Source organism: Microbacterium sp. A93 (assembly GCF_051842835.1).
The window spans coordinates 230,687-287,719 of the sequence record NZ_JBPXMT010000007.1 but is presented as its reverse complement, the minus strand read 5'-3'; the positions used below and the strand labels follow the sequence as shown (position 1 = coordinate 287,719).

Sequence of the window (57,033 nt, the reverse complement as noted above, 5' to 3'; positions counted from 1 at the left end):
GCTACGCCCTCGCGTTCGCTCTGATGGCCATTGTGCAGGCGGTGATCACCGTTGCCTTCGCCGTCTACGTCTGCGGCTTGGAGATCGACGGGCCACTCTGGCAGCTCGGCGCGGTGGCGGTAGTGGATGCCGTGCTCGGCACGGCCCTCGGACTACTGGCCAGCGCTTTTGCGCAGACCGAGTTCCAGGCGGTGCAATTCATGCCGTTGCTGGTCTTCCCACAGATCATCCTCGGTGGGCTCTTCATGCCCCGCGATCAGATGCCCGACGTACTGTACGCGATCTCTGACTGGCTGCCGCTCAGCCATGGGATCGACGCGATCCAGGCGGTCGCTGCGGGGGATGAGGGATGGGATGTCGGGGGTCCGATGCTGATTGTGGCGGCGTTCGCGGTCGGTTTCCTCGTGTTGGCGCCGCTGACGCTACGCCGCCGCACGCAGTAACCCGCCGCGCACAGTGACCCGCCGCGAACAGTGACCCGCCGGCCCCTGAGGCCAAAAAATGCCCCGCCATGGATCCTGGAGGATCCGCGGCGGGGCATTCTGTGTTGGTTATCAGCTTGCAGCGGGCGGCACCGGGGGCGTCGCTGCGGACGCGGGAGCCTTCGCCTTGGCGCGCTTGGGTGCCTCGGCGGGAGCCTGCGCCTGGGCGATGCTGGTGCCGATGCCCCGTCCGACGGCCTGGCCCTGGATGATCCCGGCGAGGTCGAGTCCGGTGGCCGCGCTCACGCTGTCGAACACCGACTTCAACGCTTTAGCGCTGTCGGCGCCGACAACGCTGGAGGCGCCGTCTTCACCGGAACCGCCGATGATCGAGACGCTGCCGATCGTGGCGTAGCCCTTGGCGAACTCGCTCATGATGCTCGGCAGGACGTCGAGCACGCGCTGCGAGAGGAATGCTTCCTGGTTCGACGCGATGGCCTTCGCTTCTGCTTCGAGGGCGGATGCTCGCGCGTCACCCTCAGCGCGGATGGCATCGGCTTCTGCGTTGGCGCGCAGGCGACGAGCCTCGGATTCGGCCTCAGCGAGAGCGCGGAGGGCGTTGGCCTCACCTGTTGCCTTCGCTTCGGCGGCGTGGGCTTCACCGGCCGCGCGGGCCTTGTCAGCCTCTGCCTGCTGTTCGGCGATGCGGGTGCGTGCCTCTGCCTGCTTGACCTGCTCGATCGCTCCGGCCTCGGCCGCCTTCTCGCGCGTGTACAGCTCGGCCTGCGCTCGTGTCTCGGCCTCGTATCGCTGTGCATCCGCGACACGCTTGACGTCGGCATCCAGCTGCGCCTGACGGTTCTCTGCCTGCTGCTGGAGAACGGCCTGCTCGGCCTGGGCGCGCGCGAGGTGCTCTGCCTGCTCTGCCTCAGCACGGGCACGGCCGATGCCGGCATTCGAGTTGGCGGTGTTCGTGTCGAGGGCGGTCTGCTCGACCAGGTTCGATTCCTGGTTGGCGATGACCTTCTGGTTAATCGCACGATCAGCGTTGGTCTGCGAGATCTCGGCCGACTGGCGCTTCGACTGGATCTCCGGCGCACCGAGCGACTGGATGTAGCCGACGGCGTCGGTGATGCCCTTGATCTGGAACGAGTCCAGGATCAGACCCTGCTCGGCAAGATCTTGTGAGACGTCTGCAGCGATCTGGTCGGAGAACAGCTTGCGATCGCGCATCAGCTCGACGACGGACAGCGTCGCGACGATCCCGCGGAGAGCACCTTCGAGCTGCTCGGTAGTGAACTGCTCGATGGCGGAGTCCTGCGAGGCGAAACGCTCTGCGGCGCGGCGCACATACAGCGGGTCGGAGCCGATCTTCACGATCGCGACGCCATCGACGTTCAGAGTCACGCTGTCCAGCGACTGCGCCTCGGCGTTCAATGAAACCTGGCGCGAGCGCAGCGAGATGATCTCGTGGCGCTGCGTGATCGGGTTGACGAGCGACTTGCCGTTAACGATGACCGTAACGGGCGAGTCGACGATTTCAGAACTGCTGGTGCCATCCGCGGAGACGATCGCGCGTTGCACTTTCTGCTTGCGGCCCGAGATGACGAGTGCCTCATCTGCGCGCGCCACCTTGATCCAGCTGCGTGCGAGCAGCAGTGTGATCAGGCCGACCACGATCAGGACGACGACAGCGATGCCGACGAGAATTAGGACGCCAAAGGCTCCTGCGATCTCCATATAAGTACCCTCCCTGTGGTCCGCTTTCGCGGAAACTACACAGAGTCGACTATGCCAGAGATGGCCGGCGAACAGTGGGGGTGTGGATGCTTTGGTCAGGCCCCGCGGAGCTTATTGGTCAGCTCTCGGAGTGTGCGCAGTTCACTGCCGTCGAGGCGTGACATCTGCTCCGCGATCGATCGGCCATGCACCAAAGCCACGTCGCGGAAGGCGCGAGCGCCAGCATCCGTCGCCCTGATCAGGGCTCCGCGCCCGTCCTCGGGATCAGGACATTTGGATATCAAATCCCGCGCAACCATGCGGTCGACGAGGCGCGAGACGCTGGGCTGGCTGATGAGCATGTTCGCTGTCACGTCGCGCAGGCGAGTGGTCATGTCCGGGGCACGCGTGACGGTGAGGAGTACGTCGTACTCGGCCTGCGTGATCGGTGTGTTCTCGAAGTCTGTCGCCATCGCGGCGAAGAGTTCATGCTGCGCGCGGAACAGGCCTTCCCACGCTTCGAGCGCGAGCTTTCGGTCGGTCATAACAACAGCGTAACGGAACGGTGAAGGGCCGGTCGGAGAGGCTCCCGACCGGCCCTTGTCCCTTGCACCAAGAGTGTCCTGCAATCACATGCGGTGTATGCCACAGCAAACATTCACCGTGTGATTACTGTATAACGGCGGGGTAACGAATGCAACGGTTTGGTTACTTTTCTTTGGGGTGTCTTTGAGTGGGTGTCCGTTGCCAGCGCATCTGTAGTTTTTGCCGTCGATCTTGTGGCGCTGATGGCGCACCTGTACTTTTTGTCAATCCTTCTGTGGTTCGGTGGGTTTGCACAGGGTCGTGCAGCGATGCCAGGCGCGCTGGTGTTGAGTGTTCCGGACCACGCGAACGAGCTTGGTCAGTCGGTATCAACGGTCCGGATCAGGACGAGAGCTGTGCATGCGCAGATCACGAAGACGGCACCGCCGACTGCCACGGGCAGAGCGATATGAACGACGGCGAGGGCGCCGCCGAGAAGCGATCCGAGAGCAAGCCCGACTAGGCCGAGGACACGAGATGCGGCGTTGATGCGGCCGCGGAGTGCGTCTGGTACGAGGCGCTGACGGATCGATGTCGCGCAAATCCCCCAAACCACCGCATGGAGGATGTAGATCGCCAGAAGGGCAGCGGCGATCGCTCCGTTTTCGGTGGCGGCGAGGGCCAACAGCGACACGGCTCCGGTGAGCAAGCTTGCAACGATCGCCCAGCGGTATCCGATCCACGAGCGAATGCGCGCTGTAACGAAGGAGCCGAGGAGCCCACCGAGTGCCGAGACTGCGAGGATCAGGCCGTACCCGGCTCCGTTGATCCCGAGCTGCTCTTGGACGAAGATGACAAGGATCGAGAACGGAAGCATGTACCCGATGCTCGCTAACGCTCCAATCAACGCCAGTCCTCCGACGATGCGATGGTGTGCAAGCCACGATGCGCCTGCCGCGGCCTCTCGCCATATTGAGACGCGTGCTATTGGCGCCGTGTCGGGTGCAGTTGCACGACGTAATGGGAGTGCCAGCGCGATAAGACCAGCGGTCGCCCAGAGCCCACCCATAGCGAAGATCGGCACGGCCGCGGCGATCGCGAAGAGGAATCCGCCAAGTGGGGGACCGGCGAATTCATCGGCGACGAGCTGTGCCGCTGAGATCCGGCCGTTTGCGGTGTCCAGCTTGTCCTTCTGCACGATGCTGGGAACGAGGGAGACTGCCGCGTTATCGGCGGCACTCTCGAGCGTACCGATGACCGCGAAGGCAGCATAGAGAAGAACGAGTCCACCGATGCTCAGTTGTACGCAGACCGCAAGGGCGAGGACGGCAACGCCACGCAGGACGTTCGCGACGATCAGGATTGCTCGTCGATCCACACGATCGACCCACACGCCGATTGGAAGAGCTACAAGTAGTCGGACGAGCGCATACAGCGTAGAGAGACCGGCAACCCAGCGCGGATCATCGGTAAGTGAAGTTGCCAGGAGCGGGATTGAGACGAACGCCAAGCCGTCAGCCAGGTTCGATGCAGCGTTCGCTCCCCAGAGCACACGAAAGGAACGACCGAGCGACACCCGATCCAGGTTATCGAACTGCCATCCTAAATGGCGGACAGATGCCCGTCTATGAACCGGTAGATGTCTTCGTGCTTGAAACCGAACTTTCCGCTGGCGAGCCGAATGTGTGGCTCGAAGGTGAAGAGATCGACGCTGTCCAAGCGACGCTGATTTCCCGGCTCAATGTAGATGCGGTCGTCGCTGTGCTTCTCGATGGAGTGGCCCAGGTTTCGCAGGAAGTCGAGATTTTCGTACCCACGATCAATGATTCGTGCATTCATCACTTCGGCCAGGTATTCGAATGACATGTCGGGTGTCGCCACGCGGATCAACTCTGCGTGTAGGTCGTACTCCGTCCGCACGCCTGCGCGCCATTCGCGATTCGCCGCGTGACGTGCGTCTAGGAGAGGGGCGCCGTCTTCGAGAACCAACGTGCGCGCGAAGTCACCCCAGATTCCGTTGCGCTGCGGACTTAAGTCCAGCGTTATTAGCTCGTTTTCCCCGAGCACATAGTCAGGGGTCGAGTAGTGACGTCCGGAGACCGACTCTGTGGTTCCTGCACCCGCAAATACGAACGCTCCGATATTCCAGTACCAGAACGAATCTGCGCCGAGTTCGAGCAGTGCGACCTCGCAGGTCTGGCGAACGGCTTTGAGGGATATGCCGGGGCGGAGCGAAGCGCGGGTGAAATCCATGGCGCGTCGAGCGACCTCCTGCAACTGTACGTACTCGTCCATCGTGAGCACTCTACGGGTGTTCGGGTCATTGTAGATAGTTCTCCACATGCGTGATATGGGCCAGAGAGTCTCATCCCACCGCGACGGGCGAAGCGATGCACGTTTTGACGTTCGGCACGGTCTCTCAGCGGCCATCAGTGGTGGCTGCGCGACTCAGCATCGCATCAGCCCGTGGCCGTGCATTCGGAAGGTTGACGGGATGTGAGGTTGTGTGCATACTGGTGCAAAGCGCTTTGCAGTTCGTTGGAAACCCCGCAATGGCAGTGATTGAAGCGCTTTGCAGACGAAGGAGTTCTGAGGTGGTTTCGATTGCCGATGTCGCGCGTGAGGCTGGTGTGAGCCCGACGACTGTGTCGCACGTGCTGTCTGGTCACCGCCGGGTCAGCGCGCCGCGTGCACGGGCCGTTCGTGAGGCGATGGAGAAGCTTCAGTACACGCCGTCACGTGCAGCACGCACCCTTGCCACCGGGTCTACGAAGATGCTGGCGCTCGTTGTCCCGGACATCTCTAACAGCTTCTTTGCGGAACTCGCGAAGGGTGCTGAGTCTGCTGCTCAGGCTTCTGGATATAACGTCCTCCTCGCGAACACTGACTTCGATCACGAAAAGGAGCGTGCGTATCTGGAGGTGATCGCGTCGAAGGCTGTTGACGGTGTCATTTACGCGGCGGGTCTGCCACCAACAGCACGCGAACTGAGATCGGTGCTGGGTGCTCTACCGACGATCCTGGTCGATGAAGAGGTCGCGGACACTGGGTTTGACGCAGTCGTGTCAGAGAACGACATCGGTGGAAAACTGATCGCTGAGCACTTGCTTGCGCTCGGACACCGTAGATGTCTAATCATTGACGCCCCTGACGCGCCCACTTCAAACGCCTTACGAGTCAAAGGGTTCCTGAGTGCTTGGGAGGCAGCAGGAGGGCTCGCATGGCTGGAGCATGGTGACTTCACTCTCGAGTCGGGCGTGGAAGCGTTGCTGCGTGCTAACGAATTGATGGAGCGTGAGCGGATTACTTCTGTGTTCGCGACGAATGACCTGATGGCGTTGGGTGCGTTGAGCGCGTTGTCGTCTCGGGGAGTGCATGTTCCATCTGATGTGTCACTGGTGGGGTTCGACGATGTCTTCGCCGCGAAGCTCGTCGCGCCGAATCTGACGACTGTCAAACAGGATGTCGCTGAGCTCGGACGGATGTCGGTTGAACTGTTGCTCAAGAGGCTCGCAGGTCTCGATGATGCACGACATCGACTGACAGTCCCCGTAGAACTTGTAACTCGGCAATCAACGGGTCAGGTGCGGTCGGCATAGCCATCCGCACCGGGCCGGAATCTACATAAGGCAAAGGAGTCTTTGATGAACGCACGTAATGGAAAGGTCCGCATCTTTGCGGGGCTGACGCTGTACTTGATCCCGATCGGCGTCGCGATCAACTTCGTCGGCGGGCAACTTGCACTGCTGCTGAAGCTGCCGGTATATCTGGACGCCATCGGTACCATTCTGGTGGGCGCGCTTTGCGGGCCGATTCCCGGAGCGATCGTTGGTCTCATCTCCAACGCCATCAACGCGATCACGTCGCCGCCGACATTCGTGTACGCAATCTGCAGCGTACTGTTCGGCGTCTTGGCCGGCTACCTTGGTCGTCTTGGGTGGTTTCGTTCGCTCTGGAAGACGCTGCTCAGCTCGCTCGGTTTCGCGATCATCGGGGGCATCCTTGGCTCGATTATCACGATCGTCTTCTTTGGCGGTCTGGCGGTCGGCGGTGCGGCGATCGTCGTTGGCGCGCTCGCGAGTCTTGGCATGGACGTCAATACGGCGAACTTCGTTGCCCAGTTCCCGCTCGACCTGATCGACAAGATCCCATCTGTGCTTGTGGTCTACCTGATCATTAAGGGCCTTCCCCGCCGAATCCTCGGCAAGGTGCCACTTGGATACGTCTACCTTCCGGCCAAAAAGTCCGCGACGTCTTCGAGTTCGGCTGCGTGACTATGAGGGATGCCGTACTGGTCCAAAGGCTGAGGAAACCAATCGACCTTGGAAACCCAATTGCGAATTTTCAGCCGATGAACCTGCTCGTGATGTTTATCGCGGTAGTTCTGGTCGGAACACTCGGCCCAGACTGGCGATGGCCGCTAGCCGCATGTGCGGCATTCCTCATCATTGGCTGGTGCGCTGGTAGGGGGCGCGCCCACACTGGCGCATTCATCAAACTGCTCCTAGCGGTTGGTTTGATCCTGTTCGTTCTGCGCGCTCTCCTGACTCCCGGCCGACCAGTGATGCAGTTGGGCCCTGTGGCTGTCACGGAGGAGGGACTCTGGGCTGGGTTGGACTTCTCGCTACGGGTGATGGTGATCTGCGCAGCAGTGTCGCTCTTCTTTATCGTCGTGCCTCGGCCGCGTCTGGCGCTCGCTATCGAGCGAATGGGAGCGAGCCCTCACGCGAGCTACGTGATCCTGGCGTCGTTCCAGGCGATCACCGATCTCGGCAAGAACACGCGAGTCGTGTTGGACGCCCAGAAAGCTCGCGGTGTCGAAACCGAGAAGAACTTAGGTAATCGTATTAAGGCGATCTTCCCAGTGCTGGCACCGGTGTTTCTCGTCGCTCTATCTCAAACGGAAGAGCGAGCGATTGCTCTTGAGGCGAGGGCGTTTAACGTTCCTACGCAGAAAACTGCGCTTCTGCAGGAGAGATCAGTCCCAGTCGCTGAATGGGTCGCTGTGGGAGCAGTCATCATCATCAGCATCGTCGCCATTATTGGAGGTGTTTCCGGATGGTTTTCGCACGCTTGAACGATGTGTCATTTACTTTTGCGTATAGCGAGAGGCCGGCTCTGCAGCACATCTCGCTTACCCTCGCCGAAGGACAGTTGTACGGATTGGTCGGCACGAACGGTAGCGGGAAGACCACTCTTTGTCAGCTATTGCGCGGCATCGTGCCCTTCTTCCACGACGGAGAACTCGAGGGGGACGTCGAGGTTCTTGGTAAACCGCTCCTCGAGTGGGAAGAATCGGCGTTGGCGACGAGTATTGGCTGTGTCTTTGAGAATCCGTTCACCCAGATCTCGGGGATCAAAGAAACGGTTTTTGAAGAGATCGCCTTCGGACTCGAGAACCTCGGGGTCGAACGGGATGATATTTTCCGTCGAGTCGAGGAGACCCTGGACGAGTTGGACCTCTGGAAGCTGGCGCACAAGAATCCCAACGATCTGTCTGGCGGGCAACGACAGAAAGTGGCCTTCGGAGCGATCATTGCGATGGACTCACCAGCAATCGTGATCGACGAACCAACTTCACAGCTCGACCCGGAAGCTACTGAGATGATCTTCGATGCGATTGAGCGGCTGAAATCGCGCGGCAAGACTGTGATTCTCGCTGAACACAAGATCGATCATCTGGCACGTGTTGCGGATCGACTGATCGTCTTGCACGACGGCCAACTCGTACAAGAAGGTGCGGTGCGCGATGTGCTTACGGGGCCAGAACTCGCCGGGGCGCAGGTTCCAACGTCCGAGATTGTCGCTGTGAGTCGTGGGCTTCTGCAGGCGCCGCCACTCACAAGAGAGGAATTTCACGCGAGGCTACGTGATGGGGAGGTAACTGCATGACGATTCGGTTTGAGGACGTGGGCTACAGATACCGCGACGGAACACAAGCGCTTGAGGGGGTTGACTTCGAGATCGCCCCCGGCGCCCGGGTGGCGATTATCGGCCAGAACGGAGCGGGTAAGACCACGGCTGCCAAACTCATGAACGGACTCCTCAAGCCAAACTCCGGGGTAGTTACAGTGAACGGGACGTCGACGACTACTGTGACAACGGCTCAGATCGCCCGCACCGTCGCCTACGTATTTCAGAATCCCGACGACCAGCTCTTCCGCGGGAGAGTAGATGACGAGCTCGCCTATGTGGGGAAGATCCGAGGGATGGACCCTAGCCAGATTGAGGCTACGGTAGCTCGAGTTGCGGAGCTTGTTGGTGTCGAGAGTTACATGGAGTCGAATCCCAAGGACGTGCCACTGGCGATTCGGAAGTTCGTCGCTCTCGGTGCTCTGCTCGTCGGACGACCGGCGTATCTCATCATGGATGAGCCGACGGCTGGACTGGATCAGCCGGGCGGGTCGCGCCTCATCCGCATCATGGATGAGCTGACCGCCTCCGGAACTGGCATTGTCACGATTTGTCATGACATGCGCTTTGTCATGGAGAACTTCACCAGCGTTATTGCGATGGCGCAGGGCTCGGTCGTTGCGACTGGTACCCCTGAACAGATCTTCTCGGATGATTCCGTCCTCGCGCGATGCGCCGTACAACGACCCGAAGCAGCTCAATTAGCGCATGAGCTCAAGATGCCGTCTCGTATCTTCACTCTCGACGACGTGAAGACTGCGATCGAAGAATCCGCCTCCGAATTTCGTATCCACCTAGAAGGGCCAGCTGAACGATGACAAAAATCCTCCTCGCAGGAGAATCCTGGAGCGTTACCAGCCACCACACGAAAGGCTTTGACACCTTCGTCACCTCAGCCTATGAAGAGGGCGCCGGGCCGTTTATCGACGCCATAAACGCCGCTGGGATCGACGTCGACTTCCTGCCCAATCACGTAGCGGCACAGACCTTTCCCTCAAACCTCGACGTTCTCAAGGAGTATGACGTCTGCGTGCTGAGCGATATCGGCGCAAACACACTGCAGCTGCCGTCCGCCGTGTTCGAACACAGCCAGCAACAGACCGATCGCCTCGAAGTAATACGACAGTATGTTGACGGTGGTGGCGCCTTGCTTATGGTCGGTGGATACCTCTCGTTTCAGGGAATCCAGGCGATGGCGAACTACCGCAACACAGTCCTTGCCGAAGTGCTCCCCGTCGAGATGGAGATCGGAGACGACCGGGAGGAGAAACCGGCCGGGACGACCCCTGTTGTCGCGGATCCGACGCACCCCATCGTCAGAAACCTGAGCGAGACCGAATGGCCCGCCATTCTCGGATATCACCGGCTTACGCCGAAGGACAACACCCAGACTCCGATAACCGTCGATGGGCGGCCGCTACTGACTCTCGGCGCATACGGGGCAGGGCGAACCGCTGCATTCGCCACAGATATGGCCCCTCATTGGTTGCCTCCAGCATTCATGCAATGGGAGGGATACAACGCGCTTTTTGGGCAGCTCGTCGCCTGGCTCGCAGCACCCAGCACATCCTCCGATGACCGCAGCAATCCCTCAGGAGTCTGACTGACATGACAACTACGACAGACGTTACGCCCGCAGGGCTCATCGAAGCGCAGCAGCTGGCGATTCGAGTAGCTGAAGAGGCGTGCCGGATTGCCAGGCCAATGCAGACGGAAGCAGAAGTTCGTGATCTCGTCGACGAGCTTGTCCTCCAACACGGCGGTGTGGGCGTGTGGACGCCGACAACCGTGGGATTCGGTATCGGCACGCTCAGCTGTTTCCCCACCGACAAGCCAAGTTCTGAGCGCTTCCTATGGAATCTCGATCTCGGCACGATCGACGTGCATCCGATCACGAAGGATGGCTGGTGGGGCGATTGCACACGGAGCTTCCAAGTCGGAGATAACCCTGCGCAACATGACGCACTCAACGCAGTGGATCACATCCATGAGATTTTGCTGCAGTCGGCTAGACCCGGGATGCGCGCCTCAGAGTGGTATGCGATCTTTCGAGAGCAACTAGAGCAGTCACCATACGTCGCGCTTGACCGCTTAGGGAACATCGGGCACTCACTCGCGAACGGCACGTCCTACGACGAGGGGTACATCGACGCGTGGAACGATACCGTCATGACGGGGGCGTGGGCGGTCGAGCCTTTCATCGGCAACCACCTGTACGGCACCAAGCGTGAAGACGTCGTCTGGTTCGGAGAGACACAATGCACGATCATCAGGTGACGCGATGAACGGAACGGTCATCGTCGCAGGCTCAACGAACTTCGACAGGACGCTGCGGGTATCCTCGTTACCCGCCGAGGGTGAGACCGTACTAGCCGATGCGTATGCGGAGTCGCTCGGTGGCAAGGGCGCGAATCAGGCGAGCGCCAGTTCGCTGACCGGTGCGCCGACGGTATTCGCAACCTGCTTGGGCGCCGATCCGGCGGCTGCGCAGTTGCGCCGCTGGCTAGCCGACTTCCCAATGCGCGTTGAGCTCCAGCCACTCACAGGCGCCACTGGAGCGCTGTCCGGGCAGGCTTGGATCCATGCAGACACGACTGGCACGAACTTCATCACTGTCCTCGCGGGTGTGAATTCTGCTTTGTCCGGGGGCTTCGTAGAGTCGGTTCTCGATGCTGAACTCGCACACGCGACGCACCTGGTTCTTCAAGGGGAGAACAGCGTCCAGATGCTGGAACGCTCGATTGCTGCAGCACGCGATCGCGGCGTCGCAACCATCTTGAACCTAGCGCCGCCATTGCCCCTTGGCGCGGACGTATTCCGGCAACTGGACACCCTCATCGTGAATGAACACGAAGCGATGCACATCGTCCGCGACCTCGGCTTGAGCACGCAGGATCATCGTGCCCTCTTCGACTCACTCGAGGTGAACCGACTCATCGTCACACTGGGGTCGCGCGGCGCGGTCCTCTACTCGCGCGAAGAAGATGTTGTCCGAGTCCACGCGCCGAGCGTCGATGTCATCGACAGTGCCGGAGCGGGAGATGCGCTGGTGGGTGTGTACGCCGGTGGGCTCGCCCTGGGCCAACCACCGGCGGACGCTCTGAGGCACGCTGTCGCCGCCGCCAGTGACAGCACTCGTCGCCCTGGCGCAAGTGAGTCCTACCAGGCGCACACCTTTCGCATCGAGGAGGGCCGCGGTGCTCGAACGAACGGAGGCGTGCGCTGATGGTTCGCATCGCTGTGGCCCAATTGGAGCCCGTGTTCGCCGATGTCCGTATGAACATCATCCGGACGACCGATGCCGTGCGATCCGCTCACGCAGAGGGAGCCAACGTAGTTGTGCTGCCAGAACTGGTCAGCTCGGGTTACAAGTTCGCTGACCGTCAAGAGCTTGAAGATGTCAGCGAGACGGTCGGTGACGGCCCAGCAACCCGAGCCTGGCAAGGGCTGGCTGACGAGCTGGGCCTGGTGGTTGTCGCCGGATTCCCGGAACGCGCCGGCTCGCGGTTCTATAACTCGGCGTTCATGGCGATACCCGGGGCCGCTCCGCTCGTGTATCGCAAGACGCATCTCTGGGATGAGGAGAAGCTGTTCTTCCAACCCGGTGATACCTGTTTCCCCGTCGTGGAAACCGAATGGGGTCGCCTCGGAATGCTCATCTGCTACGACGGCTGGTTCCCGGAGAGCTACCGATCGCTGGCGGCTCAAGGCGTTGACATCGTGTGCGTGCCAACCAACTGGGTCCCGATACCGGGACAGCGTGACGCAGCACCGGCGATGGCGACAACACTCACAATGGCTGCCGCGCACATCAACGGAGTCGTCATCGCTGCGGCCGACCGCGTCGGAGTTGAGCGCGGACAGCCATTCATCGGGCAGAGCCTCATCTGTGCAGCGACCGGATGGCCATTAGCAGGGCCAGCAGACGCAACGGGCGTCACGACGTTGTTCGCGGACGTCGACCTCGAAGAGATCAGGAAGGGTCGCTCTTGGGGTGCATTCAACAATCCTGGTCAGGATAGGCGCCCTGACCAGTACTTGGTGTCGTAATGCTCGACGTCGTGGAGCTCGCACGTAGCCTCATCCGTGTCGACACGGCTGGTCGGAACGAGGACGCGGCGATCTCACTGTTGATCGTGCCGCTGCGCGCTGTTGGCTTTGAGATCGTCGAAATCCCGTGGCGAGACGGCCGGTCGAACGTTGTCGCCCGTTGGCGCGGCGGCGGCCAAATCGCGTTGTGCGCGCATCTCGACACCGTCCCATATGAAGCATCCGAATGGACTAGGCACCCTCTCGACGCGTCCGTGGAGTCCGACAGGCTATTCGGGCGTGGGAGCAGCGATATGAAGGGCGGCGCAGCGGCTATGGTCTGCGCAGCTGTTTCCGCGGCGACTGGCTGGAACGCAGGTGAACTCGCTTTCTCCGTCGTTCTGACATCTGCTGAGGAGAGCGGATGCGAGGGAGCCAAGGCTGTTGCCTCCGCGGGATTGCTTCCGATGGATCCCGTTCTGATCATCGGGGAGGCCACGGGCAACAGAGTCCGTTTTGGGCACAAAGGGGCGACGTGGCTGCGTGTCACAGCACGGGGCCGCTCAGCTCACGGCTCACGACCCGATCTCGGAATCAACGCAATCGAGATCCTCTCGGACGCGATACATAGGCTTCGACACCTAACTTCCTCGCACTCACATCCGTCGTTGGGTGCGCGGACAACCAGCATCGGCACTATATCCGGTGGCCAGCAGGCCAACATCGTGCCGCATCGGGCCGAAATGACGATTGATACCCGCACCGTTCCTGGATCCGACGTGAACGAAGTTCACGCGGCGCTCATGGAGGTCGGAGCGCTGGATGTAGAGCGGTTGTTGGATCTTCCAGCGATTTGGACGGATCCGAAGTCGGCGATCTCCGAGAGAGTGGTCGATGCTGTTGCCGGAGTGGTCGGCTCCCGTAGCGCTCCGACCGGTGTGGCCTACTTCACCGACGGTGCTGTGCTTGGCGGAACGGATCCTCATGTCTTCATCCTCGGCCCCGGTGACCCCGATGCACCCCACACAGCAGACGAGTCATGCTCGATCGAACGAATACGTGAAGCGGAACGGATCTATTACGAACTCGTGACAACGGCGCTTACCCGCTGAAAGCGGTTGGTAGGACGCTCCGGGCTATCGAGTTCGACGCCTCGGCTTTACCGCCTGACATCCGCAGCCCGCCACGGGCGGCACGCGTTCTTCTGCCTTCAATCGAACCAATTGGAGTCCGCAGGACTGATCGTGCGATCGAGCGAAAACTGGGCCGTCGATGAAGCGCACTTGCGAGATCTGCTTCAGCAGGGAGCAAGTCGTCGTCCGATGAGCGGCCCGGAGCGATTCCTCACGACCGACGGACGCATCGACCGGTACCCATCACAGCACGGTGAACGCGGTGAACTCTTACAGGCGATTGTCCCACGTGTGATCAGTCCAGACGAGACAATCAGCGAAGCTGAGCTCGGAGCGCGACTCTGGGCGCTGACCGACGACACCGCCCCGTTGCGCCGACTGTTCGACGATCACGGCATCCTGAGCCGTGGGCCTGCAGGAACGGCCTATCGGCTGACTCCGCAAGGGAGCTGACACTCTCGAGGCCACATAGGCCTCTGCGAGCGCCCAGTGACCTCATCAGTTCGCATTCGCGGACCAGTCGAGCACCAGGTCGACGAGCCCAGGGAAGCGCGTATTCAGGTCTTCGAGGCGGACGCGGCTGCGGCGCTCGAGGCCGTACTGGCGCTGGGTGATCACGCCTGCTTCGCGCAGCGCCTTGAAGTGGTGGGTAAGCGTGGACTTCGGCCGGTCGAACCCGAACCACCCGCAGGTCTGGTCGAATTCCTCGGACGACAGGAGGAGTCGCTGCACGATCGTCAGCCGTAGAGGCTCGGCCAGCACGCCCATGATCCGCTCAAGGCGGATCTCATCCACCGCGGGTTCCGACAGCCGCTCGGGTAGCTCGCCTGTCGGCTCACCATGCACGTAGGTCGGCGCAAGTGTGTACATGCCTTCAGCCTACCTGAAGTACGAGTTTCTTCGTACTGGTGCTAGGTTCGTCTCGACTCGTACAACTACGAGAAATTTCGAACTGGGTGGTGCAGGTGAAGCGAGCAGTCGAACAACGGGATCTCAGATGGTCCGTGGCGGCAGCGCTGACGGTCGTGTCGGTGTTCGTGCTGTCCAACGCGCCGACGCCGCTGTATGTCGAGTGGCAGCGGGAGTGGGGCTTCTCTTCAGGGATGCTCACGATTATTTTCGCCTGTTACATGGTGGGCCTGGTGGGGACGCTGGTTGTCGCAGGGCGGCTCGCGGACCGGTACGGGCGTCGCCCGGTCTTGATCCCCGCGATGCTCGTCGCGATCCTGTCCGGTGCGCTGTTCCTGCTGGCCCAGGGAGTGCTGTGGCTCCTGGTCGCCCGCCTGCTCGCCGGCATAGCCGTCGGCGGAGCAGTGACGGCAGGGATGGCCGCGGTGGTCGACGTCGCCCCGACCTCCCGCAAGCGAGCCGGAGGACTCATCGCGTCCACCGCCATGGTGCTCGGTGCAGGTCTCGGCCCGATGCTGTCGGGCGTCACCGCGAAGACCACTGCCACACCGCAGCTGTGGACCTTCGCCATCATCACAGCGCTGAGCATCACAGCCCTGGCAGTCAGTACGGGGCTGCCACTGACACGGCCAGCGCACGCCGGACGCACACACGAGCGGCGCCTTCGCTGGCCGATGCCTCCACGTGATCGCCAGCGTGAGCTCCTGTGGGGTGCAGCGACTTTCGGGCCGGGCATCACCGCCACCTCTTTTGTGCTCTCGCTGGGGCCGTCGGTGCTAGCCGGACCTATTGGCGTGCCAGATCCCTTGATTGCCGGCGTCGTCGCCTGCGCCATGTTCCTGCTTGCCACTGGGATCCAGTTCGCTGCGGGTGGCCTCTCCACTCGCACGCATCTCGCGCTCAGCTCCATCGCCGCCGTGGCTTCGATGGTATTGCTCGCCGTCACTGTCACGGTGACGCCGTGGTGGCAGGCGTTCCTGGCGGCCGCGCTCCTCGCGGGAACCGCGCAAGGCCTGGGCCAGCTAGCTGGCCTGACGCTCATCGCCACGCGGATTTCTTCGGAGCGGCGCGCCGAGTCCAATGCCGCGCTCAACATCTCCGGCTACATTCCCGCCGGAGTGCTACCTGTGGCCACCGGGTACCTCGCGGATGCCATCGGACTCAGCAGCGCCGTGATTGTGTTCGCAGCGATCCTCGGTGCTGCCGCGCTGATCGCCCTCGTCGTGGTTCGCATCAGTACCCAGAACGACTCAACCCAACACGCACCGACGAAAGAGGATGACAAGACCATGCAGCCATCGACCCTGGTTATCGCCGCACACCCGGACCTGAAGAAGTCGCGAGTCAACGCCGCCTGGCTCCGGGCGCTCGAAAATGAGGAGCAGATCACCGTGAGGTCGTTGGCTGATGCGCGCGGGCCGCACGGCTTCGATGCCGCGACTGAACAGCTGGAGCTCTCCAAGCACGACCGGGTCGTCCTCCAGTTCCCGTTCCGCTGGTACAGCGCCCCGCCGTTGCTCGCCGAATGGCTCGAAGTCGCGCTGGAGCGCGGCTGGGCTTACGGCCCCGGCGGACACGCGCTGGAAGGCAAAGAGCTCACCATCGCGGTGTCCACGTGGTCGCGCGCTCGCGACTACGTGCCCGACGGCCGCTACGGACGAACGATGGACGAACTCACCTCCCCGTTCGCCACCACCGCTGCCAGGGTCGGCATGCGATATCGCCCAGGATTCTTCGTCCACGGCGTCGGGGACCTCAGCGACCCAGACGTGGAGGAGACAGCATGTGAGTACGCCAGCTGGGTGATCGAAGGTATCAAATCAAGGGGAGGCATCCGCGCAGAAGATCCGAAGAACGCAGGCCTCCGCACGGCAAGCGCAACTGGAGGTTGAAAGGACAAAGGTCTTGGTGATGCGGCAGCGTTCATGCGTCATCATGGGATGTCTCGTCCCGCCGACTGTTCACCTTTCTGAGTACGGATAATGGTTTGCGTCCACGAGGGCCGTCACCCGCTGAGTGTCGGAGACTGCCCCTAACGTGGACGCATGCAGGTTAGGTCCGAGACAGCGCGGGTGCTCATCACCGTGAAGGCGTCGCCGCAGCCATCAGCGAAGTACGGCGACACGGTGTGCGTTGCCGGTATCCGGGTGGATGGTGGGCGCGCTGAATGGATCCGTCTCTACCCGCTCCCTTTCCGATGGATGGGCGTCGAACAGCAGTTTAGGAAGTTTGACCTCATCGATGTCGAGGTGCGTCGCGAGGCCAAAGACACTCGACCCGAGAGTTTCAGGCCGGACATCGACAGCGTCAAGATCGTTAGGCATCTCGATGACTGGAAGGACCGGCAGCCCTACATGGAGCGAGTCATGCGCACCTCGACATGCGCGCTGAGCGCCGCGGCTGCCGAGCGTCATGACGCGCCTTCGCTCGGAATGGTCACCGTAAAGTCCGTCGAGCGACTGAAGATCGAGTCGTTCAGCGAGTGGACCGAAGCGCAGAAGGCACGCATCGCAGCCGCCGCAAACCTGGCACCGTTGTCACTCTTCGGAGATGTGACGAAGACACCTGCCGAGTTGAAAGCGCCTAGATTCGTTGCCCGCTATGAGTATTACTGCACGGCTGATGGATGCCCGCGCCACGTCGGCCAGATCCTGGACTGGGAACTCACGGCTCTACAGAGTCGCTTGCACCGCGAGCCCGAGGCCAGCGCCATCGCGCAGATCGAGCAGAAGTTCCACACACAGATGTTCGCGCCAGGTCGACAAACGTCGTTCTTCATGGGCAACTTCGAGGATGCGCGCAAGCGACACAGCTTCAGCGTTCTCGGCGTGTACTATCCGCCGGAAGGCATCGCTACCAGCGTCGGTTTGTTCGATCTAGACCAAGACTGAGGTGTCAACTTCTCCAACTGCGGCAATTACTTGCTCGCGGTGGCAGCGCGCCTGGTCAGCTTCGAAACACAGGACGGCAACGACATGCTCCTCGGCCAGGGTGGCGAGTTCGCGCACCGCGTCGGCGCCGTCGCCCTCGCTGAGTAACTCCCGGTAATGGGCGCGTGCCATGATACCCGCATCCGACGCGGCGTCGGCGTAAGCAGATCGGTTCTCCTTCGGATTGCCGAGCCGGCGGTCGTGGACATAGCGGATGCCTGCTGCCGACAGCGCTTCGGACAGCGCTCGCTTGGAGAGGCCCGGCTTGCGAGACAGCGGGGTGAGCCTGACATCAACCAGCACCTCGACGCCCTCCGTCTCGAGACGCGCGACCACCTGGTCGACGCTGAGCCCCTCATATCCGACGCCGATCATTTTGCGTTCCTTTCGGTTTGAGCGACTACGTGCACGCTGTGCCCTGACTCGACATGTTGTTGAGCATGTTCGCGCACCGCTTCGCGCAACGAACTCTTCCCCGCACGCAACACATGTGTGTGTCCGACCGCGTCGACGGAGCTGCTCCAGTCGCACTTGCCGAGCAAGCGTCAACAGCGCCTCATCACTCCGAGCGACAAGCTTCATGAAACAAATATATCTGTTACATCAAACCCCTGCTACGAGTGAGGGTTTCCTGGACTGCTGCCAACAGCTCTGCCGTCGGGCGTGTCTCATGCTCTATCGCGTATAGCGGTCGTACTCTGGCCGCGTCAGGTTCACGTTCTCCAACTGAACACACGTCGCGAGATCGGAGAGCAGATGAAGCTGACCAAGTGGCAGCCACGGTCCACCACCGCGGCTCCGCGCGCGCAGGTAGAGTTCAAGCGCCGCGGTGTCGTCGAGAGGCTGGACGCTGCCGATGTGCTGGACGTCGCTTTCGAAACCGTGGATCGGGTGCGGGTGCCGAAGTCCTGGAAGCACAAGACCAACTACACGGGCTTCTACTGGGCTGCGACAACTGGGAGTCACGTCTGGTTCGAGTCGCTGTATGAGATGGCCGCCTTGATGCGCGTCGATCGTGATCCGACGGTGCTCGCGATTTCCGCGCAGCCGTTGTGGATTCATTGGGCCGGGGGAGGAGTCCAGCGTCATGCCCCTGACTTCTTCGTGCGGTTCCGTGATGGCAGAGCCGCTCTGGTGGATGTGAAGCCTGCGCGGAACATCAAGCCGGAGGATGTGGTGGCGTTCGACCGGACACGGGGTCTGTGCGACAGCTTCGGTTGGGAGTACTTCGTCGTCGATGACATCAGCGAGGAAGAAGCCCGGAATCTCCGGTTCCTGTCCGGCTATCGTTACGCGCGCTGGAGTGAGGCGCGGTGCGTTGAGTTGCTGCACGAGCACGTGGGGAAATCGGCACGACTGTCAGTGTGGGCGGATTTGCTGCGTGATGTATTCCCGGAACCGTTGGGAGCGGTTTATTCGGCGCTGTGGTGGCGGGGCTTGGTGTTCGATTCGTCGCGTCATTTGTCACTGGCTACGACGGCGAAGGCGGCGTGAGCATGCGGGTCGGCATCGGGACAAGGCTGACTTGGGGTGATGAGTCGTTCATTGTCATTGCAGTCGATTACCGCCATGCGGTCCTGCGGTCTCTGACGGCCGACTTCACGCGTCACGTCGAGATCGAAGAGCTGATCCGAATGCCAGAGGTAGCCTGGCAGTTCGACGAGCCCAGGGGAGCCGACGCCTCAGCGGGTCAGGTTCTGGATGGGCTCCCAGACGAGGAACGTGGCATCGTTGATGCCTGGGCGGAGCAGCTTTCGCGGGTGAGAGCTGAGGTCGAGGCTGGGAAGCCGGCCAAGTATTTCTTCGAGGACGTGCGGGTCGCAATGGCCCCGTGGGTGAAGGTCGAGTCTGTCGAGACGGTGCGCCGCAAGTTCCACAAATACTGTGCCGAGGGAATTCTCGGTCTTGTCGATCGCCGCTTCTTGAACCGGGGGAAGGCAGGTATTGATCCACGGATTGGTGCCGCTCTGAGTGAACTCGGCGCTGCCGGCAAGACTCGGTCCTCGGGCACGGTCAACCGGACGGTGGATCGCTTGCGGTGGATTCTGGAGGAGGACTACGGCGACGAGCTTACGGTGCCGAGTGATCGCACCCTGTACCGGTTAATCCGCTCGCATCCGACGGCAAGCAAGCTGAGTGGGTCCGCGCGCGCAAGGCAGATCGCGGCGAATAAGCCTGACCGGACATTCGGGATGCACGGCTCGTTGCGCCCGGGAGATCACGTGCAGATCGATTCAACCGTGATTGATGTTCCATCGCAGTTGCTGGACGGACGGCTCAACCGCGCGGAACTGACGATCATCCATGATGTGGCGTGCCGGTCGATCATGGCCGGGGTGGTGCGCGCGATTTCCACCAACGCTGCGGATCTCGCTGGTGTGCTCGCACGGGCACTGACGCCGTATGACATGCGGCCGCCGGGCGCGCGGGAGCAACGGGAACGGGTCGCGGCGACGTGGGCGGGGCAGTTCGCGATCGACCAGGAGCGTCTGGACCGCTACCGGCTCGCGCAGCCGTACATTTTTCCGGAGAAGATCACGACCGACAACGGCAAGATCTACCGGTCTGCGGCGTTCCGCCGAGGGTGCGAACGCGCCGGGATCACTCTGATCTTCGCCTCTAAGGAAACCGCGACGGACAAGCCGCACGTGGAGCGCACCTTTGGGACCATGGCTACGCGATTCGTGCAGTACCTGGAAGGGTTTACCGGCGGCTTCGTCGAGCGACGCGGACGGGACGAGCCCACCGACCGCGCGCTGGCGCTGAATCAGCTGCAGGAGTTGCTGGAGGATTGGATCGCGATCGAATGGCAGAACCGGCCCCACGAAGGGCTGACCGACCCGATGCTTCCCGGGCGGGCGCTGACACCGAACGAGATGTTCCGCTCATATCGGAGGCTTGCCCCAGAGCTTCACGTCCCGTTCGGGCTAAACGAGTTCATCGGATTCCTGCCGGCGAAGACCTGCACCTTGCAGGATTACGGCATAAACCACGCGAACCGCGTGTACAACTCAAACCGTATAACCGAGTTGCGCGCCGCCGGCGCTGGGGGAGAAGGGGCGACTCGGCGGTGCGTGTTCCGGTACGACCCGCATAACCCACTGTACGTGTGGGTCGAGCACGGGGATGAGTTCGTACCCTTCCGCGCGGCGCGGGATTTTCTCGACGAACCGATGGGCGGGGAGATCTGGCAAGCTGCCCGGGACGCCGATCCTCTTGTGGACGACGCGACCCGAGCGGATGCCGCTCACCTGGCCGACCGGATGAAGCGCGCCCAGTGGGTCCGCCGTGGCAGTCCACGTAATCGGGAGGTGCGCGCAGCCGAGGTCGACCGTGATCCGATGCACATGACGAGCATCACCAAGTCGGTGGCTCGTGAAGAGGCCGAGGTAGAGGAGCCAGACGATGATGAGGTGATGTGGGAGCGCGGCGGCGGGTTCTCACTGCTCTCTGACGATGACGGCATGTGGGATCGGTTGACATGACCGCGGCGATGAACACGAGAGAGGGATGGGCAGCTTTTGTCGACGAGACCATCGACCCGCCTCTGCCGATGACACGGGAGGAGCTGGAAGGTCTCTCGCCGGGGGAACGGGCGCTCAATCGCGAGGCGCGCAAGCAGTTCATGGTCCGAGGGTCGGTGGTGCACACGGCTCAGTTCGCAGCGATCGAGGCAGAGATTCGCCGCCGCCTGATGTTGAATCAGTACAAATCGCACGGCAAGCTCGGCGTGATCGTCTCAGGCGAGCCGAACATCGGTAAGACGACCACGGTCAGCCAGATCGCACGCCGGTTCGAGCGTCGTAGGCGGGACGTCGGCCGGGCGGGACGCAACACAATCCCGGTGATCTACGTGTCAGTGCCGCCGTCGTGCACCCCGAAGCTGATGCTTGGTGAGTTCGCACACTTCCTCGGCCTGCCCGAGCGCCCTCGGTACAACACCGGCGAACTGATGAACACCATCGCCACGGTCATCGCGAACTGCGGAACCGAGCTGATCATCGTCGACGAGATCCACAACCTGAACCAGAAGTACCGGCAGATGGCCGAAGCTTCCGACACCCTCAAACAACTCTCCGAGAAATGCCCCGGAACTTTCGTCTACGCTGGCGTCAACGTCGAGGCCAGCGGCCTGCTTCTCGGAACCCGGGGACGGCAAATCAGTAGCCGCTTCCAGATCATGCACCTGGAGAAATTCCCCCGCACAGGGAAAGGGAAACAGGCTTGGGCGAACCTGCTTGTCGCAGTCGAGGGATCTCTCGGATTGCTCGAGCAAGAGTCCGGAGCCATACTCCGACACGAGCGCGAGCTGCACGACGCGACGGGCGGGATCATCGGGGACCTGACTAGCACCCTGCACATGCTCGCCATTGACTCGATCGATTCGGGAACGGAGCGCCTCGACCTGGACTCGGTCTTCGGCGGGAACTCGGCACCCGCTCCGGTCCTCACAGGAGCGACATGACGAGGATTGCGTCACCACCGGATCAGGTGCGATCACTTCCGATCGCGGTGCGACCACTCGCAGGTGAAACAGTTACCGGTTATCTTGCACGTCTCGCCAACGCCAACGCGCTCACCCCGCGGCTGCTGCGCCTCCATGTCACCGACATCGCCGGGATATCCCCCTACCGACCTGATCTTGAGCGCGCGGCGCCGTGGGCTGAGCGCCTCGGTGGCCTTCCAGCCGGCCACTTTGCGCGCGACATCCAGCGCAACTCGATGTACGTTCGCTGCCATCACCACGGCTGGGCGCCATACCAATGTCGAAACTGCGGATACACGCAACCTGCCAGGGCTGCGTGTCGGCGCTGCGCCCAGGGGGAGGAGACGACCGTCCACCGCCGCGGCGGCGCGGTCTGCAACCGTCACCGACGGTGGCACATCGAAGGCGGCGACCACGATCTGACGGCGTTCCCTGAGTACCTGCACGCCGAACGGTGCCTCTCCGGCACGCTCTGGAAACGCGGAATCGGACTCTCCACTGGCGAACTGCAACTCGCGGCGGTGCTCGTCGGCCACTGGACGATCGATACAGTGCTCAACGATCGCCTCCGCGCGCGTATGACGAGCTTCGGGATCGGTGCGGTAGACCAGGACACCGCGCTTCTCGTCGCATATCCGGAGATCGTCAGCCTCACCACCGTGCTCACCGATCCATCGTTCGCCAGCTACCTGCTCACGCCGCGGTTCAGCACGGCGCAACAGGTGTGGGCGCTGGAAGCCGCAGTGGTCACGATCATGCACGGCTCGACGACCCAACGCCTCCATGAGGTAGCCCAACAGATCGTGGCCCGCGGGAAGGCCGCGGTTGAGACCGCGTACGGCATGCGACAGCGAGCGACCAACAAACGTCCTGCTGCGCTCGAGAAGGCGCTCATCGCCTCATCAGATCGTCACCGCGCCTGCCTGTTACGGCATCTCAGTACCGTCCGAATCCAGGTGCTGCCTTACGAGCCCGGGGTCGCCGCTCCAAGGACGCGAGTGCTTGATCGCCGACGGCCGCAGCCCGATCCAGCGATATCGGGCTAGGGCATCTCGGTGCTACGGGCGGCTCTCTACCGCGGCATTTCGCGCTGAGGATTCGATGGCATCTAGGAGTTCGCCCAGCACGACTCGTAGCTCGTTGTACCCCTGTACGTAGAAGAGGCCATCCATCCCCGGGCGTTCTGCGTCGTCGAGATCGGCGACCACTTGCCGAGCTTCACGGATCGCGGCATCGAGATGTGTTTCCGTGCCGGGGAGCGTCCGAATCCACGTGTCGATGACTGTGAATCCGATCGGGGAGAAACCGTGTGCATCGACCCCGACATGGAACTGATGCCCGTCCGGACCGTGATCTCTGGCATGCGTGTGGCCGTGCAGGAGTGGGACCCCGTCATCCCAGCGTGGTCGGTGCTTTGCATGTCGATCGACGTCGTGTGAGTCTCCGGCATACGGATAGTGGGAAGCAAGGAGGCGGTATCCGCGACGGGTTCCCTCGATTACCTCGGGCAGGATCGTCCAGCCGGCCGTCTCGTACAGGGGGCGGAATCTCTCGACGGCTCGGTTCGATTGCGTTGCGGGGGACACACGATCGTGATTCCCCGGCACGAGAAAGCGGCGGCCGTTCAACTGCGAGGTGAGGTGCAGAGAATGCTCGATCGGGCCGAGCGCGAGATCTCCGAGGTGCAGCACGACGTCGTCGGGGCCAACGACCTCGTTCCAATGGCGGATCAGTTCGGCATCCATCTCATCGACCGAGTCGAACGGCCGACCTGCGAGTTCGCTAATCCGGGCGTGGCCGAAGTGAGTGTCTGACGTGACGTAGTCGACCTGGTCGAAGTCGAACTCGGAATACTGGCTCATGATTTCCATCCGCTCACTGGTCATGAATTAGGTCCGGCTCTATCAGGACATTAGCCCAGAGACGAGACACGACCGGGCATGTGTCGAGCTTCGATCGACGCAATGTCCGCTGTATGCGAAAGACTGGGCACAGCCCGCCTCTGGAAACAGTTTCTGCGCGGCGACGCTGTGCCTCTGGAAGGATACGAGATGGCGAAGATCCGAGTTCACGAACTCGCTGTGGAGCTGGGCTTAGATGTGAAAGCGGTGCTTCAGCGGCTGCGCGAGCTCGGCGAGTTCGTCAAGTCGCCCTCATCGACGATTGAGGCACCTGTTGCGAGGCGCGTACGGGCATCGTTCGGGATGCCCGCTCCGCGCCCCGGGCCGCCTCGTCCGTCTCCGGTCCGCCGTGACCACGTATCGCCCCACATCGATCGCCCCGATTTCGATCCGAGCACGCCATCGTCGCGTCAGTATGGGTGGAGGTCCGGTGCAGTAGCGCTACCGCACAGTGCTGATCTGGAAGCGAACATCAGTCGAGTCCGCTCGAGGTACCCGGTCCTGCAGGACCATATTGACGCGCTTCAGAGCCTCGGCTCACAGGTGGTGTACGCGGGATTCTGCAAGCAGGAGCGATTTCAAGGGTGTGCCATCGTTCACGTCCGCTTCAGCGGAGCGATCGAGGCTGGGTTTGGGTTCACTCGTGAGGTGATGATTTTCTATTCCCCGCACGAGGACCTGCAGGGGCGTACTTTCCAAGCTGCGGCGCGAGAGCTCAAGACGACGAACCGTTCGGTAACACCAGATATCTTCTTCCTGTGGTCTCCGGATCAGCGGTTGCGGGTCAAGTTGAATGACTGGTCGCGCCCGGCCAAACTCGCTATCCCATTGCTAATCGATGACGAGGATGAGCTGTCATTGATCACGCTTCTCCGCGACTACATCTACGCCCGTGACCTCTTCTACATGACGACACCTGTGCACGGTGCGAGCTTCTTCGGACGGAGGACCCTGTTGCAGTCGCTGCGGGATGACGTATTCAATCAGCAAGTCACCGGAGTGTTCGGGCTTCGCAAGTCCGGTAAGACGAGCATTTTGAAGCAGCTGCAGGAAGAACTGCAAGAAGACAAGGTCGTCACCGTTCTCATGGACCTGGAGGCATTTCCCTCCCCACCAGAGGACCCGACTGACGACATAGTGAGTGATCTACGCAGACGTCTCGTTGAAGAGCTAAAGGTGCACAAGCTGCACACCCGGGAGCTGTCTCAGCTCTCAGAACGTCCGAGCATTCTCGAGCTGAAGAACGCGCTCCAGGTGGTCCTCAAGCGACTTCACAAAGAGGGACACCGGATCCTTGTGCTTCTCGATGAGATCGAGTATCTGACGCCGGCGGATCGGATCGACATCGCTGAAGGTGACATGCCGCGTGTGGCACAGTTCCTTTCGGCTCTGCGAAGTGTCGTCCAGGAGTCCGAAAACTTCACCTTTGTGCTTTCAGGTCTTACGAGTGCCATCGTCGAAGGTGGCCGGCTGTATGGGCGTCCCAACCCGCTGTTCTCCTGGGCGAAGGCAGTGTATGTCAAACCATTGGAGCGTGAAGAAGCGGACGTGCTTGCAAGCACAGTCGGCGGGAAGATGGGGGTTCAGATTGAACCCGGGGCTCTGGAGGCCTTGCACGAGGCGTCTGGCGGGCATGCCTACCTTTACCGCAATCTGAGCTCAGCAGTCGTCCAGCATCTACCGACCGACGTCTTCCAACGTACGATGACACGCGCGTCCGTTCTGTCCGAGATCAGCGACTGGAAAAGCCGTGTGCAAGGCAACATCGAAGAGATTGTTCAGCACGTCAAGCGTTACTATGCCAACGAGGCAGTGATGCTCGATGTCCTAATGGAGAGCACTGCAGACTTCAAAGAACTCGCTGCGAGTGAGCACGTTGCCGTCCGCCGGTTGAAGGATCTGGGGTTGATCCAGGAACACGACGGGAACTTTGAGATCAGCGTCATTTTGGAACTCGTGTGACTGCTGCGAATTATGCCGATTGGGTGCAAGGGATCCATCGCAAGGCGTCCCAACTGCGGATCCTGTTCTTGCAATTGGGAAGCAGTAATGAGCCCGCACGGCGAGCGTTGATCGCCTCAAGCGCGAATGTTCAGACGGTCCATGACTATCTTCTTACAGGCGTAACAAGTGACACAGACGGGCCGTTGGTGATTGACCGGCTAGAGGCACTAAGACATCCGGTTGCTGCCAGCAAGATGGGCGCACTCCGGGAGCGAGTATTCAGAGACGTCGACGCTGGCCATAGCGTTGTTCTGGTCTCGCGAGCCCCGCGGATCGCGTTTCCTCCGGTGGTTGGCAGCGCGCTCATCGACGATGCGGGCCTCGCACACGCACCAACACTCAAATACCCTGGAGCCGCCTACTGGCCGGTCTGCGTGGAAGATGGCGTCTCCGCTGACGAGGCCTTGTATCAGGCGCTCACCGAGATCGGCACCGACCTGTGCGCGTCACTCGATCGCGTCGTCTACGAGAATCTGTTGACCGAAGAGGACGCGCTTGGAGCATTTAGTGCCCGAGAACTTGAAGCGTTCGATGGTTCGAGCCTGACCGCGCATGATGGTGCGACTCGAGCATGGAACTTCCCCAAGTATCTCCTCCCGCTAAAGAAGGCCCTGGATAACGTACTCGCGGATGCGCTGGACCCCCAAGAACAGCTGGCGGACGTCAGCGCAGGCTTGTGGAAGATTGAACGAATCATCCGTCAGGCAGTTCGTCGCCGGGCTATCACTGCCTGGGGCGAGACATGGCGAACACAGTGTTTAAACGGTGACCTTCCTTCGAAGGTGCTCGAGCGTGCAACCGAGTCCGCGTATCTTGGTGCTGTGTCGCTCAAGCAAGTACGAGATCCACTGGAGTGGTTATCGCTCGGCGAGTTACTTCAATTAAAGGATCGGATCGAGATCGGCGATCTAGGGCTCACACCAGTGCACTGGAAGCAGTTCGGTGCTCAAGTGATGCCCATACGCAACAGGCTCGCGCACATGCGAAGCCTCCGGCCGGAAGACGCCGTTGAAGTGACCAAATGGCGACGAGTCCTGGAGCTACGTGTTTCGAGCAGCTAGCCGGGCTCCGTGCGGCGGCGTCTCGCCCGTGGACGGCGCTTGTCCGACGTCAGCCCAGTTCTAAGCGCGTCGAGGGAAGAGGCTCCGGTTCGCGGTTGAAGGCGCCTGAGGAGCGAGCCTCGTATGCTCGACACATGACATCCTCGGCCACGGTGCTCTACATCATGCTCGCGTCTCCTGGCGATGTCGGAGACGGACGCGAAGCCGTGCTGCGAGCGATAACGGGCTGGAATGAAGCACACACTCGGACGCGCGGCGTGGTCGTTGTCCCGTTGCGTTGGGAGTCGGTAGCGCCACAGGCAGGGGACCACCCTCAAACCATCATCAATGCTGCACTCCTTGATAACGCCGATGCTCTAATCGGCATCTTCGGCAGTAGGGTCGGAACGGCGACCCCCACGGCAATCTCTGGGACGGTCGAGGAGGTCGATCGCGCGATCGTCGACGGCAAGCGTGTGCACTTGTGGTTCTCGACGGCCCCTCATCCGAACGAGGTTGATCTCGAGCAACTCGCGGCGCTACGCAGTTTTCAGGAAGACCTGAGACAGCGAAGCCTGTATGGCACTTATGCGAATGCAGAGGACTTGGTGGTCCACGTCTGGAGAGCCATCGAGAGCGACATAGATGCTCTCGGTTTGGGCGTCCCTGAAACGACGGTGCAGCGCTCAGGAGCTCAGCTAGTCGTCCAGGCCGGTAGCGAGAACGTTGCGGAACAGGACAGTCGGGGTCGCCTAAAGAATCGAGTGCGGCGGTTCATCGAACTGACGAATGCTGGCGACGTAGATGCGGTGGATCTCACGGTGCGCGCCGGGGATAGGGAAGCAAACCTGCTTTACGACGGCGACCGCCCTCGAACCCTACACGCCGGCCAAACTCAGAGATTCAGGTATGACCTGAGCATCGCCGATGGCATCCCGACAAGCGCAATGGTGAGGTGGGTTGAAGGCAGCCAGGAACGCGAGCGAGCGTTCGACATCTGAGCCTCCTACTTGCGCGTCGGAGCCGTGAGACTCGCAGGTAGATTCTCGGCTTCACGCGCAGTTCGATCTTCGGCGAACTACAGGTCTACTGTCGTCGCTTGGACGGAGCTGTTGGCACTGCGCTGACCGAGACCAACGACATTCCGAGGAAACTAAGAACAAGATCCCCGGCGAAAACTACAGATTCAGTGTCCCCGGACACTCACGTAGTTGGCGGAGCGTCTCACGAAGCTGTCGAAATCTCATGAAGCGCGTCGGACAAGGTGCAGCGGTGGAGCCATCTCCCCACCGAAAACGATCGTTTACGGCAAGGTGAAATCCTGAGCCTTGAGCAGGCTCCAGAAACGTGTGCCGTATGTGGGTTTCGACGGACTTTTCAGGCGGGACGGCGAAGACCAGGTTCGCCTCGTCGATTGGTGGCGAGTCGAGGCCACGCTAGGCACTTTCGTCAGTCTGGCGGCGCATGTCGCTCGGGGGCGCGATCAGCCCTGGGCACGTCGACCGACGGCGGCTTCGGCGACGACATGGTCGATTCGACTCGCCCGTGTCACGTCTCGAGCCGCAGAGACGATCCACCACAACATCTGTTTGCGGGCACTGGGGGAAAGCCGTCCCAGTTGCTTCGTGCCTGCGGGTTCCGATCGAGCGCCGCTGTCAGTTGTGGTGGCTCCTGGAGATCCTCGACCTGATCCGTCCCACGCCACGAGATACCACCGACGCCCGGCTGTGACGAGCTGATGCGGCTCGACATGCCGCCTGCTTCGAGCTCGTCACCTTCGACGCCTACAACGCCGAGACCCTCGATGCGGCCGAAGTCTGGGGCCGGATCCTCACCGATCTGGAAGCCTCCCTGTGCCTGATCCGCCAGCCCGAAGGTGAGATCCTCACCGTCGCCGCCGATCTCCGGGACGTCTCCCGCGGATCGATCGGACGCATGGCGAAGGCGATCCGAAGGTGCGCCTTGCACCTCGCGAGGCTCGACGTGACCCTTACGGCCATCGCGCCCGGCTACATCGTGCAGCAGGTGAAATCGAAGTTCGGTGCGCTGAGCTTCTACGCACAACCATTCGACGACCCCTCGAGCTTCGACGAGGACTTCACCGACGCGATTCGCGCCGCGGAATGGGAGAGCATCGAGACGTGCGAGGAATGTGGCAGTCCAGCGAGACAGTACGTGATCCAGATGTGGGTCTCGACGCTATGCGCTGAGCACGCTATTGCCGAGAGCAGTTGACGTCCCCGCAGCGCGATTCGCCGGCGGCGGTTGGATTGCCCGGCGTAAATACGGTTTAGGAGCCCCCGGACTGGTCTCAACGATCTGTAGCCCTCGTCCTGCAGGATGCTGACTTCGTGCGCGACCCTACCGTCCGGGCTAGCGCCTCGACACGGGCGCGCCCGGACTCGGAGGAGGAGCCTCGGTCGCGGCGGTCAGAGCGTCCCGATGGTGACGCACGCCTCGAGGTCACCCAGCACGACAGCTCTTGTGTCGTTCGGCTCGAGCCCGAGGACGCGTGCGAGTTCGAGCGCCAGAGCGGCATGCCCGGCCTCGCTGGGGTGGAAAGGATCGTTCAGGAGGCCCCAGGCGACACCGCCCCCTCCATACTCGGCGAACCGCGCGTGCTGATCGACGATTATCGTCTCCTCCTGCGTCGCCACTGCGCGGATCAGTTGAGCGAAGTCGCCGATCCGCGCGCGTTCCGGTGCGTTGGCGACATCGACGGTGGGCGGGGTCTGCAGTACGGGCACGGCGCCGAGGGCGCGGACCCGGGTGGCGAACTCGCGGATCGATGCGCCGAACTCTCCCGGCTCGATGATCGGAAACACCCCCTCTGTTGAGCAGTCATTTGTCCCGATCATGAGGGTCACTACCTGCGGGTTCCACACAGCGACACGTCGGTCGAAGTCGTCGAGGATCTGCACGGCTCGCCACCCGCTGATGGCCGTGTTCACAACGACATCCTGCGCTCGCCCGAGCTCGCCGCGGATCAGTTCGTGCAGGTGCTCTGGGTAACTGCGTGCACCCTGCGTGTGGACGATACCCTGCGTGATCGAATCGCCAGTGAAGACCCAGTTCAGTGGAGCGGGTGAAGAGAGTGCGTCGCGTAGGCGAGCCAGATCAGCGGTCATGATTGGGGTTCCTCTCGACGCGGAGCCGTTGTGGGCAATGGGGTTCGTCTCGCGATACAGGCTTTCATGAAAATTCTGACACATCGGTATCTCAATAAATACTTGACATTAAGAGCAAAATGGCCAATTATCAAAGCGAGCTGGCATAAATAATGATCGCTCGAACGGGACGTGGAGGGCAAGAAATGAGTCGAGGAGCGGTGATTCCTGTCGGGAGCGCTGACGCAGATGCTCCGACGGCGGTCGCGGTTCAGCGAGGCCGGGCGGAGATTGTCCGCCTCCTTCGTCGAGGCCTCGTGATTCCCGCGATGCCCTTGGCCCTCGATTCCGATCGTCGATTTTCCACGCGGCATCAGAAGGCGCTCGGCCGCTACTACGCGGCATCCGGCGCCGGTGGCCTCGCGGTCGGGGTGCACACGACGCAGTTCGAGATCCGCGACCCCGAGATCGGCCTCTTCGAGCCCGTGCTCGAAGTATCGGCGGAGGTGCTCGACGAGAATCCCGCGATGATGCGCATCGCCGGCGTGGCGGGCAGTGTGGCCGAGGCAGTGGCCGAGGCGGAGACCGCAGCGCGACTCGGCTACGAGGCGGTTCTGCTTTCGCCCCCTCGGTACGCGGAGACTTCCGACGAGGACATGATCACCAGGGCGCGGGCCGTGGCCGAGGTGCTGCCGGTCATCGGCTTCTACCTGCAGGAGGCCATCGGCGGTCCGCGGCTGTCTCCGACCTTCTGGCGCGAGTTCGTTGAGATCGAGAATGTCGTCGCCGTAAAGGTCGCTCCCTTCGATCGCTACCGGACACTCGATGTGGTCGAGGCGGTGCTCAGTTCCGACCGTGCCGAAGACGTCGCCCTCTATACCGGCAATGACGACAACATCGTCGGAGACCTCTTCACCCCGTTCGAGAGCCCGCAGGGCACGCGGTGGTTCGACGGCGGACTCCTCGGGCAGTGGGCCGTCGGCACGAGAGCCGCGGTGCGCCTGCTCGACACGGTGCGGGCGGCGAGGGAGGGTGACAGCGAGGCCGCGTCGACCGTCATCGGATACGCTCCGCAGCTCACGGCACTGAACGCCGCCGTCTTCGACGTCGCGAACGACTTCCGAGGATGCATCGCCGGAGTGAACGCGATCCTGCATCGGCAGGGATTGCTGCCGAGCGGGCTGTGCCTGGGAAGCTCAGAAGTGCTCTCGCCCGGGCAGGAAGAGCTCATCGCGCAGGCGCACGCCCGTTATCCGTGGTTCGCCGACGATGAGTTCATCCAGGCGCACCGAGATGAGTGGTTGAGATAGCAGGACCGAGGCGGCATCGTCGCGGCGAGAGACCCAATGGAGGACACATGAAAATCACACGCAGACTGACCGCCGTCGCAGGAATCGGTGCGGTCTTCGCGCTCACCGCCTGCGCCACCGGATCCGGCGCTCCGGCAGAGACCGCCGTCGCAGGCGAGGACGTCGTCCTCCGCTACGGCATGTGGAACGTGAATCAGGAGCCCACGTTCCGGGCCATCGCCGACGCGTTCGAGGACGAGAATCCCGGCGTGACCGTCGAGATCGAGCTGACCCCGATCAGTGAGTACTGGACGAAGCTGCAGACGTCAGTTCAGGGCGATTCCGCACCGGACGTCTTCTGGATGAACCACCTCAATCTGCCTCTGTACGCGAGCAACGGCGTGCTTGCGTCGCTTGACCAGACGATCGAGGCCGAGGGCGTCGACACCTCCGAGTACCCGGAGTCGATCCTGACGTCCTACCAATGGGAGGATGCCCAGTACGGGCTCCCGCAGGACCTGGACACCATCGGGCTCTGGTACAACAAGTCGCTCTTCGACGTCGCGGGCGTCGAGTACCCCACCGCGGACTGGACATGGGATGACGTGGAGAGCGCGGCAGTGGCTCTCACCGATCCCGCGCAGGGCGTTTTCGGCATCGCATCCAGCGTCGACTCCCAGTCGAACTACTACAACACCGTGTATCAGGCGGGCGTCGAGGTGCTCTCGGCCGACGGCACGAGCAGCAACTGGGCCACCCCCGAAGCCCACGCCGGTATCGACTTCTGGCGCGGTTTCATCGACGCCGGCCAGTCGCCGACGGTGGCTCAGCTCGCTGAGACGCCGGCGCATCAGCTCTTCCCCAGCGGCAAGCTCGCGATGTACTACAGCGGTACGTGGAACGTCGGGCCATACACCGACGACCCGGCGCTCGTCGACATTATCGACGTCGCACCACTGCCGGCCGGCGAGCGCGAGGGCGCGAGCGTTAACTCGCTCGTGTCGGCCGTCAACGCCAAGTCCGCGAACGTCGACATGGCCGCGCAATTCGCGGCGTTCACCGCATCCGAGACAGCAGCGCAGATCCGCATCGACCTGCAGGACAAGGCGCCCGCCTTCGGTGAGACGTGGCGGGACTGGGCAGTGAACTCGCCGTTCGCTCTCACCGAGCTCTACGAGGAGTCGCTGGCCGCCGCCTTCCCGCTCCCGGCGACGCTCAACACCGCGGAATGGACGAGCATCGAAGTCGACGCGATGACGAAGATCTTCGCGGGCGAGGTGCCAGTCGACACCGGGCTGGATCAGTTGGCCGTCGAGGTGGACAAGGTCCTGAAGGCCGCCAAGTAGTCACTCGGGGGATGCGAGGTACACCCTCGCATCCCCCGCACCTGCTCAGAAGAATGGAGAAGTCGTGTCGCGCACGCGCAGGCCCCGTCGGTACCGCCCGGGGCACATCCTGTGGGGCTATCTGATGATCGCACCGCTGGGCATCGGCCTCGGGATCTTCTATCTCTGGCCGGTCGTGCAGAGCATCATCTTCAGCTTCACCGAATGGGGCGCATTCGGCGGCCAGACCTGGGTGGGCTGGGATAATTTCCTGCGTCTCGCTGGCGATGCCGAGTTCTACAGCACCCTGCGAAACAGCGCGCTCTACACGCTCGGGGTGGTCGTCTCGGTGCCCATGAGCATGGTCATCGCGGCGATGCTCAACCGACGCGGCCTGCGCGGCCGCTCGGTCTACCAGGTGCTGTACTTCGTTCCGATGGTGACCATGCCCGTCGCCATCGCCATCATGTGGCGCTGGATCTACAACGGCGACTTCGGAGTGCTCAACGCCGCGCTCGGCGCCGTGGGCATCCCCGGCACGAACTGGATCAGCAACGGCGACACGGTGATGATCGCGATGGTCGTCGTGGGCATCTGGTCTGTCATCGGCTACAACGTCGTGATCCTGTCGGCAGGTCTGCGAGGCATCCCCCCGGAAATCTACGAGGCCGCATCCATCGACGGCGCCGGAGGGGTGCGTCAGTTCTTCTCAGTGACCGTGCCGCTGGTCAGCCCGACCACGTTCTTCCTCACTGTGATCACGATCATGCGCTCGATCCAGATCTTCGATCTCGTCTTCATCATGATCGGTCGGATGAACCCGGCCCTGCCGGAGGCGAAAACGATCGTGTACCTCTTCTTCGAGAAGACGTTCCAGCTCAACGACAAGGGGTACGGCGCCGCGATCGCGGTCGTCCTGCTCATCCTCATCATGCTGCTGACGCTCGTCCAGTTCGCCATGCAGAAGAAGGTGGTGCACTATGCGTAGTCCCGCGGACCGGAGCACCAGGAAGCCCGGACCTAAGACCAAGGCCGTGGCTGTGTCGGCGGTGAGTCACACCGTCCTTGCAGCCGGTGCAGTGCTGATGGTGTTCCCCTTCCTCTGGCAGGCGCTCACCAGCTTCAAGACCTACGGCGAGTCGATCCTCGTGCCGCCGACGATCCTGCCCGAGACCTGGGACTTCGCGAACTACGCCGAGGTGTTCGAGGTGCTGCCGTTCGGCCAGATGTTCGTGAACACCGTGCTCATGACGCTCGGCCGCACCGTCGCACAGCTGGTCTTCTGCGCGCTCGCCGCATACGCATTCGCCCGGTTGCGTTTCCCCGGGCGGGACTTCTTCTTCATCCTGTTCCTGTCGGTGCTGATGGTGCCCAGCGAGCTGTTCCTGCTGCCGCAGTTCCAGATCATGGCGAGCCTCGGATGGCTGAACACTCTCCAGGCGCTCATCGTGCCCGGCATGTTCAACGCGTTCGGCACCTTCCTCCTCCGTCAGTACTTCCTGACCCTCCCCGTCGAACTCGACGAGGCGGCAGAGCTGGACGGATGCAATCCGTGGCGTTCCTTCTGGCACGTGACGCTTCCGCTGGCAGGACCGGCCCTCGTGACGCTGGCCGTGCTCGCCGTCCTCTACTCATGGAACGACCTCATGTGGCCGCTCATCGTCAACACCCGCCAAGAGATGATGACGCTCACTGTCGGCCTGGCCACGCTCCAGGGCGACCAGATCACCGACTATCCCGTCATCATGGCGGGCAGTGTCCTGGCGACCATTCCCATCCTCCTCGTGTTCATCCTCTTGCAGCGCCGCGTGATCGAGGGCATTGCCTTCAGCGGCCTCAAGGGCTGAACCGGGGACCTTACGAAAAAGGGACGACGATGTTTCGACGATGGACCACCCTCGGCGCCGTGGTGCTCGCCGCCGCCCTGATCGCGGGCACCGCGCCCGCCGTCGCGACGGCCGGCGGCACGACGCAGGCGACACTCGACAGGCAGGACCGCCTCGACGAGGTGACGGACGGCGTGATCGCCGAGGCCGATGCCTTCCAAGCGACCATGTACGAGCGGCAGCCGGTGGTGACCGCGCGCAGGTTGATGAGCGTCGTCGCCCATGAGCTCGCCGAGCACAACGATCCGGGTGCCGCGTGGGATGCTCTGCAGCTCGTCTTCGACCACCAGATCATGGACCCATCCGACCCCGCCTACGGCGCCCTGCCGCAGGAGATCTGGGGTAACTGCTGGTACGGGGTCGAGTGCCACCAGTTCAGCGTCGCGCCCAGCACGCCGACCGTCGCCGGAGCTGCGGCCGTGCTTGAGCGCAGTGCCGCGCTCGCCGCAGGCCCGCACGTCCTGAGCTTCGACATGAAGGATTCGGTCACGGCCGTCCAGGCGAATTATCACGCCTTCCAGGCGCTGGTCGACGGTGTCGTGGTCTGGGAACGGGACGTCGCTGGAGGGACGAAGGACTGGGAACACGTCGACGTGGACGTCACGTCGCGCCTCGTCGGACAGACCGATGTCGCGGTGTCGTTCCGGCTGCTGGAGAAGCGCGGTGTGACGAACTTCCCCGTCAAGGTGTCGCTCGACTCGGTGTCACTCTCGGGCACGACCATCGGCGAAGACGACGCCCCCACCACATGGACCTCCTCCCAAGTCGGCGCGGATGTCACTGTCGGCGTCGTTCCCAACGGCGCCCCCGAGATCAACGCCACATCGTTCTCGCTGCTCCTCGCGGCCGGATTCCTCAACACCCCGCAGCACTTCTCTCAGTTCACCACCGCGCAGCAGCAGACGATCCGCGACAGATTCACGCTCGCCGCGCAGTCGACGCTCGACGCCTCGCACGCGCAGCTCGGATATACCAACGCCCGCTTGCTGCGCGACATCCAGCTGATCCTGATCGGCCAGGGCACGGGCGACACGGCCCTGTATCAGGCCGGGATCGACAGATGGCGGGACTGGGTGGACTACACGAGGGAGTGGGGCATTCGCGAGTACGGCTCCACGGTGTACTACGGCATCGATCTCGGAGCGCTGATGATGGGCTACGGGTATGTGCAGGATCCGGCGCTTCGGGCCGAGTTCGGGAAGGCGCTGGACTTCTTCTGGTACGACATCGCCGCCACCTATCTTCCCGCGTCCGAGACGATGGCGGGTTCGTCATCACGGGAGTACGACTGGACCCACTCGAGCGGCCCTGCCTACTTCCTTCGCGTTGAAGGATGGCGCGATCGGCCCCTCGATTCGTACTCCGTCTTCAACTACCAGGTGATGGTCGCCTATCGGGGCGCGCATGTGTACCAGCCGACGACCGCGCACTGGGCGCTCGCCACGACCTCGCCCAAGGTCGTGGAGGCGAAGACCGATCCCAACCGCTTCCTCGATCGCTATGTCTTCATCGAAGACGGTCGGGCGATGGGCTCGACGAGCGAGACATTCACCAACGTCATCCCCGGCATGGGGGCGCCCACGCCATACGACAAGTCGATCAGCATCAGCGCGGTCGGTGCCGATCCTGCCGTGGGCACTGTCAGCTTCGTGCCGTCGGCCGGCACGGATCCCTACGGGAAGACCTACACCGGGTCCGCGCCGATCCACGTGCCGCTCCATCCGGTGGCCGTCCAGGAGCGTGGCGACCTGCTGACTCAGCTCGACTTGCAGCCGGCGGGTCTGCGTACCGCGTCGTTCGAGACGAACATCCTCATCCCGGCCGGCGCGTCCGCCGTGCTGCTCGATGGGGTGGCCGTCGGCACGTCGACCGTCGCTGAGGCGGCGGCGACGCTGACCTCCACCGTGACCGTGTGGGAGGGCGAGAGCTGCATCGCCGTTCGGATTCTCCGCGCCGACGGGATCGAAGGGCAGACTCCGCATGCGGCGCTCGTCGTAGATCAGTCGGGCCTGGACGTCGGGATGGCGCGGCTCGCGATCACGCAGTTCGAATCGACGGTCCGCACGGCGTTGACATCCGAGCGTGCGGCGGTGACGCTCTACGCGCGAACGGGGGAATGCACATCGCTCGCCGAGGCGCAGACCTTCGCATCCCAGACGGCGCTGGCCAAGATCTCGCAGCAGCAGTCGGCGACGGTGCACTCCTCCGCCGTGACGACCCCTGGCGGAGACCTGCTCCAGGTCGGGACCGACATCGTCGCGCGCGACCAGCTGTTCCGTAAGGTGAACGGCGTGGCCGTGCTGGCGCCGTCGATCCTCACGGTCAACGGCACGGACTACTCCGCTGTCCTCGATTGAGCACGATCGAGCATCGCGGCGAGGAGGAGAGGAAGACGTGAGGGCAGTTCTCATAGGGGCGGGAGCGTATGCGAGCGTGCACGCCGAAGCGATCGAACGGGTGGAGGGGCTCGACCTCGGGGCGGTCGTCGACGCGGATCCGGCGCGCGCCGAACGAATGGCGGCCGGACTCGGCGTCGTGGCGTTCGATGACATCGATGCGGCCTGCGATGCGATCGAGCTGGATCTGGCGGTCGTCGTCGTGCCCACCGTCGCCCACGTTGATGTGGCGGTGCGGGCGCTGCGTCGCGGGCTCCACGTGCTCCTGGAGAAGCCGCTCGCCCGAACCGTAACCGAGTGTGCGGAGCTGCAGGCCGAGGCGGCGCATGGCAGCCTCATCGTGGATGTCGTCAGCCAGCGCCGCTTCCAGGCGAGCAACGAGCGGGTGAAGCAGGCGCTGGACGAGGGGCTTCTGGGAACGATCGGCACCGTGCACATGGACACGTCGGTGTGGCGGGAGCCCTCGTACTTCACCGACGCACCGTGGCGTGGAAGGGCCGCTGAAGGCGGAGGAAACCTCCTCAATCACGGATGGCACGCCCTCGACCTGCTGATCTGGTTCGGCGGCGCGATCGACTGCGCGCAGGGCTTCCGGCGGACCTCCCGCGTTCCCGGCGCCGACGTCGAGGAGAGCCTCGCCGCTGCGCTGCGATTCGAGAGCGGATGCCTCGGAGTGCTCGAAGCGAGTCTCGTCGCCAGGGGCGGCGGAAGGATGCAGCTCACGATCACGGGTGACCGCGGCACCGCCTGGGTCGACGACAGCTCCGCGCGGATCGTGCGCCTCGATGTCGGCGGCGAGCTCGTGGAGGAGACGTGGGTCTCGGCCAGCGCGGACGACGCGCTTGTCGCGCAGTACGGCGTACTCCTTGAGGCGATTCGCGACGGACGTCCGCTGCGGGTCGGCCTGCCCGAGGCCCTGCGCACCCTGCACGCGGCGGAGCTCATCCTCGGCACCGCGGTGGAGCACGCCGGTAGCGCGACGATCAGCGGGGCGTGAGCGGGGAGATCCGAGGCGGCGGCAGGGTGATCCCGCCGTACAGTTCGTCGGCGAATCGACCGAAGGCGTGAATGACGGCACCGTAGGCGGCAGCATCCGCGCCGAGCGCTGCGCTGACGATCGGGAGCTTGAACGACAGTCGCGTGTATCGGGCGATCGCATCCTCGAGTGGACCGAGGAAGGCCTCCTGGGCGAGCGACAACCCTCCGCCGATCACGACGATCGCGGGGTCGACGGCCATCGTGAGCAGGGCGATGCCGTGTCCGAGATCGTCGATGAAGTCGTCGAGCTCCCGGCGCGAGTCCTCATCGCCGGAGACTGCTCGCCGGATGACCTCCTCGCCGGAACCGGCCGTGCGCCAGACGAGCTCGCCTGTGGTGGGTTCGCTCTGCCGGATCGCGAGCCTGCCGATGTCTCCGGCCACGTGGTGCGCCCCGCGCCGGGTGCGGCCTCCCAGGATGAGGCCGGCGGCGATCCGGGTGCCGACCGAGACGTAGAGCACGTCCTCGACCAGCCGTGCGGCGCCGAGGTGGTGCTCGGCGAGTGCGGCGAGACGTACGCCGTTGTCGAGGGCGAGCGGGCAGCCGAAGGCGCGATGGAACTGTGCCCGCAGATCGATGCTCGCCCAGCCCGGAACGATGACCGACGTGACCACCCTGCCGTCCGCGTCGACGATGCCCGGGAGGGAGATGCCCGTCGCGCGGAGGGCGGGCGGCTGGTGTCCCTGATCCTCGAGTGTGGTCCGGATGAGCCCGATCACGGTATCGATCTGCTCCGCCCCGGAGGTTGCGGTGTCGAGACCGCCGAACGTGTGCTGCGATCGGACGGTACCCGAGAGGTCGGAGAGGAGCAGGCGGATGCTGTGCGTGCCGACATCCAATCCCGCAACGATCCCGCCCGCGGCGTTGAACTCGTAGGTCCGAGCCGGCCGCCCCGCGCCCCGAGGTGCGCTTACCGACGAGGACTCGTTGACCGTCGATGCGGCAATGAGTTGTGCGAGAGAGGTCTCCACGGAGGTTCGCGAGAGATCGAGAGCTCTGGCCAGGTCGGTCACGGTCGCCCCCCCGTAGTCGCGGAGATAGGCAGCGGTGCGGGTGGGCACGGAGTGACGATCGGAGCCGGTCATCAAGCCTCCCTGCGCGGCGAACTGTGGAAGTAAACGTAACACGATGGCCAAACCTAAGTGGTGCTCTCAGCAGCAAGAAAACATGGGGGAAATGATTACACGCGGCATATCTGGTCAATTATAAAACCCATATGTCATAATTGTCGACAGTAACCGCTCATAACAGCAAAGGAGCACGATGAGTCGCCATGCTAAGACGCCCGATGCAGGACTCGCCTCGGAGGAGGCGCTCGAAGCGTCGCTGACCGCGCCCAGTCCGGCTCTGATCGCCGACATGCGTTCCGGCAGCGGCAATCTCGTGATCCTGGGCGCGGGTGGCAAGATGGGGCCGACCCTCGCCATCCTGGCCCGACGCGCGCTCGATGTGGCCGGGCGGGAGGCCGATGTCGTGTATGCGGTCTCCCGTTTCGGGGACGAAGCGGTGCGGGCGAGACTGGTCGCCGCCCGAGTCGAAGTCGTGTCGTTCGACCTCGTCCAGGAAGACGACCTCGCTGCACTGCCCGACGCACCAAACGTCGTGTTCATGGTAGGGGCAAAGTTCGGCGCGGCGGACAACGCCTCTTGGGCGTGGGAGGTCAACGCGGCGTTGCCAGACCGGATCGCGCGCCGCTATCGAGGTTCGGCCATCAGTGTGCTCTCGACAGGGAATGTGTATCCCTTCGTCTCATCGATGAGCGGGGGAGCCGACGAGTCCGTCACTCCGTCGCCGATCGGCGAGTACGCGCAGTCCTGCCTCGGCCGCGAGCGCGTGTTCGAATTCGCCGCGCGCGAGCGAAGTACGCGAGTCGCGATCGTTCGTCTCAACTATGCCGTCGACCTCCGTTACGGCGTGCTTGCCGACATCGCACTGGCGGTGGAAGGTGGCACCGCTGTCTCCCTGGAGACGGCGAACGTCAACGTCGTTTGGCAGGGGTACGCGAATGAGGTCGTGCTCCGCAGCCTTGTGCACGCGAGCGCCGACGTCTTCACGGTCAACCTGACCGGGCCGGAGACCCTGAGCGTCGAGAAGCTCGCCCGCACGTTCGGCGCTCTGTTCGATCGCGACGTCGCGTTCTCGGGTGAAGCGCAGGACAGCGCTCTTCTGAGCGACTCCACGCGATGCATGGCACTGTTCGGCTATCCCCCGGTCTCTGCAGCTCAGATGGTGGACTGGCAAGCGCAGTGGGTGCGGAACGGTCTTCCCGTAATTGCTAAGCCGACGAAGTGGGCCGTCCGCGACGGGAAGTTCTGACGCGGTCGACCGCGGTCATGGCGTAAGCGCACACCACCCGCGCGACCGGATTGTCCGGCGGACCATCCATCGCGACGATCCGTCCCTCCGCTGCTCTCGCGCCGAACTCCCGACAAGTCACGTGAGACAAATCGTCCGACGAATCGGTTACGGTTCCCGCGGATTTCTGCGGGAACCGTGTCTCATTTCACGACAACTTTCGTGAGATCGGACAGGAGAGTCCTGTCCTGTCTCACCGGATCTGCAGAAATCTCATCTACCTGTAGATCGTCGCACCGGAGTTGTAGATTCTCAGCCGAGTTGTAGATCGGAGGGGGTGTCTTCCTCCTATGACTCACAGCATTGGTGACGAATTCAAATTTTCTATGTCTAGAATTTTGCCTTATGGAAGACCCCCCGAGTCATAGTCCCAAGCCTCTTGATGTTCCGGCCGCTCGTGCGTCCGCCACAGTCGGGAGGCGTCACACATGAACGAATGGATGATGCTCGGCATCGGCCTCGTTCTGACAGTCGGTACCGGGTTGTTCGTCGCGAGTGAGTTCGCGCTCGTCAACCTTGACCGAAACGATTTGGAAAACCGGCAAAGCCGCGGAGAGAAGCGACTCGGGCCAACAATCAAGGCCCTGAGGATCACTTCTACGCACCTCTCCAGTGCGCAGCTCGGAATCACCCTCACCACCCTGCTCACGGGATACACGTTCGAGCCGGCGGTGAGTTCTCTCCTTGAGGGCCCCCTGACCTCGGCGGGCCTCGCCCCAGGACTCGTGCCTGTCGTCGGCACGATCGTCGGTGTCGTGCTCGCCACGCTGTTCTCGATGATCATCGGCGAGCTGGTGCCGAAGAATTTCGCGCTCGCGCTGCCGCGGGCCACGGCGAAGGTCGTCATCCCGTTCCAGGCTGCGTTCACGATGGTCTTCAAGCCCGTGATTCTGTTGCTGAACAACACCGCGAACGCCATCATCCGGGCCATGGGCATCGAGCCGAAGGAGGAACTCTCCGGCGCGCGTAGCGCTGACGAGCTTTCGTACCTGATCCGGCACTCCGCTCTCTCCGGCTTGCTCGAAGCGGACGATGCGGTGTTGCTGCGTAGGACGCTCCGGTTCGCGGAGCACGACGCCTCCGACGTGATGACACCGCGCGTGCGCATGGTGAGCGTCGGCATCAACGACACTGCGGCGGCGATCGTTGCGCTCTCGCTTGCGACCGGATTCTCGAGGTTCCCGGTCATCGACGGGACGCCGGACAACGTCACGGGTTTCGTGCACGCCAAGCAGGCGTTCGCGGTTCCCATCCCGGAACAGTCATCCATCACCGCTCAGACACTGCAGACCGAGGCGCTCCGGGTGCCGGAGTCGATGGGCGCATCCGCATTGTTGGCGCTCCTGCGCGCCCAGCGGCACCAGGTTGCGGTTGTCGTGGATGAGCATGGTGGTACCGCAGGTGTCGTTACCCTCGAAGACCTCGTTGAGGAAATCGTGGGTGAGCTTGAGGACGAGCATGACCGACACCGCACCGGGTTCACCCGACGTGGTCGCTCGGTGACGTTCGATGCCTCGTGGCGGCCGGACGAGCTCCTCGATCGCTTGTTGATCGAGGTGCCGGAAGACGGCGACTACGACACGATCGGCGGCTTCATCACCGACACGCTGGAACGCCTGCCCGAACTCGGCGACGAGATCGCGATCGCGACGGGGACTCTTCGTGTCGAGCACATTGACGGCACGCGCATCGTGCGTGTGCGGTATCTCCCGAGCGATCCAGATGGGGATGCGAGCACGATGAGCAGCCACGACCGAACAGTCGAGAAGCTGAAGGAGGCGATGACTCATGAGTGAGTATCTGCCCGGAATCCTGTGGCTGATCGTCCTCCTGATCGGTAACGCCTTCTTCGTCGGCGCTGAGTTCGCGGTAATTTCCGCGAAGCGCTCGCAGATCGAGCCCCTCGCCGAACGCGGCAATCGCGCTGCGAAGACCACGCTGTGGGCGATGGAGCACGCGACGCTCATGCTGGCGACCAGCCAGCTGGGCATCACCGTATGTTCGCTGCTCATTCTGAACGTGTCGGAGCCCGCGATTCACCACCTGCTGGAGATTCCGCTGGGGCTGACAACGCTCACGCCAGAGGCGATCAGTGTGATTGCATTCGTGGTGGCGCTCATCCTGGTGACGTTCTTGCACGTCGTGTTCGGCGAGATGATCCCCAAGAACCTCGCGTTCTCGGTACCGGATCGCGCTGCGCTGCTGCTCGCACCACCACTTGTCGTCGTCTCGAAGATCTTCAATCCGGTGATCTGGAGCCTCAACGGCATCGCGAACGGCATCCTCCGCCTCTTCAAAGTCGAACCGAAGAACGAAGCGACGAGCACCTACACGCTCGATGAGGTGGCGGGCATCGTCGAGCAGTCGACCCGTGAGGGAACGCTGAGTGACGCGTCAGGCACTCTCGCCGGGGCGTTCGAGTTCACAGAGAAGCGCGTCTTCGACGTGGACGTGCCCATCGAGGACATGGTGCTACTGCCCGTAAACGCGCGGCCCGCAGACGTGCAGGACGCCGTCGCCACACACGGATTCTCGCGATACATCATTACGGACAAGATGGGCGACCCTTCGAGCTATATCCACATGAAGGACGTCATGGACCTCATGGAAGCGAAGGTCTTCATGGCGCCTATCCCGGAGAAGCGTCTCCGACGCCTCATCACAGTGTCTAGAGACGCAGAACTCGAGGACGCCATGACAGTCCTTCGCCAACGGGGAGCACATGTCGCCAAGACACTCGACGCGGAGGGCCAGGTCACCGGACTGCTCTTCCTCGAAGACGTCCTCGAGGTGCTCGTTGGCGAAGTGAACGCAGCCGCAGAAGCTGCCTGACCGACAGCAGCACCAGAATATGAAGGTCCCCGTCAGTAACGATGGGGACCTTCATTCGTTCATCCGTCCAGGCAGACCGCCGTCGGATAGCTGCCGTGGTTCAATCAACTCAACTGGTGCTGGGCGCTTTCCGCAACGCGAACGGCGTCGAACGTGAACTACCACTAGCGGCAGAACAGATCTCGTGCGATCGAACATCCGACTTGCATCTCAAGCCGCTTGAGGTCGCAGGGTAGGGTCATGAACATCTCAGAAGACACTCTCTATTCCATCGGCGAAGTCGCGCATCGCACCGGGCTCAGCGTCAGCGCCATCCGCTACTACGCAGATGAAGGGCTCGTGCACCCGACGGACACGACCGACGGTGGCCATCGCCTTTACGATTTGGATGCGATCGCCCGCCTGGAGTTCGTCCGCACGCTGCGCGACCTCGAGACCGGTTTGGATCAGGTGCGCGGCGTCCTCGGCGGCACGACCTCGTTGCGCGACGTCCTCGCCGAGCATCTCGATGTCATCGAAAAGCGGACGACGGATATTCAGGCCAAGCGAGCCGTGCTCCGCGCGCTCGTGCGGCAGGAGGGCACGGCGGAACGTGCGAACCTCCTGCGCAAGCTGGTGACGATGTCTGACGCTGAGCGTCAGCGACTGGTCGACGACTTCCTGGATGACGTCACCACTGGTCTTCCCGAGGAGGCGATCGAGCGGATCCGTGAAGTGCAGCCAGTGTTACCGCCTGACCCCGCCCCGGAGCAGCTCGATGCCTGGGTCACCTTGGCGGAGCTGCTGCGGGACGACCGATTCCGTGAGGCGACCTGTTCCTATCTGCACGAGACGTATGCGCAGTTCCCCGGCTCGGAGATCTCCACACCTCACGTGCAGGAGTTCATCAACTCGGCGGGCGCCGACCTGATGCCGAAACTGACGGCTGCTCACCAAGCAGGATTCGCCGCAGATGACGCCCAGGTGCGTGCCCTCGCCGCACAGATGGTCGAGAGTCTCGCCGAGGCCTTCGGAATCGAGGCTGACGACGACCTTCGGGGACGGCTCGCAGCCCGCTATCGCGATCTCGACAGCCTCACCCTCGAGGCTCTCCAGGACGCGGACTACAACGCGACCGAGGGACGCTACCTCGAACTGGTCTCGATCATCAATGATCAGCCTCACCCGGATGCGGCTCTCCTCGAGAGCGCTCGCCGAGAGCAGAGCGACGGTGACGGTCTCGGATTCCGAGACTTCGGCCAGTGGCTGGCCGCCGCAATTCTCGTCGCGCGTTGACCCCACGGCATCCGCGTACGATTCAAGGATGAGGGTCGCCCGCTTTCTCCTGACCCATGTCAAGTGGGACGTACTGTCCGCTGTCGTTCTCGTCGGCTTGTCTTTCGTTCCGGGGGTGGCGCAGCAGGGGCTCGAACTGGCCGCGTCGCCCCATCGGCCGCTCGATCTGCTCGGCGTATCGCTCATCGTGATCCAGGGTGGCGGCGTTGCGCTACTCGGCCGATGGCCCCGCTGGTCCTTGGCTTTGACCGGCTCGGCGTTCGCGGCATACCAACTGCTCGGGTTCCCCACGACGTTCGCTGCCCTCGGTCTGCTCGTTGCCCTGGTGGGCGCCGGTGCATTGGTCGAGCGGTACCGGATGCTGACTGCGCTGCTCGCCCTGGGCGGTTACGTTGCTCTCGTCGCGGCGCTGATCGCGCTCGACGCCGCACTCACCGTGCTCGACGCACTGGCCTTCGGGGCGCTTCTGGCAGCGCTGTGGATATTCGGTTCGTGGCTGCGATCGCAGTCCGCTTTGCGTCGCAGCCACACGGAGAGAGCGGAACGGGAGACGATCACAGCCGAACGGGCACGCATTGCACACGAGCTGCACGATGTGGTTACTCACCACGTGACGGCGATGGTCGTGCAGGCCGAAGCCGGACAGTTTCGTCAGAACGTCGATCAGGAGACGCTGGACCTGCTTGCGTCCATCGCTGACGGGGGCAGAACGACGCTCGTCGACCTCCGCAGTCTGCTCGGAGCTCTCGAGGGGGAAGCTGAGATCTCGCGAGCGCCCGCCGAGCAGAAGGTCGACGACATCATCGCGCGTGTCCGCGCGGCCGGTCAGCAAGTGGAGCTCGTGAAGCATGGCGAGCCACGACCGTTGATGGGAGCCGCAGGACTTGCGTTCGTTCGGGTCGTGCAGGAGGGCCTCACCAACGCGATGAAGCACGCGCGTGACGGGGCCGCGGCGGTGACAATCACATACGGTGAAGGTGAGATCCTGGTCGAGGTGGTCAGTTTCGGCCACAAGAGCGCGGGTTCGACATCGGGGGGTCGAGGGATCATCGGGATGCGTGAGCGGGTACAACTCGTGGGCGGCGACCTACAGGCCGAACCTGTCGACGATCGGTTCGTCGTGCGCGTTCGGATTCCCGGATGAGCGCGGACTCGCCCATCCGTGTCGTCGTATGCGATGACCAAGAGCTCGTGCGCACCGGATTCGTCACCATCATCGATGCTCAGCCCGATCTCGTGGTCGTCGGCGAGGCAGCAGACGGAGAAGAAGCCGTACGAGTCACCCGCCGCGAACACCCGGATGTCGTGGTGATGGACATCCGCATGCCCATCCTTGATGGAATCGAAGCGACGAGAAGAATCGCGGGACCGCAGGTCTCAGACGCGGCGCGCGTGCTCGTGGTCACAACGTTCTCGCTGGATTCGCTCGTATACGACGCCCTGCGCGCAGGCGCGAGCGGCTTCCTGCTGAAAGACGCCAGACCCTCCGAGCTGACGGCGGCCATCCGGACCGTTGCCGCGGGCGACTCGCTGATCGCGCCGGCAGTGACGCGATCGTTGATCGGACGCTACGGTGAGCGGCTGCGCCCCTCGGCGCAGGGCGGTGTGATCTTCGAAGCGCTCACTGCGCGAGAACGTGAAGTGCTGATCCTCATCGCCGAGGGGCTGTCGAATGCAGAGATCGCCGCCCAGCTCGTCATCAGCCACGAGACGGTGAAGACCTACGTGTCACGCATCCTGACAAAGCTCGACGTGCGTGATCGCGTGCAGGCGGTCGTACTCGCACACCGATCGGGACTCGCAGCCTGGGCCTGACTCTCCGCGCGGATCGCTGATTCCATGCCGTTGGGGTCCCCCGAGCGAGGGATCCCAACTGTCCACCCTCGTGGGATTCGCCGCGTTCGCGATCTCCGTAACGTCGTGCTCATACCCCGAAATCGAGTAGGGGATAAGGAGCAGGAATGACGAAGTCCACGCAGGATCTCCAGCCATCAGCTACGCGCGGGATCGAGAACCCCCGACCTCGATCCTGGATCAGAACGACCATTGTCGTCGTCGGCTTCGCCGTGGCGATGCTCCTCACGAACTCCATCGCCGCGGCGCTGCACAACCCCGTGGCTGCGCTCATCATCGGTCCCGTCCTGGCGATCGCGATGGCGTCCCTGTACATCTGGACAGGCCGTCGCGTCGAACGTCGTCACGTGACGGATCTCGCGCCGAAAGGCGCTACCAGTCACCTGCTGATCGGCGCGGGGGCAGGGTTGGCTCTGTCTGCAGCGACCGTCGGCATCCTCGCCCTTTTCGGTGCGTACACGATCACAGGCTGGGGGTCGATCGCTGGTGCACTGGCCGTCGCCGGAACGATGTGCGCGATCGCCGTCTCGGAAGAAGTGTTCTTCCGGGGCGTCGTGTTCCGCCTCATCCAAGGTCGATGGGGCGCATGGGTGGCGCTCGGCGCCTCGGCGATCATCTTCGGACTCGTGCATCTGCTCAATCCGGGCGCCTCGCTTTGGGGTGCTGTTGCGATCGTGATTGAGGCCGGACTCATGTTGGGCGCTGCGTACCTCGCCACTGGATCGCTGTGGCTGGCGATCGGCCTGCACTTCGGCTGGAACTTTGCGACGGTGGGCATCTTCGGCACCGTCACGTCCGGCGCTGAGGCGCGCGATTCACTTGTCACCGCGGTGACAAGTGGGCCGGAATGGCTCTCTGGGGGGAGCTTCGGACCGGAAGCCAGCGTCATCGCCGTCCTGGTGTGCTCGGTAGCGACAGTGCTGCTCCTGATCGTCGCGCACCGTCGGGGTCGACTTTCGCTTCGCCGCCGCTGATCGATGAGGCAGTTGCGCAACCTCCTTCGTTCACAATGCCGCTGCGCAGTGCCATTGGAGTGACCCTTACTGAGCGCCCCGCCCGCGAATCCCCGATCGGTGAGATGATTACATCGCAACGCTGGCCCAGCGTCTCCTCGCTGAGGGTGGGGCATTACACCTTCGCGATTGGAAAACACATGCGGATCACCAACAAGGCTCTCTCTGGATACGACTTCCTCGCGGAGATGACGGACGATGAGTACTTTCCGCAGCCGCTCGTGGAAAAGGGCAAGCTGATCTTGGTCCGGTTGTGCGAAACGATCGAGGCGGAGCATCCTGCTGATCTCGACGCGCTTTACGTCATTACGCACGCGACGACTGAAGAGTTCAACGCGCTGGCTGCGGAGTTTGCGGAACAGGGCAGTGAGCTCGAAACTGCCGCACGCGACACGATCGGATCAGACATCGCCCAGATCGCCGACGTGTACGGGTTCACGTCGGCCGATATGGAGAAGCTGATCGCTCCGCGCACCTGGTGACGAGCCCATCTCGAGCGGTCAGACGCCAATCGGGCGCGCGAACTCGGGAGGGGTGCCGATCTCGTCGATCGAGTGGCCGGTGCACGGACGGCGGGTGGCCGTTGCGCTCTGGATCCTGGTCAAGTCAAACCAACGGACGTCATCTCGCAATCTGCACCATCCAATAAGCAGCCACCGACCGCCGGTGAGGGCGAAGATCATCGGCTCCACTTCGCGCCGCGTGCGCCTGCCCTTCGCATCGAGGTAGACGATATTCACGGTGACCTGGTCGACTGTGGCCTGCTCGAGGGCGGACATCACTCGCCGGGGAGCGGCCGGTGCGACATCGACCCACACCCGGCTGGACAGTTCAGCGGCTCGACGGCGTGCTGCGGGATCCAACACGTCCAGCACCTTACGGATCGCGGCGCGCGCCGAACCAGAGAATGGCGCCTGAGCGGTCGCCGACACCGCCGCGGTGAGGGCGAGCGCCTGCGCAGCCGTGAGATTCACCGGCGGCAGCGAGGACATCTCCGTCAGGCCGTAGCCACCACCAGGACCGGTTCGTCCCCAGACAGGTAGGCCGCCGGCCCCGACCGCCGCGAGATCACGCTTGATCGTGCGGACGGTTACCTCAAACTCATCTGCAAGCTGCTGCGCAGTGCGTCCGCGAGTGCCGGCTCGACGCAGCGACTCGGTCAGCGAATGCAGACGCTCGGTTCGGTTCACTCTGTCACTATCTCAGAAATAGTGACTGGAATAGTGACATCCCATTGTCTTGTGGCAGGAGGAGCATGAAGACATGGAAACGCTCACGACCAACAAGAAAACATTCGTTCTCGTCCCCGGCTATTGGCTGGGCGGGTGGGCCTGGGATGCCGTCGCGGCTGACCTACGCGACCTGGGCCACCGCGTCATCGCCGTGACTCTGCCAGGCCTCGACCCTGACGACTCTGATCGGGTATCAAGGAGTCTTGCCGACCAGGTCGACCACTTACGCGCGGCGGTGAGCACCGCTGGTGGTGGAGGCTCGGAGGTCGTCCTCGTCGTTCACAGCGGTGCTGGAGCTCCCGCATCCGTTCTCTTGGATCAGAATCCCACCGCGGTCGCTCGAATCGTCTACGTCGACAGTGGACCGTCCGCCGACGGCTCTGCCAACGATGCGTCAGTGCCACCTGATCAACAAGAGGTCGCGCTTCCGCCGTTCGCCGAACTGGCCGCCAGCCTCGATGGGCTCAGCGAGGAAGACCTCGACCGGTTTCGTCAGCGTGCGGTTCCGCAGCCCGCAACCGTCGTGCGTGCAGCGGTTCATCTCGAGAACGACGCTCGACGAAATGTGCCGTCGACGATCATCGCCTGTTCCTTCCCGTCTGAAGCGCTGATGCAGATGGCTCGTGAAGGGCACCCGATGATGGCGGAAACTGCCACGCTCAGCGATCTCGAAATCGTCGATCTTCCGACCGGGCACTGGCCGATGTGGAGCCGGCCCGCAGACCTCGCCCTCACCATCGCCCGCGCAGCAGACCGCTGACGGTGATCCCGTGGGTGCTGCCCGATGAGCGGCAGCGCCCACGGGGGTTAACCCCCGTGGAGAATCGGATGCTGGCCTGCTGGTTGTTCGAAGAAGGTGAAGCGAGGGTGGATCTATGACCAATCTCTTGCTCAGCGCGCAACCTGGTGACGATTCTGGCACGCTGGGAGACGTGACTTCTTCGCCGCCCATCGAACGCCCGAGGCGCGGCTCCGGCTATGGCAAGCTGTGGCGGTCCCTTCCGCGTGAGCTGGGCTTCCTGTTACTTACGCTCCCCATCGTGACGGTGGGTTTCTCAATCGGGTGGGTGCTCTTCGCTGCCGGTCTCGGGACGCTGATTATCTGGATCGGCCTCTTCATCCTCGCGGCTGGCTTATTCGTCGCCCGCGCCTTCGGCACCTTAGAACTCACCCGGCTGAGTTGGGCCGGACTTCCGGCCATCGCCCGGCCTGGTTGGACGCCAGTCGTGCATCGGCCGGGACTCGTCGGCTGGTTCAAAGACCTATTCAGCAACGCTCACTATTGGCTCTATCTGCTGCACACGGTGCTGCTCGGATTCATCCTCGGGGTATTCACATGGGCCGTCAGCCTCGTGTGGGTGGCAGCCGGTCTCGGTGGCGTCAGCTACTGGTTCTGGGGTCGATTCCTTCCGCAGAGCGAGCAAGACGTCTGGCTGCACGACGTCGTACTCCGGTTCTTCTTCCCTGGTTTCCAGATGGCCGACAGCTACCTCGGGCGTTTCAATGGTGAGAGCGTGATGTACGCGGTGGCCGGCGTCGTCTTTCTTGTGACGCTGCCGTGGGTGGCCAGGGGCCTCATCCTGTTGCATCAGGGACTCGCGGTCGGGATGCTTGGCGCATTCCGCTCGGCAGCGCTCGAGCGAGAGGTCGCCGACCTCGGCGCGTCGCGCGGTGCGGCTGTCGCAGCCGAGGACCACTCGCTGCGCCGCCTTGAGCGCGACATTCACGACGGGCCCCAGCAGCGGCTCGTGCGGCTGCAGTTCGATCTGGCCAGCGCGGGGCGCAAACTTGAGAGCGATCCGGAAGCCGCCCGCACGCTCCTCGATGGCGCTATGCAGCAATCGCGCGACACCCTCGAAGAGTTGCGCGAGCTGTCCCGCGGATTCGCACCGCCGATTCTGCAGGACCGCGGCCTTGCCGCTGCGATCGATTCGCTTGCCGGGCGCAGCACAGTTCCCGTGGCCACAACGGTGACGCTCACCGGTCAGGTGCTGCCGCCCGAGGTCGAGCGCAGCGCATACTTCGTGGTGGCGGAACTTCTCACGAACGTGACGAAACATGCATCCGCTTCGCGGGTGGAGCTCACCGTCGACTCGACCAGGGCCATTGCCGGTGCGGGAAATCTGCTGTCGATCGTCGTCTCCGATGATGGTGTCGGAGGAGTGGAAATCGCGGATGGGCACGGGCTCGCCGGTCTCAGCGAAAGGATCCACGGACTCCGCGGCAGCCTCCACATCATGAGTCCGGCAGGCGGTCCGACAGTCATCTCGGCGAGCATCCCGTATCTGGTGACACCGGGCACGGTATCTTGATCGGATGGCAGGCAAGAGGGATGACGATCGCACGGTGATAAGAATTGTCTTGGCCGAAGATTCCCTCCTTCTGCGCGAAGGTCTCATCAGACTCTTCGACGAGGCGGGGTACGAGACCGTCGGCGCCTACGGTGATGCGGATGCCCTGCTCGCCGAGGTGGCGGAACTGCAGCCCGACCTCGCCGTGCTCGATGTCAGGATGCCACCGACCTTTCGCGATGAGGGGGTGCGTGCGGCCCTCGAGCTGCGTCAACGGCATCCGAATGTGGGCATCCTGCTGCTCAGTCAGTACGTCGAGGAGACCTATGCGGTGGAACTGCTCGCGGCCGGGGACACCGGTCTTGGCTATCTGCTGAAAGACCGACTCGCGTCAATCGAAGAGCTAAAGGATGCTGTCGCGCGTATTGCCGACGGCGGGACCGTGCTCGACCCGCAGGTCGTGCGCCAGCTACTCGGACGGCGCCGCGATCCGCTCGCAGCCCTCACCCCGCGGGAACGCGAAGTCATCGCGCTGATGGCGGAAGGTCGCACCAACGCCGGTATTGCCGAAAGTCTCGTCATCGGCGTGGGGGCGGTCGAGAAACACGCCACATCAATCTTCAGCAAGCTGGGCCTCGACGGCTCTGGCTCGGCGCACCGCCGGGTGCTGGCGGTACTCGCCTGGCTGCAGCGCTAGGTCCGCTTTTCGGGAGAAGGTCTCCTCGTTCGGTGAGGTGGGCAGTCAGCAATATTGAGCGAAAGTTGCCTGCATCCCTTCCTGGGATAGCGTGGCCGGGTGTCGATCGATCGAAGCTACATCCGGGTCAAAGCGATGCTTGTCGCGCCAAACACCGAGGGAACCGCGCATGCAGTCAGCCTCAACGCCCCGACCTCGGAGAACCCGAGCGGATATCACCGGCTGATCGGTGGCAGCGTTGAGCTCGGCGAGACGCACAGCGCCGCGGTCCAACGTGAGGTGAGCGAAGAGCTATCGGCGGCGATCCGCGATCTACGTTACCTCGGCGTGGTGGAGAATATCTTTCAGATAGACGGTGAAGCTGGCCACGAGATCGTCTTCGTGTACACCGGGCGCCTGGATCCCGAGCCGGCGTCCAGGGGAGCGACGCTCACTGAGAGTGACGGGGCTGTCGTTCCCGTCGTCTGGCGACCTTTCGATGACGGCGCCGAGCAGTTGCCTATCTATCCAGCCGCGGTCATGCGGCTACTAGAAACCGCCTGACCTCCTCGCGAACGCCCCTACCATCCGATATCGCGAGAGAATTGATTCGTGACTGCGATCATCCTTAGTGACCTCAAACGGCGACTCTTCACCGAAGGGCTCCTCGACGAGCCGACCATCGACGATGGATTCGTGTCCGGACGGGCACGCTTCGAGGCGGCAGGCAACGACGTGACAGTACACGTCGACCCGGATTTCGACGATGCGGACGATGACGACTTCGACGTCAGTGGGCTCTTGGAGATGGTGTCGCGGGTGCTCGCGTTTCCCGAGGCGCGTTGGCGGACAGTGCTCGATCGCATCGCGGAAGAGATCGAGGATGCCGCCGGTGACCCTGACGCGATCGCGGAGAAGACCGACCTGCGTCTGGACCTCGAGGTGCATTCGATAACCGTGTTGCCCGACGCTGCACTGCTGTCGTTCGTGGCCCCGCGCCAGTTCCCCGAATCGTGGATTCGTGCACAGCTGGACGACGAACTCGAAATCGAGGACGTCTTTGTCGACGAGAAGCTCGAGGGCACGCCTAGCTAGCGCGGAGTGTCGCTTTCCTTCGTGGATGGATTCGTGCCGACGGCGAGCACCCGTTCGGCCGCTCGCACCATTGCGATGTCTATGAAGGTCCCGTCTTCGAGCGCGAAGGCCCCGGTGCCGTCCGCAGCGGCGGTGCGCACGCGGTCAACGATGCTCTGCGCTCGCGCGATCTCCGTCGCATCCGGCGTGAAGACACGGCGAATCACCTCGAGCTGGCGTGGATGCACAGCGGTGCGACCAGCGAAACCGAGAGCGCGACCGGCGCGGCAGCTCGCCTCCAGGCCGGCGAGATCGGACACATCGGCGTATACGGCCATCAAGGGAGCCGGCAGACCGGCAGCGGCTGCGGCGTTGACGATGCGGCTGCGCGACCAGGCCAGCCCCGCTTCGCCCGCCGGTCCGGCGGGAACACCGAGCTCCGCGCGCAGGTCGGCCTCGCCGGTCGCGATCGAGGACACACCCGAGCACGCGATCTCGAACGCGCGCTCGATCGCGAGTGCCGACTCGAGAAGGGCGTGCACCTGACGCCCGGGTGCAGCGGCGCGGACGGCGGCCACGTCCTCCGCCGACTGAGTCTTCGGCAAGCGCACGCCAAACGTAGGCGGTAGCTCGGCGACGGCTGTGAGATCGGCGTCGTGCGCGGGCGACCCGATGCCGTTGATCCGTACCTGCACCGCGGGTGCGCATGCGCCGAGAACTTCCCACGCCGCAGCGAAGTCGATGAGGGTCGCGCGCGCATCGCTCTTGCGGGATGCCGCGACGGCGTCCTCAAGGTCGATGACGACGGCATCCGCACCCGAGGTCAGCGCTTTCTCAAATCGCTCCGGCCGATCGGCCGGAGCGTAGAGCGCGACGATGATGGAGCGCGTCATCCGATACTTCCTTCCTCGCGCAGCGCGGCGAGTTCGTCGTCCGAGTATCCCAGCTCGGTCAGTACTGCATCAGTATCGGCGCCGTGAGCCCGACCGGTGAATGCGATCGTCGCCTCATCGCGTGACATCCGAAACAGAGGACCTTGCATGGCGATCTCGCCGAGATCGGCATCGTGGATGCGGTGGATGGTGCCGAGCGCATTGAACTGCGGATCGGCGACGATGTCTGACGGATCGTAGATCGGCGCCACTGCAGCATCCGCGGCCTCGAACGCGGTGATGACTTCGTCGCGGGAGCGCTGGGCGATCCAGGAGCCGACAGCGTCATCGAGTAGATCGGCGTGCTCGGCGCGGGTGGCTCCGTCGGCGAACCACGGTTCTTCCACAAGCTCGGGCCGGCCGACAAGCGCGACGACGCGTTCGGCGATCGACTGCGCGCTCGTCGACACCGCGACCCAGGAGCCGTCAGCGGTGCGGTACGCATTGCGGGGTGCGTTATTGACGGAGCGATTGCCGGTTCGCGGCTGCACGGTGCCCAGCTGGTCCCATCTGGTGATCTGAGGGCCGAGCATCGCGAGGATCGGCTCGATGATGGCGACATCGACTTCCTGGCCTTTGCCGTCCCGGTCGCGAGCGTGCAGAGCAACCATGATCGCGTAGGCCGTCGCGAGCGATGCGACGCCGTCCGCGAGCCCGAACGGAGGCAGCGTCGGCGGACCATCCGGCTCACCTGTCGACGATGCGAACCCACTCATCGCCTCCGCAAGAGTGCCGAAACCTGGCCGGCGCCGATACGGCCCGATCTGCCCGAAACCGGTCACGCGCGCGAGCACCAACCCAGGGTTCTCCGCGGAGAGCGCGGCGTAGTCGAGCCCCCAGCGCTCGAGCGTGCCGGGGCGGAAGTTCTCGATCACGACGTCGGCGGTACGAGCGAGGCGAAGGAACGCATCGCGGCCGCCGTCGGTGTGCAGATCGATCGCCACGGTGCGCTTGTTACGACCGAGCGTCTTCCACCAGAGGTTCTGCCCGTCCTTACTCGGCCCGTGGCCGCGCGCGGGATCGGGCCGATTCGGATGCTCGACCTTGATGACGTCGGCGCCCATGTCGCCCAGGTGCATCGCAGCCATCGGGCCAGCGAACAGCGTCGAGGCGTCCACGACTCGCAGCCCGTCGAGCGCACTCACGGTGTGTTCTCCCGGCAGATGCGGAAGCCGATCGACGGCGACGCATCTTGCCCGAGGCCGGGCAACAGCAGTTTGGCGCTGAAGTCCGCGGGCTTCACACCACCGTCGAAGTACCAGTCCGAGCCTTCGCTACGATGCGCGCTGCCGCCCTTGAGTATGACGAAGCGCGTGCGGCCGTCCGAATGCTCCGATTCGGTCCAGTTCCAGACCTCGGGGGTGCGACGGGTAAAGCCGGGCTGGACTGCGGCGAGCTGCCACTCGTCCTCGGTGGGAAGCCGACCGCCAGCCCAGGCTGCGTACTCGCGGGCACGGGTGAACGTCACATTCGCTGCGGGACGGTCGGGGTTACGGGCATCCGTGACTTCGCCGATCGCGTCGAGGAACCGGGCGTACTCGGCTTCGCTCACCTCAGCGGCAGCGATCTGCACCGGCTGCGCGACGACGACCGAACGGTCGAGGGTGCGCTGATCGTGCAGACGAGGAGGGAGCGGCTTCCACTCGTCGACGTAGGGTGCACCGTCGTACATCCCGGTCTCTCGCATCCGGAACCGTACGGTGAGCGTGTACTCGCCCGTGGGCACCGTGACGGGAGCGGTGGTGGTGGAGCTAACCGGGGCCGATTCGATCAGAGCAACCGGACCGTCCCACCGGGGTGGGGCCAGCCGTCGTGAGGTGCGGTGTGGGAAGGAGGCGTCGTTCTCAGCGGTCTCGTTGGCGAGTGCGGCCTGCGCAGCGCCGAGCGCGTCCGGGACGGTGACTCCGTCAGCCACCTGCACGGCAGCGGCGATCCCGCCAGCGGGGACCGTGACCGCGTCGGCGGTGTCACCCGCGTGCAGCGCCGACCACCCGGTGCCGACAGGGCGGTACACCGCGTCGACGTTCGACGTGTTGGCGAGGAGCAGCAGTGTCACGCCGTCGCGCTCGAACGTGGATCCGGCGACCGCGCCGTCGAGAACGTTCAGCGGGGTCCACTCTCCCTCGACGAGCCAGCGGTGGAACCCGCGCTGGACGGGGAGCATGCGACGCAGCGTTGCGGCATCCCGGCTGTTCCAACCGACCCACGCACCGAAGACGACTTCCCAGACCATGATGCCAACACCGTTGAGCCAGGCGGAGCGAAGCTCTGCCGCGTGATCGCGATGCCAGCGACGGATGTGGTGCTGCATGTGGCGGCGTTCGAACCACCGGGCGCGGAGGACACCCGGCACCTCGGAATCGGCGAACCACTGCGCCCAGGAGAGCGTGTGGTCGGCGATCCGCTCGGTTGCGAGTTTCGACTCGCCTTCGAGACCGATGCCGGGGCGCGCCTGATCGAGGGCGGCGACGAGCTCGGGATCGGCCTTCTTGAGAGTGTCGAGGAACACGCCGTCCGCGCTGAGGCGACGCACAGTGGAGGCGAGCTCATCGGCGTCACCGCCCGCGCGACGCGTCCCGGTGTCCCAGGGGTTGTAGTCGAGGAATACGGCGACGCCCGCGGCGCGCAGTTCTGCGGCGACGTCGGCAAGCCCCGGCACGTCGTAGAAGTCCCACTGATTGCGCTCGTCGATGCCGATCACCGGATATGCGTGCCACAGCACAACACCGTCGAGACCGCCGAAGCGCTCCCGGGCATCGGCCAGAAAACGCTCGGGGGTGAAGCGCTGCGCCTCGAAGTCGAAGAACAGCTCGTCCCACAACCAGAGCTGCGCCACGGTGAAGCAACGGCTGGCCCATGCCGATGCCGGATCGTCGTATCGTGCCGGCTCGCCGTGGCGACGTCGTGCACCGTTACGCCATGCGGTGAGCTGCGTCCGCCACCGATCGATGTCGGCGACGTCAGCCGGTGCCGCGAAGATCTTCGCGTCATCCAGCGCGATCGCTGCATCGCCCGTGGCGAGATCGACATCGAGTGGAACCCGAGTGGGTAGATCCAGTTCGCGGGGGTGCAGGGGATCAAAGCCGCCGCTCATGCGTGCGTCCTTTCCAATAGTTCGGCGACCTCGGTCGCAGACGGGACCGCATCCTGGGCGCCGGCGCGGGTGACCGCGATCGCGGCCGCTGCTGCCCCCGCGCGAGCGGCGTCTGCGAGCAACGCCGCATCAACGCTTTCGGGCGCACGGCCGGATGCCGAGAGTGTGGCGGCGAACATTCCGCAGAACGTATCGCCGGCACCGGTCGTGTCGACCGCTTCTGCAGCGAACGCGGGAATGTCTACCCGTTCGTCACCGCACACGATGAGCGAGCCGCGCCGACCGAGGGTCACGACGAGTGCGCGCACGCGAGGCGCGAGTGCCACGACGGCCGCTTCGAGATTATCGACGCC

56 protein-coding genes (2 of these 56 only partly in view) are annotated in these 57,033 nt (G+C 63.3%); 41 read left to right on the top strand and 15 right to left on the bottom strand.

Annotated features, from left to right (window positions below; all coding sequences use genetic code 11):
- Nucleotides 1-443 carry the 3' portion of an ABC transporter permease gene (locus ACSU1G_RS18930; protein ID WP_439281530.1) on the top strand. 292 nt of this gene lie to the left of the window's left edge, so the window shows 443 of its 735 coding nt (coding positions 293-735); its start codon lies off the left edge, out of view; the stop codon is at nt 441-443.
- 111 nt (nt 444-554) lie between these two features.
- On the opposite strand, the gene ACSU1G_RS18925 is transcribed toward ACSU1G_RS18930, so the two are convergent.
- From ACSU1G_RS18925 to ACSU1G_RS18910, 4 genes are all read right to left on the bottom strand, one after another.
- Nucleotides 555-2,162: an SPFH domain-containing protein gene (locus tag ACSU1G_RS18925; protein ID WP_439281529.1), complete on the bottom strand. Its 1,608-nt coding sequence runs from the start codon at nt 2,160-2,162 to the stop codon at nt 555-557.
- Between the two features lie 95 nt (nt 2,163-2,257).
- Nucleotides 2,258-2,686 carry a MarR family winged helix-turn-helix transcriptional regulator gene (locus ACSU1G_RS18920; protein WP_439281528.1) on the bottom strand — a complete coding sequence of 143 codons (429 nt, stop codon included), beginning with the start codon at nt 2,684-2,686 and terminating at the stop codon, nt 2,258-2,260.
- 359 nt (nt 2,687-3,045) lie between these two features.
- Complete coding sequence (locus ACSU1G_RS18915) at nt 3,046-4,218, bottom strand: MFS transporter (RefSeq protein WP_439281642.1); 1,173 nt, start codon at nt 4,216-4,218, stop codon at nt 3,046-3,048.
- A gap of 50 nt (nt 4,219-4,268) precedes the next feature.
- Nucleotides 4,269-4,961 (bottom strand): M24 family metallopeptidase, encoded by a 693-nt coding sequence (locus ACSU1G_RS18910; RefSeq protein ID WP_439281527.1) that lies wholly within the window; start codon nt 4,959-4,961, stop codon nt 4,269-4,271.
- A 299-nt stretch (nt 4,962-5,260) separates the two neighbouring features.
- On the opposite strand from ACSU1G_RS18910, the gene ACSU1G_RS18905 reads away from it, so the two are divergent.
- From ACSU1G_RS18905 to ACSU1G_RS18855, 11 genes are all read left to right on the top strand, one after another.
- Nucleotides 5,261-6,265, top strand: a complete 1,005-nt coding sequence (locus tag ACSU1G_RS18905; protein ID WP_439281526.1) for a LacI family DNA-binding transcriptional regulator — start codon at nt 5,261-5,263, stop codon at nt 6,263-6,265.
- Between the two features lie 45 nt (nt 6,266-6,310).
- Nucleotides 6,311-6,940, top strand: a complete 630-nt coding sequence (locus ACSU1G_RS18900; protein ID WP_439281525.1) for an ECF transporter S component — start codon at nt 6,311-6,313, stop codon at nt 6,938-6,940.
- A gap of 2 nt (nt 6,941-6,942) precedes the next feature.
- Nucleotides 6,943-7,743, top strand: a complete 801-nt coding sequence (locus ACSU1G_RS18895; protein WP_439281524.1) for an energy-coupling factor transporter transmembrane component T family protein — start codon at nt 6,943-6,945, stop codon at nt 7,741-7,743.
- Nucleotides 7,725-8,558 (top strand): energy-coupling factor ABC transporter ATP-binding protein, encoded by an 834-nt coding sequence (locus tag ACSU1G_RS18890; protein ID WP_439281523.1) that lies wholly within the window; start codon nt 7,725-7,727, stop codon nt 8,556-8,558. The genes ACSU1G_RS18895 and ACSU1G_RS18890 overlap by 19 nt, the downstream gene beginning before the upstream one ends.
- Nucleotides 8,555-9,397, top strand: a complete 843-nt coding sequence (locus tag ACSU1G_RS18885) for an energy-coupling factor ABC transporter ATP-binding protein (protein WP_439281522.1) — start codon at nt 8,555-8,557, stop codon at nt 9,395-9,397. Before ACSU1G_RS18890 ends, ACSU1G_RS18885 begins: the two co-directional genes overlap by 4 nt.
- Nucleotides 9,394-10,182: a glutamine amidotransferase gene (locus ACSU1G_RS18880; protein ID WP_439281521.1), complete on the top strand. Its 789-nt coding sequence runs from the start codon at nt 9,394-9,396 to the stop codon at nt 10,180-10,182. Before ACSU1G_RS18885 ends, ACSU1G_RS18880 begins: the two co-directional genes overlap by 4 nt.
- A gap of 5 nt (nt 10,183-10,187) precedes the next feature.
- Nucleotides 10,188-10,856 (top strand): M24 family metallopeptidase, encoded by a 669-nt coding sequence (locus ACSU1G_RS18875; RefSeq protein ID WP_439281520.1) that lies wholly within the window; start codon nt 10,188-10,190, stop codon nt 10,854-10,856.
- Between the two features lie 4 nt (nt 10,857-10,860).
- Nucleotides 10,861-11,805, top strand: a complete 945-nt coding sequence (locus ACSU1G_RS18870) for a ribokinase (RefSeq protein ID WP_439281519.1) — start codon at nt 10,861-10,863, stop codon at nt 11,803-11,805.
- Complete coding sequence (locus tag ACSU1G_RS18865) at nt 11,805-12,629, top strand: nitrilase family protein (protein ID WP_439281518.1); 825 nt, start codon at nt 11,805-11,807, stop codon at nt 12,627-12,629. Before ACSU1G_RS18870 ends, ACSU1G_RS18865 begins: the two co-directional genes overlap by 1 nt.
- On the top strand, nt 12,629-13,720 hold the full coding sequence (locus ACSU1G_RS18860; RefSeq protein WP_439281517.1) for a M20 family metallopeptidase: 1,092 nt from the start codon (nt 12,629-12,631) through the stop codon (nt 13,718-13,720). The genes ACSU1G_RS18865 and ACSU1G_RS18860 overlap by 1 nt, the downstream gene beginning before the upstream one ends.
- A 132-nt stretch (nt 13,721-13,852) precedes the next feature.
- A complete protein-coding gene (locus tag ACSU1G_RS18855) occupies nt 13,853-14,194 on the top strand; it encodes a DUF2087 domain-containing protein (protein ID WP_439281516.1) in 342 nt (113 codons plus the stop codon).
- Between the two features lie 45 nt (nt 14,195-14,239).
- On the opposite strand, the gene ACSU1G_RS18850 is transcribed toward ACSU1G_RS18855, so the two are convergent.
- A complete protein-coding gene (locus ACSU1G_RS18850) occupies nt 14,240-14,611 on the bottom strand; it encodes an ArsR/SmtB family transcription factor (protein WP_439281515.1) in 372 nt (123 codons plus the stop codon).
- Nucleotides 14,612-14,649: 38 nt separating this feature from the next.
- Between ACSU1G_RS18850 and ACSU1G_RS18845 the strand changes: the two genes are divergently transcribed.
- Together ACSU1G_RS18845 and ACSU1G_RS18840 are read left to right on the top strand one after the other, a co-directional pair.
- On the top strand, nt 14,650-16,542 hold the full coding sequence (locus tag ACSU1G_RS18845; protein WP_439281514.1) for an MFS transporter: 1,893 nt from the start codon (nt 14,650-14,652) through the stop codon (nt 16,540-16,542).
- A 180-nt stretch (nt 16,543-16,722) separates the two neighbouring features.
- Nucleotides 16,723-17,541: a hypothetical protein gene (locus ACSU1G_RS18840; RefSeq protein ID WP_439281513.1), complete on the top strand. Its 819-nt coding sequence runs from the start codon at nt 16,723-16,725 to the stop codon at nt 17,539-17,541.
- On the opposite strand, the gene ACSU1G_RS18835 is transcribed toward ACSU1G_RS18840, so the two are convergent.
- Nucleotides 17,527-17,955 (bottom strand): DUF488 domain-containing protein, encoded by a 429-nt coding sequence (locus ACSU1G_RS18835; RefSeq protein ID WP_439281512.1) that lies wholly within the window; start codon nt 17,953-17,955, stop codon nt 17,527-17,529. The genes ACSU1G_RS18840 and ACSU1G_RS18835 overlap by 15 nt on opposite strands.
- A 381-nt stretch (nt 17,956-18,336) precedes the next feature.
- Here ACSU1G_RS18835 and ACSU1G_RS18830 point away from each other — a divergent pair, with 381 nt between their 5' ends.
- Genes ACSU1G_RS18830 through ACSU1G_RS18815 form a run of 4 tightly spaced genes read left to right on the top strand, consistent with a single transcriptional unit; the run spans nt 18,337 to nt 23,112 of the window.
- Nucleotides 18,337-19,074, top strand: coding sequence for a TnsA-like heteromeric transposase endonuclease subunit (locus ACSU1G_RS18830; RefSeq protein ID WP_439281511.1), 738 nt, complete (start codon nt 18,337-18,339; stop codon nt 19,072-19,074).
- Nucleotides 19,005-21,065: a hypothetical protein gene (locus tag ACSU1G_RS18825; RefSeq protein WP_439281510.1), complete on the top strand. Its 2,061-nt coding sequence runs from the start codon at nt 19,005-19,007 to the stop codon at nt 21,063-21,065. Before ACSU1G_RS18830 ends, ACSU1G_RS18825 begins: the two co-directional genes overlap by 70 nt.
- An 8-nt stretch (nt 21,066-21,073) precedes the next feature.
- Nucleotides 21,074-22,045: a TniB family NTP-binding protein gene (locus tag ACSU1G_RS18820; protein WP_439281509.1), complete on the top strand. Its 972-nt coding sequence runs from the start codon at nt 21,074-21,076 to the stop codon at nt 22,043-22,045.
- Nucleotides 22,042-23,112 (top strand): hypothetical protein, encoded by a 1,071-nt coding sequence (locus ACSU1G_RS18815; protein WP_439281508.1) that lies wholly within the window; start codon nt 22,042-22,044, stop codon nt 23,110-23,112. Before ACSU1G_RS18820 ends, ACSU1G_RS18815 begins: the two co-directional genes overlap by 4 nt.
- 12 nt (nt 23,113-23,124) lie before the next feature.
- Here ACSU1G_RS18815 and ACSU1G_RS18810 read toward each other — a convergent pair whose 3' ends face one another.
- Nucleotides 23,125-23,928 (bottom strand): hypothetical protein, encoded by an 804-nt coding sequence (locus tag ACSU1G_RS18810; RefSeq protein ID WP_439281507.1) that lies wholly within the window; start codon nt 23,926-23,928, stop codon nt 23,125-23,127.
- 189 nt (nt 23,929-24,117) lie between these two features.
- Between ACSU1G_RS18810 and ACSU1G_RS18805 the strand changes: the two genes are divergently transcribed.
- From ACSU1G_RS18805 to ACSU1G_RS18795, 3 genes are all read left to right on the top strand, one after another.
- Nucleotides 24,118-25,929 (top strand): translation initiation factor IF-2 N-terminal domain-containing protein, encoded by a 1,812-nt coding sequence (locus ACSU1G_RS18805; protein ID WP_439281506.1) that lies wholly within the window; start codon nt 24,118-24,120, stop codon nt 25,927-25,929.
- Nucleotides 25,926-27,032, top strand: coding sequence for a hypothetical protein (locus ACSU1G_RS18800; RefSeq protein ID WP_439281505.1), 1,107 nt, complete (start codon nt 25,926-25,928; stop codon nt 27,030-27,032). The genes ACSU1G_RS18805 and ACSU1G_RS18800 overlap by 4 nt, the downstream gene beginning before the upstream one ends.
- 134 nt (nt 27,033-27,166) lie before the next feature.
- The gene (locus ACSU1G_RS18795; RefSeq protein ID WP_439281504.1) at nt 27,167-28,012 is read left to right on the top strand and encodes a DUF4062 domain-containing protein; all 846 of its coding nucleotides are present in this window, start codon (nt 27,167-27,169) and stop codon (nt 28,010-28,012) included.
- A 482-nt stretch (nt 28,013-28,494) separates the two neighbouring features.
- On the opposite strand, the gene ACSU1G_RS18790 is transcribed toward ACSU1G_RS18795, so the two are convergent.
- Nucleotides 28,495-28,596, bottom strand: coding sequence for a hypothetical protein (locus ACSU1G_RS18790; RefSeq protein WP_439281503.1), 102 nt, complete (start codon nt 28,594-28,596; stop codon nt 28,495-28,497).
- A 398-nt stretch (nt 28,597-28,994) separates the two neighbouring features.
- Here ACSU1G_RS18790 and ACSU1G_RS18785 point away from each other — a divergent pair, with 398 nt between their 5' ends.
- Nucleotides 28,995-29,246 carry a hypothetical protein gene (locus tag ACSU1G_RS18785; RefSeq protein WP_439281502.1) on the top strand — a complete coding sequence of 84 codons (252 nt, stop codon included), beginning with the start codon at nt 28,995-28,997 and terminating at the stop codon, nt 29,244-29,246.
- A gap of 194 nt (nt 29,247-29,440) precedes the next feature.
- Here ACSU1G_RS18785 and ACSU1G_RS18780 read toward each other — a convergent pair whose 3' ends face one another.
- Nucleotides 29,441-30,139, bottom strand: a complete 699-nt coding sequence (locus ACSU1G_RS18780; protein WP_439281501.1) for an SGNH/GDSL hydrolase family protein — start codon at nt 30,137-30,139, stop codon at nt 29,441-29,443.
- 200 nt (nt 30,140-30,339) lie between these two features.
- Between ACSU1G_RS18780 and ACSU1G_RS18775 the strand changes: the two genes are divergently transcribed.
- From ACSU1G_RS18775 to ACSU1G_RS18750, 6 genes are all read left to right on the top strand, one after another.
- Nucleotides 30,340-31,428 carry a dihydrodipicolinate synthase family protein gene (locus ACSU1G_RS18775; protein ID WP_439281500.1) on the top strand — a complete coding sequence of 363 codons (1,089 nt, stop codon included), beginning with the start codon at nt 30,340-30,342 and terminating at the stop codon, nt 31,426-31,428.
- A 47-nt stretch (nt 31,429-31,475) separates the two neighbouring features.
- Complete coding sequence (locus ACSU1G_RS18770) at nt 31,476-32,753, top strand: ABC transporter substrate-binding protein (RefSeq protein WP_439281499.1); 1,278 nt, start codon at nt 31,476-31,478, stop codon at nt 32,751-32,753.
- A gap of 64 nt (nt 32,754-32,817) precedes the next feature.
- Nucleotides 32,818-33,720, top strand: coding sequence for a carbohydrate ABC transporter permease (locus ACSU1G_RS18765; RefSeq protein ID WP_439281498.1), 903 nt, complete (start codon nt 32,818-32,820; stop codon nt 33,718-33,720).
- The gene (locus ACSU1G_RS18760) at nt 33,713-34,579 is read left to right on the top strand and encodes a carbohydrate ABC transporter permease (RefSeq protein ID WP_439281497.1); all 867 of its coding nucleotides are present in this window, start codon (nt 33,713-33,715) and stop codon (nt 34,577-34,579) included. The genes ACSU1G_RS18765 and ACSU1G_RS18760 overlap by 8 nt, the downstream gene beginning before the upstream one ends.
- A gap of 29 nt (nt 34,580-34,608) precedes the next feature.
- Nucleotides 34,609-36,975, top strand: coding sequence for a hypothetical protein (locus ACSU1G_RS18755; protein WP_439281496.1), 2,367 nt, complete (start codon nt 34,609-34,611; stop codon nt 36,973-36,975).
- 37 nt (nt 36,976-37,012) lie between these two features.
- Nucleotides 37,013-38,011: a Gfo/Idh/MocA family protein gene (locus tag ACSU1G_RS18750; protein WP_439281495.1), complete on the top strand. Its 999-nt coding sequence runs from the start codon at nt 37,013-37,015 to the stop codon at nt 38,009-38,011.
- Here the strand turns inward: ACSU1G_RS18750 and ACSU1G_RS18745 are convergent.
- Nucleotides 37,998-39,137, bottom strand: a complete 1,140-nt coding sequence (locus tag ACSU1G_RS18745; RefSeq protein ID WP_439281494.1) for an ROK family protein — start codon at nt 39,135-39,137, stop codon at nt 37,998-38,000. The two genes, ACSU1G_RS18750 and ACSU1G_RS18745, sit on opposite strands and share 14 nt — an antisense overlap.
- Nucleotides 39,138-39,315: 178 nt before the next feature.
- On the opposite strand from ACSU1G_RS18745, the gene ACSU1G_RS18740 reads away from it, so the two are divergent.
- From ACSU1G_RS18740 to ACSU1G_RS18705, 8 genes are all read left to right on the top strand, one after another.
- Nucleotides 39,316-40,368 carry an NAD-dependent epimerase/dehydratase family protein gene (locus ACSU1G_RS18740; protein ID WP_439281493.1) on the top strand — a complete coding sequence of 351 codons (1,053 nt, stop codon included), beginning with the start codon at nt 39,316-39,318 and terminating at the stop codon, nt 40,366-40,368.
- A 467-nt stretch (nt 40,369-40,835) separates the two neighbouring features.
- Nucleotides 40,836-42,203, top strand: a complete 1,368-nt coding sequence (locus ACSU1G_RS18735; protein ID WP_439281492.1) for a hemolysin family protein — start codon at nt 40,836-40,838, stop codon at nt 42,201-42,203.
- Entirely contained in the window at nt 42,196-43,239 is a 1,044-nt protein-coding gene (locus tag ACSU1G_RS18730; RefSeq protein ID WP_439281491.1) for a hemolysin family protein, read from the top strand. Before ACSU1G_RS18735 ends, ACSU1G_RS18730 begins: the two co-directional genes overlap by 8 nt.
- Nucleotides 43,240-43,479: 240 nt before the next feature.
- Nucleotides 43,480-44,514, top strand: coding sequence for a MerR family transcriptional regulator (locus ACSU1G_RS18725; protein ID WP_439281490.1), 1,035 nt, complete (start codon nt 43,480-43,482; stop codon nt 44,512-44,514).
- A 28-nt stretch (nt 44,515-44,542) separates the two neighbouring features.
- Nucleotides 44,543-45,658, top strand: coding sequence for a sensor histidine kinase (locus ACSU1G_RS18720; RefSeq protein ID WP_439281489.1), 1,116 nt, complete (start codon nt 44,543-44,545; stop codon nt 45,656-45,658).
- Complete coding sequence (locus ACSU1G_RS18715; RefSeq protein WP_439281488.1) at nt 45,655-46,329, top strand: response regulator; 675 nt, start codon at nt 45,655-45,657, stop codon at nt 46,327-46,329. The genes ACSU1G_RS18720 and ACSU1G_RS18715 overlap by 4 nt, the downstream gene beginning before the upstream one ends.
- A gap of 146 nt (nt 46,330-46,475) precedes the next feature.
- Nucleotides 46,476-47,342 (top strand): lysostaphin resistance A-like protein, encoded by an 867-nt coding sequence (locus ACSU1G_RS18710; RefSeq protein ID WP_439281487.1) that lies wholly within the window; start codon nt 46,476-46,478, stop codon nt 47,340-47,342.
- A 35-nt stretch (nt 47,343-47,377) separates the two neighbouring features.
- Nucleotides 47,378-47,863, top strand: coding sequence for a DUF5713 family protein (locus ACSU1G_RS18705; protein WP_439281486.1), 486 nt, complete (start codon nt 47,378-47,380; stop codon nt 47,861-47,863).
- Between the two features lie 18 nt (nt 47,864-47,881).
- Here the strand turns inward: ACSU1G_RS18705 and ACSU1G_RS18700 are convergent, their stop codons facing one another.
- Nucleotides 47,882-48,571, bottom strand: coding sequence for a helix-turn-helix transcriptional regulator (locus ACSU1G_RS18700; protein WP_439281485.1), 690 nt, complete (start codon nt 48,569-48,571; stop codon nt 47,882-47,884).
- A 73-nt stretch (nt 48,572-48,644) separates the two neighbouring features.
- On the opposite strand from ACSU1G_RS18700, the gene ACSU1G_RS18695 reads away from it, so the two are divergent.
- The 5 genes from ACSU1G_RS18695 to ACSU1G_RS18675 all read left to right on the top strand — a co-directional run bounded on the left by ACSU1G_RS18695 (nt 48,645) and on the right by ACSU1G_RS18675 (nt 52,675).
- Complete coding sequence (locus ACSU1G_RS18695; RefSeq protein ID WP_439281484.1) at nt 48,645-49,373, top strand: alpha/beta fold hydrolase; 729 nt, start codon at nt 48,645-48,647, stop codon at nt 49,371-49,373.
- A 115-nt stretch (nt 49,374-49,488) separates the two neighbouring features.
- Nucleotides 49,489-50,925: a sensor histidine kinase gene (locus ACSU1G_RS18690; RefSeq protein ID WP_439281483.1), complete on the top strand. Its 1,437-nt coding sequence runs from the start codon at nt 49,489-49,491 to the stop codon at nt 50,923-50,925.
- A gap of 4 nt (nt 50,926-50,929) precedes the next feature.
- Nucleotides 50,930-51,601, top strand: a complete 672-nt coding sequence (locus ACSU1G_RS18685; protein ID WP_439281482.1) for a response regulator — start codon at nt 50,930-50,932, stop codon at nt 51,599-51,601.
- A gap of 99 nt (nt 51,602-51,700) precedes the next feature.
- Nucleotides 51,701-52,144: an NUDIX hydrolase gene (locus tag ACSU1G_RS18680; RefSeq protein WP_439281481.1), complete on the top strand. Its 444-nt coding sequence runs from the start codon at nt 51,701-51,703 to the stop codon at nt 52,142-52,144.
- A 48-nt stretch (nt 52,145-52,192) separates the two neighbouring features.
- Nucleotides 52,193-52,675, top strand: a complete 483-nt coding sequence (locus ACSU1G_RS18675; RefSeq protein WP_439281480.1) for a cytochrome C5 — start codon at nt 52,193-52,195, stop codon at nt 52,673-52,675.
- Here the strand turns inward: ACSU1G_RS18675 and ACSU1G_RS18670 are convergent.
- The 4 genes in view from ACSU1G_RS18670 to ACSU1G_RS18655 are tightly spaced (each overlapping or abutting the next) and all read right to left on the bottom strand, a layout consistent with a single transcriptional unit that may run on beyond the window.
- On the bottom strand, nt 52,672-53,547 hold the full coding sequence (locus ACSU1G_RS18670) for an HpcH/HpaI aldolase/citrate lyase family protein (RefSeq protein ID WP_439281479.1): 876 nt from the start codon (nt 53,545-53,547) through the stop codon (nt 52,672-52,674). The two genes, ACSU1G_RS18675 and ACSU1G_RS18670, sit on opposite strands and share 4 nt — an antisense overlap.
- Entirely contained in the window at nt 53,544-54,731 is a 1,188-nt protein-coding gene (locus ACSU1G_RS18665) for a CaiB/BaiF CoA transferase family protein (protein ID WP_439281478.1), read from the bottom strand. Before ACSU1G_RS18665 ends, ACSU1G_RS18670 begins: the two co-directional genes overlap by 4 nt.
- Entirely contained in the window at nt 54,728-56,680 is a 1,953-nt protein-coding gene (locus ACSU1G_RS18660) for an SUMF1/EgtB/PvdO family nonheme iron enzyme (protein WP_439281477.1), read from the bottom strand. The genes ACSU1G_RS18665 and ACSU1G_RS18660 overlap by 4 nt, the downstream gene beginning before the upstream one ends.
- Nucleotides 56,677-57,033: the 3' end of a ribokinase gene (locus tag ACSU1G_RS18655; protein ID WP_439281476.1), read on the bottom strand. The gene runs 576 nt beyond the window's last position; the window shows 357 of its 933 coding nt (coding positions 577-933); the start codon falls outside the window, past its right edge; the stop codon is at nt 56,677-56,679. Before ACSU1G_RS18655 ends, ACSU1G_RS18660 begins: the two co-directional genes overlap by 4 nt.

Coding starts and splice junctions, on each gene's coding strand:
- ACSU1G_RS18925 (WP_439281529.1), bottom strand. CDS start 2,162: ATGGAGATCGCAGGAGCCTTTGGCGTCCTAATTCTCGTCGGCATCGCT.
- ACSU1G_RS18920 (WP_439281528.1), bottom strand. CDS start 2,686: ATGACCGACCGAAAGCTCGCGCTCGAAGCGTGGGAAGGCCTGTTCCGC.
- ACSU1G_RS18910 (WP_439281527.1), bottom strand. CDS start 4,961: ATGGACGAGTACGTACAGTTGCAGGAGGTCGCTCGACGCGCCATGGAT.
- ACSU1G_RS18900 (WP_439281525.1), top strand. CDS start 6,311: ATGAACGCACGTAATGGAAAGGTCCGCATCTTTGCGGGGCTGACGCTG.
- ACSU1G_RS18895 (WP_439281524.1), top strand. CDS start 6,943: ATGAGGGATGCCGTACTGGTCCAAAGGCTGAGGAAACCAATCGACCTT.
- ACSU1G_RS18890 (WP_439281523.1), top strand. CDS start 7,725: ATGGTTTTCGCACGCTTGAACGATGTGTCATTTACTTTTGCGTATAGC.
- ACSU1G_RS18885 (WP_439281522.1), top strand. CDS start 8,555: ATGACGATTCGGTTTGAGGACGTGGGCTACAGATACCGCGACGGAACA.
- ACSU1G_RS18880 (WP_439281521.1), top strand. CDS start 9,394: ATGACAAAAATCCTCCTCGCAGGAGAATCCTGGAGCGTTACCAGCCAC.
- ACSU1G_RS18875 (WP_439281520.1), top strand. CDS start 10,188: ATGACAACTACGACAGACGTTACGCCCGCAGGGCTCATCGAAGCGCAG.
- ACSU1G_RS18870 (WP_439281519.1), top strand. CDS start 10,861: ATGAACGGAACGGTCATCGTCGCAGGCTCAACGAACTTCGACAGGACG.
- ACSU1G_RS18865 (WP_439281518.1), top strand. CDS start 11,805: ATGGTTCGCATCGCTGTGGCCCAATTGGAGCCCGTGTTCGCCGATGTC.
- ACSU1G_RS18860 (WP_439281517.1), top strand. CDS start 12,629: ATGCTCGACGTCGTGGAGCTCGCACGTAGCCTCATCCGTGTCGACACG.
- ACSU1G_RS18850 (WP_439281515.1), bottom strand. CDS start 14,611: ATGTACACACTTGCGCCGACCTACGTGCATGGTGAGCCGACAGGCGAG.
- ACSU1G_RS18835 (WP_439281512.1), bottom strand. CDS start 17,955: ATGATCGGCGTCGGATATGAGGGGCTCAGCGTCGACCAGGTGGTCGCG.
- ACSU1G_RS18830 (WP_439281511.1), top strand. CDS start 18,337: ATGAAGCTGACCAAGTGGCAGCCACGGTCCACCACCGCGGCTCCGCGC.
- ACSU1G_RS18820 (WP_439281509.1), top strand. CDS start 21,074: ATGAACACGAGAGAGGGATGGGCAGCTTTTGTCGACGAGACCATCGAC.
- ACSU1G_RS18815 (WP_439281508.1), top strand. CDS start 22,042: ATGACGAGGATTGCGTCACCACCGGATCAGGTGCGATCACTTCCGATC.
- ACSU1G_RS18810 (WP_439281507.1), bottom strand. CDS start 23,928: ATGAGCCAGTATTCCGAGTTCGACTTCGACCAGGTCGACTACGTCACG.
- ACSU1G_RS18805 (WP_439281506.1), top strand. CDS start 24,118: ATGGCGAAGATCCGAGTTCACGAACTCGCTGTGGAGCTGGGCTTAGAT.
- ACSU1G_RS18795 (WP_439281504.1), top strand. CDS start 27,167: ATGACATCCTCGGCCACGGTGCTCTACATCATGCTCGCGTCTCCTGGC.
- ACSU1G_RS18790 (WP_439281503.1), bottom strand. CDS start 28,596: ATGTTGTGGTGGATCGTCTCTGCGGCTCGAGACGTGACACGGGCGAGT.
- ACSU1G_RS18780 (WP_439281501.1), bottom strand. CDS start 30,139: ATGACCGCTGATCTGGCTCGCCTACGCGACGCACTCTCTTCACCCGCT.
- ACSU1G_RS18770 (WP_439281499.1), top strand. CDS start 31,476: ATGAAAATCACACGCAGACTGACCGCCGTCGCAGGAATCGGTGCGGTC.
- ACSU1G_RS18760 (WP_439281497.1), top strand. CDS start 33,713: ATGCGTAGTCCCGCGGACCGGAGCACCAGGAAGCCCGGACCTAAGACC.
- ACSU1G_RS18755 (WP_439281496.1), top strand. CDS start 34,609: ATGTTTCGACGATGGACCACCCTCGGCGCCGTGGTGCTCGCCGCCGCC.
- ACSU1G_RS18745 (WP_439281494.1), bottom strand. CDS start 39,137: ATGACCGGCTCCGATCGTCACTCCGTGCCCACCCGCACCGCTGCCTAT.
- ACSU1G_RS18740 (WP_439281493.1), top strand. CDS start 39,316: ATGAGTCGCCATGCTAAGACGCCCGATGCAGGACTCGCCTCGGAGGAG.
- ACSU1G_RS18735 (WP_439281492.1), top strand. CDS start 40,836: ATGAACGAATGGATGATGCTCGGCATCGGCCTCGTTCTGACAGTCGGT.
- ACSU1G_RS18730 (WP_439281491.1), top strand. CDS start 42,196: ATGAGTGAGTATCTGCCCGGAATCCTGTGGCTGATCGTCCTCCTGATC.
- ACSU1G_RS18725 (WP_439281490.1), top strand. CDS start 43,480: ATGAACATCTCAGAAGACACTCTCTATTCCATCGGCGAAGTCGCGCAT.
- ACSU1G_RS18720 (WP_439281489.1), top strand. CDS start 44,543: ATGAGGGTCGCCCGCTTTCTCCTGACCCATGTCAAGTGGGACGTACTG.
- ACSU1G_RS18715 (WP_439281488.1), top strand. CDS start 45,655: ATGAGCGCGGACTCGCCCATCCGTGTCGTCGTATGCGATGACCAAGAG.
- ACSU1G_RS18710 (WP_439281487.1), top strand. CDS start 46,476: ATGACGAAGTCCACGCAGGATCTCCAGCCATCAGCTACGCGCGGGATC.
- ACSU1G_RS18705 (WP_439281486.1), top strand. CDS start 47,378: ATGCCGCTGCGCAGTGCCATTGGAGTGACCCTTACTGAGCGCCCCGCC.
- ACSU1G_RS18695 (WP_439281484.1), top strand. CDS start 48,645: ATGGAAACGCTCACGACCAACAAGAAAACATTCGTTCTCGTCCCCGGC.
- ACSU1G_RS18690 (WP_439281483.1), top strand. CDS start 49,489: ATGACCAATCTCTTGCTCAGCGCGCAACCTGGTGACGATTCTGGCACG.
- ACSU1G_RS18685 (WP_439281482.1), top strand. CDS start 50,930: ATGGCAGGCAAGAGGGATGACGATCGCACGGTGATAAGAATTGTCTTG.
- ACSU1G_RS18670 (WP_439281479.1), bottom strand. CDS start 53,547: ATGACGCGCTCCATCATCGTCGCGCTCTACGCTCCGGCCGATCGGCCG.
- ACSU1G_RS18660 (WP_439281477.1), bottom strand. CDS start 56,680: ATGAGCGGCGGCTTTGATCCCCTGCACCCCCGCGAACTGGATCTACCC.